At 64.9% G+C, this 54898-nt stretch carries 61 protein-coding genes (2 of these 61 only partly in view); 21 read left to right on the plus strand and 40 right to left on the minus strand.

The genetic code is table 11. The features are described from left to right. From AC5P6S_RS04525 to AC5P6S_RS04555, 7 genes are all read right to left on the minus strand, one after another. Positions 1–78: the 5' end (the start) of a hypothetical protein gene (locus tag AC5P6S_RS04525; RefSeq protein WP_005410085.1), read on the minus strand. The gene continues 138 nt to the left of window position 1, outside the view; 78 of the gene's 216 nt are visible here — the first part of the coding sequence; its start codon is at positions 76–78; its stop codon lies beyond the left edge, outside the window. A 719-nt stretch (positions 79–797) separates the two neighbouring features. After that, the gene (locus AC5P6S_RS04530; RefSeq protein WP_033833143.1) at positions 798–1250 is read right to left on the minus strand and encodes a hypothetical protein; all 453 of its coding nucleotides are present in this window, start codon (positions 1248–1250) and stop codon (positions 798–800) included. Beyond that, positions 1247–1450, minus strand: coding sequence for a PspC domain-containing protein (locus AC5P6S_RS04535; RefSeq protein ID WP_005410087.1), 204 nt, complete (start codon positions 1448–1450; stop codon positions 1247–1249). The genes AC5P6S_RS04530 and AC5P6S_RS04535 overlap by 4 nt, the downstream gene beginning before the upstream one ends. A 64-nt stretch (positions 1451–1514) precedes the next feature. After that, positions 1515–1883 carry a YfeK family protein gene (locus AC5P6S_RS04540; RefSeq protein WP_005413813.1) on the minus strand — a complete coding sequence of 123 codons (369 nt, stop codon included), beginning with the start codon at positions 1881–1883 and terminating at the stop codon, positions 1515–1517. Between the two features lie 31 nt (positions 1884–1914). Beyond that, positions 1915–2982 (minus strand): class III poly(R)-hydroxyalkanoic acid synthase subunit PhaC, encoded by a 1068-nt coding sequence (phaC, locus tag AC5P6S_RS04545; protein WP_005410089.1) that lies wholly within the window; start codon positions 2980–2982, stop codon positions 1915–1917. Beyond that, positions 2979–4043 carry a class III poly(R)-hydroxyalkanoic acid synthase subunit PhaE gene (phaE, locus tag AC5P6S_RS04550; protein ID WP_043034665.1) on the minus strand — a complete coding sequence of 355 codons (1065 nt, stop codon included), beginning with the start codon at positions 4041–4043 and terminating at the stop codon, positions 2979–2981. Before phaE ends, phaC begins: the two co-directional genes overlap by 4 nt. A gap of 22 nt (positions 4044–4065) precedes the next feature. Continuing rightward, entirely contained in the window at positions 4066–4680 is a 615-nt protein-coding gene (locus tag AC5P6S_RS04555; protein WP_005410091.1) for a CDP-alcohol phosphatidyltransferase family protein, read from the minus strand. Positions 4681–5023: 343 nt separating this feature from the next. On the opposite strand from AC5P6S_RS04555, the gene AC5P6S_RS04560 reads away from it, so the two are divergent. Then, a complete protein-coding gene (locus AC5P6S_RS04560) occupies positions 5024–5674 on the plus strand; it encodes a class I SAM-dependent methyltransferase (RefSeq protein WP_495204485.1) in 651 nt (216 codons plus the stop codon). A 742-nt stretch (positions 5675–6416) separates the two neighbouring features. Here the strand turns inward: AC5P6S_RS04560 and AC5P6S_RS04565 are convergent. From AC5P6S_RS04565 to ppsR, 5 genes are all read right to left on the minus strand, one after another. Further along, positions 6417–7781, minus strand: coding sequence for an MATE family efflux transporter (locus tag AC5P6S_RS04565; protein ID WP_495204486.1), 1365 nt, complete (start codon positions 7779–7781; stop codon positions 6417–6419). A gap of 117 nt (positions 7782–7898) precedes the next feature. Beyond that, positions 7899–8528 (minus strand): DUF2239 family protein, encoded by a 630-nt coding sequence (locus tag AC5P6S_RS04570; RefSeq protein WP_033833148.1) that lies wholly within the window; start codon positions 8526–8528, stop codon positions 7899–7901. Between the two features lie 162 nt (positions 8529–8690). Next, the gene (locus AC5P6S_RS04575; RefSeq protein ID WP_005413820.1) at positions 8691–9179 is read right to left on the minus strand and encodes an NUDIX hydrolase; all 489 of its coding nucleotides are present in this window, start codon (positions 9177–9179) and stop codon (positions 8691–8693) included. 41 nt (positions 9180–9220) lie between these two features. Beyond that, complete coding sequence (locus AC5P6S_RS04580) at positions 9221–9730, minus strand: DUF1249 domain-containing protein (protein WP_032966899.1); 510 nt, start codon at positions 9728–9730, stop codon at positions 9221–9223. A gap of 191 nt (positions 9731–9921) precedes the next feature. Further along, positions 9922–10743, minus strand: a complete 822-nt coding sequence (gene ppsR, locus AC5P6S_RS04585; protein WP_005410097.1) for a posphoenolpyruvate synthetase regulatory kinase/phosphorylase PpsR — start codon at positions 10741–10743, stop codon at positions 9922–9924. Between the two features lie 144 nt (positions 10744–10887). Here ppsR and ppsA point away from each other — a divergent pair, with 144 nt between their 5' ends. Both ppsA and AC5P6S_RS04595 read left to right on the plus strand, forming a co-directional pair. Continuing rightward, positions 10888–13266, plus strand: a complete 2379-nt coding sequence (gene ppsA / locus AC5P6S_RS04590) for a phosphoenolpyruvate synthase (RefSeq protein ID WP_005410098.1) — start codon at positions 10888–10890, stop codon at positions 13264–13266. 151 nt (positions 13267–13417) lie between these two features. Next, positions 13418–14314: a mechanosensitive ion channel family protein gene (locus tag AC5P6S_RS04595; protein ID WP_005410099.1), complete on the plus strand. Its 897-nt coding sequence runs from the start codon at positions 13418–13420 to the stop codon at positions 14312–14314. Between the two features lie 125 nt (positions 14315–14439). Here the strand turns inward: AC5P6S_RS04595 and AC5P6S_RS04600 are convergent, their stop codons facing one another. From AC5P6S_RS04600 to AC5P6S_RS04620, 5 genes are all read right to left on the minus strand, one after another. Further along, the gene (locus AC5P6S_RS04600; protein WP_012480623.1) at positions 14440–15555 is read right to left on the minus strand and encodes an alkene reductase; all 1116 of its coding nucleotides are present in this window, start codon (positions 15553–15555) and stop codon (positions 14440–14442) included. Between the two features lie 139 nt (positions 15556–15694). After that, positions 15695–16570, minus strand: coding sequence for an EcsC family protein (locus AC5P6S_RS04605; protein WP_024958433.1), 876 nt, complete (start codon positions 16568–16570; stop codon positions 15695–15697). A gap of 170 nt (positions 16571–16740) precedes the next feature. After that, the gene (gene orn, locus AC5P6S_RS04610) at positions 16741–17313 is read right to left on the minus strand and encodes an oligoribonuclease (protein ID WP_005413827.1); all 573 of its coding nucleotides are present in this window, start codon (positions 17311–17313) and stop codon (positions 16741–16743) included. A 75-nt stretch (positions 17314–17388) separates the two neighbouring features. Continuing rightward, positions 17389–17913, minus strand: a complete 525-nt coding sequence (tadA, locus tag AC5P6S_RS04615; RefSeq protein ID WP_005410103.1) for a tRNA adenosine(34) deaminase TadA — start codon at positions 17911–17913, stop codon at positions 17389–17391. Positions 17914–17988: 75 nt separating this feature from the next. Beyond that, positions 17989–18348: a winged helix-turn-helix transcriptional regulator gene (locus AC5P6S_RS04620; protein ID WP_005410104.1), complete on the minus strand. Its 360-nt coding sequence runs from the start codon at positions 18346–18348 to the stop codon at positions 17989–17991. A 78-nt stretch (positions 18349–18426) separates the two neighbouring features. Between AC5P6S_RS04620 and AC5P6S_RS04625 the strand changes: the two genes are divergently transcribed. The 3 genes from AC5P6S_RS04625 (at position 18427) to AC5P6S_RS04635 (ending at position 19963) form a co-directional block, all read left to right on the plus strand. Then, positions 18427–19194 (plus strand): NAD(P)H-dependent oxidoreductase, encoded by a 768-nt coding sequence (locus AC5P6S_RS04625; protein WP_049396624.1) that lies wholly within the window; start codon positions 18427–18429, stop codon positions 19192–19194. A 68-nt stretch (positions 19195–19262) separates the two neighbouring features. Further along, positions 19263–19700, plus strand: a complete 438-nt coding sequence (locus tag AC5P6S_RS04630) for an acetyltransferase (RefSeq protein ID WP_012480626.1) — start codon at positions 19263–19265, stop codon at positions 19698–19700. Between the two features lie 56 nt (positions 19701–19756). Next, the gene (locus AC5P6S_RS04635; protein ID WP_005410107.1) at positions 19757–19963 is read left to right on the plus strand and encodes a hypothetical protein; all 207 of its coding nucleotides are present in this window, start codon (positions 19757–19759) and stop codon (positions 19961–19963) included. Between the two features lie 22 nt (positions 19964–19985). Here AC5P6S_RS04635 and AC5P6S_RS04640 read toward each other — a convergent pair whose 3' ends face one another. Continuing rightward, positions 19986–20492, minus strand: coding sequence for a GNAT family N-acetyltransferase (locus tag AC5P6S_RS04640; protein ID WP_012480627.1), 507 nt, complete (start codon positions 20490–20492; stop codon positions 19986–19988). A 274-nt stretch (positions 20493–20766) separates the two neighbouring features. Between AC5P6S_RS04640 and AC5P6S_RS04645 the strand changes: the two genes are divergently transcribed. From AC5P6S_RS04645 to AC5P6S_RS04655, 3 genes are read left to right on the plus strand one after another with little or no spacing between them, the layout of a single operon-like run. Beyond that, complete coding sequence (locus AC5P6S_RS04645; protein ID WP_227415585.1) at positions 20767–21423, plus strand: hypothetical protein; 657 nt, start codon at positions 20767–20769, stop codon at positions 21421–21423. Between the two features lie 40 nt (positions 21424–21463). After that, positions 21464–22117 (plus strand): hypothetical protein, encoded by a 654-nt coding sequence (locus tag AC5P6S_RS04650; RefSeq protein WP_012480629.1) that lies wholly within the window; start codon positions 21464–21466, stop codon positions 22115–22117. Beyond that, entirely contained in the window at positions 22114–23442 is a 1329-nt protein-coding gene (locus tag AC5P6S_RS04655) for an XVIPCD domain-containing protein (protein WP_049396621.1), read from the plus strand. The genes AC5P6S_RS04650 and AC5P6S_RS04655 overlap by 4 nt, the downstream gene beginning before the upstream one ends. Before the next feature lie 49 nt (positions 23443–23491). Here the strand turns inward: AC5P6S_RS04655 and AC5P6S_RS04660 are convergent, their stop codons facing one another. From AC5P6S_RS04660 to AC5P6S_RS04750, 19 genes are all read right to left on the minus strand, one after another. Then, entirely contained in the window at positions 23492–24592 is a 1101-nt protein-coding gene (locus tag AC5P6S_RS04660; RefSeq protein ID WP_495204487.1) for a hypothetical protein, read from the minus strand. A 97-nt stretch (positions 24593–24689) separates the two neighbouring features. Further along, positions 24690–25694: an XVIPCD domain-containing protein gene (locus AC5P6S_RS04665; protein WP_088429386.1), complete on the minus strand. Its 1005-nt coding sequence runs from the start codon at positions 25692–25694 to the stop codon at positions 24690–24692. A 57-nt stretch (positions 25695–25751) separates the two neighbouring features. Then, positions 25752–26288, minus strand: coding sequence for a hypothetical protein (locus tag AC5P6S_RS04670; protein ID WP_005410114.1), 537 nt, complete (start codon positions 26286–26288; stop codon positions 25752–25754). Positions 26289–26605: 317 nt separating this feature from the next. After that, positions 26606–27157, minus strand: coding sequence for a DUF4189 domain-containing protein (locus AC5P6S_RS04675; RefSeq protein ID WP_012480633.1), 552 nt, complete (start codon positions 27155–27157; stop codon positions 26606–26608). Positions 27158–27469: 312 nt separating this feature from the next. After that, positions 27470–27850, minus strand: coding sequence for a DUF4189 domain-containing protein (locus AC5P6S_RS04680; protein WP_077684470.1), 381 nt, complete (start codon positions 27848–27850; stop codon positions 27470–27472). A gap of 32 nt (positions 27851–27882) precedes the next feature. After that, entirely contained in the window at positions 27883–28401 is a 519-nt protein-coding gene (locus AC5P6S_RS04685; RefSeq protein ID WP_043034651.1) for a DUF4189 domain-containing protein, read from the minus strand. 11 nt (positions 28402–28412) lie between these two features. Continuing rightward, positions 28413–29570 carry a TrbL/VirB6 family protein gene (locus AC5P6S_RS04690; protein ID WP_495204488.1) on the minus strand — a complete coding sequence of 386 codons (1158 nt, stop codon included), beginning with the start codon at positions 29568–29570 and terminating at the stop codon, positions 28413–28415. A 74-nt stretch (positions 29571–29644) separates the two neighbouring features. Next, positions 29645–30445, minus strand: coding sequence for a hypothetical protein (locus tag AC5P6S_RS04695; protein WP_123958716.1), 801 nt, complete (start codon positions 30443–30445; stop codon positions 29645–29647). Positions 30446–30496: 51 nt separating this feature from the next. Continuing rightward, positions 30497–32944: a VirB4 family type IV secretion/conjugal transfer ATPase gene (locus AC5P6S_RS04700; protein ID WP_024958424.1), complete on the minus strand. Its 2448-nt coding sequence runs from the start codon at positions 32942–32944 to the stop codon at positions 30497–30499. 84 nt (positions 32945–33028) lie between these two features. Next, entirely contained in the window at positions 33029–33337 is a 309-nt protein-coding gene (locus AC5P6S_RS04705) for a VirB3 family type IV secretion system protein (protein WP_012480639.1), read from the minus strand. Next, complete coding sequence (locus AC5P6S_RS04710) at positions 33330–33749, minus strand: TrbC/VirB2 family protein (protein WP_012480640.1); 420 nt, start codon at positions 33747–33749, stop codon at positions 33330–33332. The genes AC5P6S_RS04705 and AC5P6S_RS04710 overlap by 8 nt, the downstream gene beginning before the upstream one ends. 73 nt (positions 33750–33822) lie before the next feature. Next, on the minus strand, positions 33823–34788 hold the full coding sequence (locus AC5P6S_RS04715) for a lytic transglycosylase domain-containing protein (RefSeq protein ID WP_012480641.1): 966 nt from the start codon (positions 34786–34788) through the stop codon (positions 33823–33825). 3 nt (positions 34789–34791) lie between these two features. Continuing rightward, positions 34792–35835 (minus strand): P-type DNA transfer ATPase VirB11, encoded by a 1044-nt coding sequence (gene virB11, locus AC5P6S_RS04720; protein ID WP_033833165.1) that lies wholly within the window; start codon positions 35833–35835, stop codon positions 34792–34794. A 14-nt stretch (positions 35836–35849) separates the two neighbouring features. Further along, a complete protein-coding gene (locus tag AC5P6S_RS04725; RefSeq protein WP_012480643.1) occupies positions 35850–37103 on the minus strand; it encodes a TrbI/VirB10 family protein in 1254 nt (417 codons plus the stop codon). Next, the gene (locus AC5P6S_RS04730; RefSeq protein ID WP_012480644.1) at positions 37100–37879 is read right to left on the minus strand and encodes a TrbG/VirB9 family P-type conjugative transfer protein; all 780 of its coding nucleotides are present in this window, start codon (positions 37877–37879) and stop codon (positions 37100–37102) included. The genes AC5P6S_RS04725 and AC5P6S_RS04730 overlap by 4 nt, the downstream gene beginning before the upstream one ends. Further along, positions 37876–38922, minus strand: a complete 1047-nt coding sequence (locus AC5P6S_RS04735; protein WP_012480645.1) for a VirB8 family type IV secretion system protein — start codon at positions 38920–38922, stop codon at positions 37876–37878. Before AC5P6S_RS04735 ends, AC5P6S_RS04730 begins: the two co-directional genes overlap by 4 nt. A gap of 89 nt (positions 38923–39011) precedes the next feature. Beyond that, the gene (locus tag AC5P6S_RS04740) at positions 39012–39458 is read right to left on the minus strand and encodes a hypothetical protein (RefSeq protein ID WP_012480646.1); all 447 of its coding nucleotides are present in this window, start codon (positions 39456–39458) and stop codon (positions 39012–39014) included. 424 nt (positions 39459–39882) lie between these two features. After that, positions 39883–41562, minus strand: a complete 1680-nt coding sequence (locus AC5P6S_RS04745) for a type IV secretory system conjugative DNA transfer family protein (protein ID WP_005410127.1) — start codon at positions 41560–41562, stop codon at positions 39883–39885. 36 nt (positions 41563–41598) lie between these two features. Continuing rightward, complete coding sequence (locus AC5P6S_RS04750; RefSeq protein WP_005410128.1) at positions 41599–41856, minus strand: hypothetical protein; 258 nt, start codon at positions 41854–41856, stop codon at positions 41599–41601. 130 nt (positions 41857–41986) lie between these two features. Between AC5P6S_RS04750 and AC5P6S_RS04755 the strand changes: the two genes are divergently transcribed. Together AC5P6S_RS04755 and AC5P6S_RS04760 are read left to right on the plus strand one after the other, a co-directional pair. Further along, positions 41987–42406 carry an HD domain-containing protein gene (locus tag AC5P6S_RS04755; protein ID WP_099527319.1) on the plus strand — a complete coding sequence of 140 codons (420 nt, stop codon included), beginning with the start codon at positions 41987–41989 and terminating at the stop codon, positions 42404–42406. A 125-nt stretch (positions 42407–42531) separates the two neighbouring features. Further along, a complete protein-coding gene (locus tag AC5P6S_RS04760; protein WP_005410130.1) occupies positions 42532–43743 on the plus strand; it encodes an MFS transporter in 1212 nt (403 codons plus the stop codon). Positions 43744–43759: 16 nt separating this feature from the next. Here AC5P6S_RS04760 and AC5P6S_RS04765 read toward each other — a convergent pair whose 3' ends face one another. Beyond that, a complete protein-coding gene (locus AC5P6S_RS04765; RefSeq protein WP_005410131.1) occupies positions 43760–44239 on the minus strand; it encodes a MerR family transcriptional regulator in 480 nt (159 codons plus the stop codon). Between the two features lie 89 nt (positions 44240–44328). Here AC5P6S_RS04765 and AC5P6S_RS04770 point away from each other — a divergent pair, with 89 nt between their 5' ends. The 7 genes from AC5P6S_RS04770 to AC5P6S_RS04800 all read left to right on the plus strand — a co-directional run bounded on the left by AC5P6S_RS04770 (position 44329) and on the right by AC5P6S_RS04800 (position 49874). Beyond that, positions 44329–45567 (plus strand): NADH:flavin oxidoreductase/NADH oxidase family protein, encoded by a 1239-nt coding sequence (locus AC5P6S_RS04770; RefSeq protein WP_005413844.1) that lies wholly within the window; start codon positions 44329–44331, stop codon positions 45565–45567. A gap of 94 nt (positions 45568–45661) precedes the next feature. Then, positions 45662–46138: a hypothetical protein gene (locus AC5P6S_RS04775; protein WP_005413845.1), complete on the plus strand. Its 477-nt coding sequence runs from the start codon at positions 45662–45664 to the stop codon at positions 46136–46138. Positions 46139–46271: 133 nt separating this feature from the next. Then, positions 46272–46916, plus strand: a complete 645-nt coding sequence (locus tag AC5P6S_RS04780) for a hypothetical protein (protein ID WP_049396608.1) — start codon at positions 46272–46274, stop codon at positions 46914–46916. An 86-nt stretch (positions 46917–47002) separates the two neighbouring features. Then, positions 47003–47272, plus strand: coding sequence for a hypothetical protein (locus AC5P6S_RS04785; protein WP_495204489.1), 270 nt, complete (start codon positions 47003–47005; stop codon positions 47270–47272). A gap of 124 nt (positions 47273–47396) precedes the next feature. Beyond that, positions 47397–47642: a hypothetical protein gene (locus AC5P6S_RS04790; RefSeq protein ID WP_024958240.1), complete on the plus strand. Its 246-nt coding sequence runs from the start codon at positions 47397–47399 to the stop codon at positions 47640–47642. A 97-nt stretch (positions 47643–47739) separates the two neighbouring features. Then, the gene (locus AC5P6S_RS04795; protein ID WP_005410137.1) at positions 47740–47988 is read left to right on the plus strand and encodes a hypothetical protein; all 249 of its coding nucleotides are present in this window, start codon (positions 47740–47742) and stop codon (positions 47986–47988) included. 182 nt (positions 47989–48170) lie between these two features. Further along, the gene (locus AC5P6S_RS04800; RefSeq protein WP_049396605.1) at positions 48171–49874 is read left to right on the plus strand and encodes an ATP-binding protein; all 1704 of its coding nucleotides are present in this window, start codon (positions 48171–48173) and stop codon (positions 49872–49874) included. A gap of 8 nt (positions 49875–49882) precedes the next feature. Here the strand turns inward: AC5P6S_RS04800 and AC5P6S_RS04805 are convergent, their stop codons facing one another. Further along, complete coding sequence (locus tag AC5P6S_RS04805; RefSeq protein WP_049396604.1) at positions 49883–51406, minus strand: FAD-dependent monooxygenase; 1524 nt, start codon at positions 51404–51406, stop codon at positions 49883–49885. Between the two features lie 82 nt (positions 51407–51488). Between AC5P6S_RS04805 and AC5P6S_RS04810 the strand changes: the two genes are divergently transcribed. From AC5P6S_RS04810 to AC5P6S_RS04820, 3 genes are all read left to right on the plus strand, one after another. Next, positions 51489–52133: a TetR/AcrR family transcriptional regulator gene (locus AC5P6S_RS04810; protein WP_495204490.1), complete on the plus strand. Its 645-nt coding sequence runs from the start codon at positions 51489–51491 to the stop codon at positions 52131–52133. 74 nt (positions 52134–52207) lie between these two features. Beyond that, positions 52208–54349: a TonB-dependent siderophore receptor gene (locus AC5P6S_RS04815; RefSeq protein WP_495204491.1), complete on the plus strand. Its 2142-nt coding sequence runs from the start codon at positions 52208–52210 to the stop codon at positions 54347–54349. A gap of 161 nt (positions 54350–54510) precedes the next feature. After that, complete coding sequence (locus AC5P6S_RS04820; protein ID WP_005410142.1) at positions 54511–54708, plus strand: hypothetical protein; 198 nt, start codon at positions 54511–54513, stop codon at positions 54706–54708. 110 nt (positions 54709–54818) lie between these two features. On the opposite strand, the gene AC5P6S_RS04825 is transcribed toward AC5P6S_RS04820, so the two are convergent. Beyond that, positions 54819–54898 carry the end of a Smlt3024 family type IV secretion system effector gene (locus AC5P6S_RS04825; RefSeq protein WP_495204492.1) on the minus strand. 1243 nt of this gene lie beyond the right edge of the window, so only the last 80 of its 1323 coding nucleotides appear in the window; the start codon falls outside the window, past its right edge; its stop codon occupies positions 54819–54821.

A 54898-nucleotide genomic window follows, 5' to 3' on the forward strand; every position in this document is an offset into this window, starting at 1 on the left:
GCGGGATTTGCTGAAGCCGTAGGGCACCACGCCCTTCTCGCCATCCTTGCTACCACCGACATAAAGAACGATTGCCATGTGATGTATTCCTCCAAATTGCTACTGCGTACTGCACTCGATGAACGATGCTGCGAGCTCATCGAGGGAGAGCTTACCGCGTCGGACCTGACTGGAACGTCAAAAAGGCTAATGACGATCGGTTGCATGCAGATGACTGCGGGATCGCAGCAGAATGCTTACGGATCTTTAACTTCCGACTAACGAATCCGTGGGGGGATTCCCGCCAACGGCGCAGCCCCTCGTGGGTGGTCGTGTAACGCGTTTCATGTGATTGGGCCGGGCGGGGTGGGTGCGCAGGACACGCCGTGAACCCGTCCCTGGGGGCTCGATGGCGCCATCCATGGCGCCAACGGTCCCGCGCACCCACCCCGCCCGGCCCCTGACAGTTTTTCGGGCACGTTCACCCACGGAAAAGAAAAAAGAAGATCAAAAGCAAAAACAGCCTGGCCGGCTGATTTGTTGCTTCCTGTAGAGCCAAGCCAAGCCATGCCCCGCTCGCGAGCAAGCGCAGCGCGCGACCCGCTTCTGCTGTTCTATTTCTTCTCCGTGGCTGGACGCGCACGGAAACTGTCAGGGGCCGGGCGGGGTGGATTCGCGGGACCGTTGGCGCCATGGATGGCGCCATCGAGCCCCCAGGGACGGGTTCACGGCGTGTCCCGCGAACCCACCCCGCCCGGCCCAATCGCATGAAACGCATTCCGCGACCACCCACGAGGGGCTGCGCCGTTGGCTGGAAACTACGGCCACCAGCCACGCCCGAACCGGGCGAAATGATCGGCCGCCCGTTCGAACGGATTGCGCGCACTCACCCCGCCGCACAGCAGGTACACCGGCAGGTACAGCGGGCCCAGCACCATGTACTGGTACACGTGCGCCCGTTCGTGATCATCCAGCCGGATCAGCGGCTCCACGCCCCACCCTGCCTGATGCGCATAGGTGCGGCAGGAAATGCCCAGGTCATGGCCGGTGTGCAGGATCACGTTCCCCAGGGTGATCGCCCCGCCTGGCCCCCACGGCCAGTGGTCGAACACCAGCGCGCAGTCACGGCCGCTCCAGCGCAATGTCGCGCCGCCGAGCATGCCGGCCAGGCCGCCGATCACGCCGAGCAGGGAATTGGGTGACGTCCACACCGCGCCCAGCACCTGCAGCGCGCGCAGCCAGATCGGCCAGGGCGTTGCTCCAGTCTTCAATCGGCCTCGTTGGGGATCAGGAGCCACAGGATCAGGTAGACCAGGATGCCAGGGAAGGCGGCGGAGGCCAGCGAAACCAGCACGTAGATCACCCGCAGCAAAGTTGCATTCCAGCCGAAGCGATGGGCAATGCCGCCCATCACGCCGGCAATCATGCGGTCGTTCAATGAGCGCGACAGCGTTTTGGGCGTCGTGTTCATGGCGGCAGCTCCGGGAAACGGACAAGGCAGTCGAACATGGCTCGACTCTACACCGCCCCCATGTCTACGGCGTGCGGTGGCGCAGGGCCTGCAGGCGTGCGCCGAACCAGGCGGCTGCGGTCTGTTCAGGCTGCCCCGGACACTGGATGCGGTAGGGTTTGCCACTCATGCTGCTCTGGCTGGCAGCGCGCTCGATGAACTGCTCGGCGCTGTCCACCATGCCCTTTTTCAGCAGGTAATCGTACTTGCGCTGCAGGTGCGCGCGCGCGTCGCTGCCGTCGTACCAGCTGCCATTGCGCTGGAAACGGCATTGGGAGCCATCCAGGCTGGCGATCAGCTGGGCGATCTCCCGGCGTGCATCCGTACTGGGTGCGGCGTGGGCAAGTGGTGCTGTCAGCAGTGCCGCAAGAATCAACAAAATCCGGTACATCATCACCCCCAAGTCAGTCGAGCATGGCTTGACTCTACAGATCGCGCGCCTTCAACCAGCCATCGATCGTGGCCGGTACTTCGCGCTGCGCGCGGCCGGAAACGTAGATACCAATATGCCCACCACGGAAACTGGACTCGGTGTAGTCGTCCGTGCCCAAACGCCCGCGCATCGCGCGCGAGGCATCCGGTGGCACCAGATGGTCCTGCTCGGCATAGATGTTCAGCACCGGCAGCGTCACCTGCGACAGATCCACCGCTTCCTCGCCGATCCGCACCGTGCCGTTCACCAGCCCATTGCCCTGATAGAACTGCTTGATGAAATCGCGGAACGCCTCGCCCGCCAGGTCCGGTGAATCGAAGATCCACTTCTCCATGCGCAGGAAATCCTCCAGCGCGGCCTTGTCATCGAGGATGTCGAGCAGGCCGACGTACTTCTGCACGTTCAGGCGGAATGGCTTGAGCATCAGGTAACTGGCATTCATCAGGTCGGCCGGGATGTTGCCCAGCGTGTCGACCAGCAGGTCCACGTCCACCTGCCGCGCCCAATGCGAGAGCATGTTGTCAGCCGTCTGGAAGTCGACCGGGGTGACCATGGTGATCAGCTTGCCCAGCTTCTGCCGGCGCAGCGCGGCGTAGCAGAGTGCGAACACGCCGCCCTGGCAGATACCCAGCAGGTCCACCGGGCCACCACTGCGCGCACGCAGCGCATCGACCGCGCCGTCGATGTAGCGCAGCAGGTAGTCCTCCAAGGTCTGGAAGCGTTCGGACCTATCCGGGTAGCCCCAGTCCAGCACGTACACGTCCTGGCCCAGCGCCAGCAGCTTCTGCACCAGCGAACGGTCGGCCTGCAGGTCGACCATGTACGGCCGGTTGACCAGCGCGTAGACGATCAGCAGCGGTGTGCGCCGGGTCGGTGCCTGTTCGCCGACGAAGCGGTACAGCACCACCTTGCCGTCACGCCAGACTTCCTCGCGTGCGGTCACGCCATAGTCCACGTCTTCCACCTGCGGCAGCAGCTTCAGCCCTTCCATCAGCTTGCGCTGCATGGCCAGGGTTTCCTGCATCAGGTCATCGGCGTTGAAGCCCAGCGGTCCTTTCATCGGTCACGCGCCCGAGTGGAAGCGCGAGACGCAGCCTTCTTCGCAGACACCTTCTTTGCAGGCGCCTTCTTTGCCGGCGCCGCCTTCTTCACGGCTTTGCGCGCGGCCGGCTTCACCTTCGCCGGTGCCGGCTGCGACACCGGATCGACCGCGGCAGTCCCCGCCAGCACCGCCACCTGTGCCTGCAGGCGACGAAGGCTGCGCTCCAGTTCGGCAATACGGCGATGCGCGGCGTCCATCTCGCTGCGGGTCGGCAGGCCGATTCGCTCACTCATCTGTTCCACCTCGCGCTGCAGGCCGGCGCGCAGGCGCATCTGCGCGTTGCCCAGCGAGGCGTACACCTGCTGGAACGGTTCGGACATGGCGACCTTGGCGTAGGCCTCCTCGGCCACTTCGATCCACAGGTCGAACATCGCGCGGGCGCTGGTCAACTGGCTGCCGGGCTGTTCGTGCTCGACCAGACGCTGCTCGAACAACGCGAAGGCCTCGTCCAACGCCTGCCTGATCTGATCAACGTAGGCGCGCGAATGCTGCTGGTACTCCTCCTGCGCCCGCAGCAGCGCCTGCCAGCGCGCCTGGTGCTCGCGGCCGGGGCCGAACGCCGGGCTCTGCAGCCACGGGCCCGCCTGCAGCTGGAACTGCTGCAGCCATGCGGCGAATTCGGGCACGGTGGCGCCGGCGTGGGTGCTGCCACGGGCGCCCTGCAGCATCCACTGCAGCATGCCATCGCCCTGCCCCTGCACCGCCTCGCGCCAGGCCTGGGCCACCTCGGCACTGCTGGCGTCGCGGCCGGCAAATCGTGCGGCGACCTCCTGCATGGTGCCGTACCAGCTGCCGGCCTGTTCGCGGAAACGGCGCATGGCATCTTCCGGCGCGCCCTGCCCCTGTTCGGGCAACAGCTGGCTCCACCAGTCGAACAGCCGTTGCCAGCTGCCGGGGTCGCCGCCGCCCGGTGCACCGGGCGTGCTCGCGTGGCGCAGCGCATCGCCCCAGGCACCGAAGTACTGCCGCGCCAGCGTTTCGAAATCGCTGCTGCCGGCGTCGTGGGCCGAGCTGGTCATCGCAGGCCTCCGCAGGGCTGGCTCATGGCTTGGGGATACGCAGGGTCTTGCTGATCATCAGCGACCCGGACAGGGCGAACAACAGCACCATCGGGTGCAGCTGCCACGGGCCGATCTGCCACTGGCCGAACCAGAGGTCCTGGCCGATGGCATCGGTACCGGCGGCGATCGCCAGCACGATCACCAGCACCAGGCTGGTCGGGATCGGGGTGCCCTCGAAATACGTGACCTTGCCCTCGTCGCCGGCCAGCGCCTCGGCAGTGACGTTGTAGCGTGCCAGGCGGCTGACACCGCAGCAGACGAAGTAGCTCAGCACCAGCCAGTCCCAGCCGCCCTGCATGCCGCAGGCATAGGCCAGCGCCGCCGGCGCCACGCCGAAGGAGATCACGTCCGACAGCGAGTCCAGCTCGCGGCCCAGGGTGGAACTGGACTTGCGCCAGCGCGCGATGCGCCCGTCGAGCGCGTCGAAGATGAAGGCCAGCGGGATCAACGCCATGCCGAACAGCAGGTAGCCACGCTCGCCGTCCTGCAGGAAGCGCATCGCGGCAAAGACCGCACCGGTGCCGCAGAAAGCATTGGCCAGGGTGAACCAGTCGGCCAGCTGGAATTCGCGCAGCATCGAGAAGTGACGTTTCATGGGGTCTCACGGAGCATCAAGGCCCACAGGTTACCGCGAGCGCCGCCGCTGGCGACAGCACTGGCAGGACCCGCCTTCACCACACCCTCACCTGCCCTCACCGGCGGTGAATTTTTCGCCACCCATCTTGACAGCCTAGGGGGGTGGCGCCTGTCGCGGCTTATCCACAAAGTTGCCCACGCGTAATCCACACCCCCTGTGGACAACCAGATCTCACCGACTGCGACGCTGGACATTTCCTCATCACCCGGAAGCGGGGTTTCCCTACTTCCCAAGCCACAGGGTCGGCGCTATGGTCACCGGCGGACCCGCCGCCGCCACGTCCGAAACTCTGCAACGGACGATGATGATGCTGGATGCTCCCACCCTGGCCGCACAGCTGCGGCAGCCCCACGGCGAGGCCGCGCTGGCGGTGGCCGACTCGATGAACCACAGCAACGGCGCACTCAACCTGGCCGCAATCGGGCTGCTGGCCGTCGGTGCCGGCGAACGGGTCCTGGAGGTCGGCCCGGGCAATGCGGCCTTCGCGCCACTGATGCTGCAGGCCACCGGCAGCCACTATCTGGGCATCGAGCTGTCCACGGCCATGGTCGAGGCCGGCACCCAGCGGCTGGCCGACGCCGGGGTGGCCGAACGTGCGGCGATGCGACACGGCGACGCCCATGCACTGCCGGTCGCCGATGCCGCGATGGATGCCGCGCTGGCGGTCAACACCCTGTACTTCTGGCCGAACCTGGCCCCGGTGCTGGACGAACTGGCGCGGGTGCTGCGCCGGGGCGGCCGCCTGTGCCTGGCCTTCGGCGATGCCAGCTTCATGCGCAGCCTGCCATTCGCCGCCGACTTCCAGCTGCATGAGCTGGACGCGGTGGAGCTGGCGCTGCGGGTATCGGGCTTCCGCGTCTCGGCCTGGCGCAGCCACCGCGAATCCGCAGCCGGCAATGACGGCCAGACCCGAGAAAAGCACTTCCACCTGCTGCTGGCACAGCGGCACTGAAGTGGTAGAGCCGGCCGCTGGCCGGCTGCCCCGGCCATTGCGGATTGCCGGCCAGCGGCCGGCACTACCCAACCTGCACCTGCCGCCAGCGAACAAAGCAGAACACCTGCATCCGCGCCGGATGCGATCCGACCGAGTGGTAGAGCCGGCCGCTGGCCGGCTGCTCCGGCCATTGCGGATTGCCGGCCAGCGGCCGGCACTACCCAGCCTGCACCCGGCCGCCAGCGAGCAAAACAGAACACCTGCATCCGCGCCGGATGCGATCCGATCGAGTGGTAGAGCCGGCCGCTGGCCGGCTGCTCCGTCCATTGCGGATTGCCGGCCAGCGGCCGGCACTACCCGGCCTGCACTCGGCCGCCAACGAGCAAAACAGAACACCCGCATCCGCGGCGGATGCGATCCGACCGAGTGGCAGAGCCGGCCGCTGGCCGGCTGCTCCGTCCATTGCGGATTGCCGGCCAGCGGCCGGCACTACCCAGCCTGCACCCGCCGCCAACGAGCAAAACAGAACACCCGCATCCGCGGCGGATGCGATCCGACCGAGTGGTAGAGCCGGCCGCTGGCCGGCTGCTCCGTCCATTGCGGATTGCCGGCCAGCGGCCGGCACTACCCAGCCTGCACCCGGCCGCCAGCGAGCAAAACAGAACACCTGCATCCGCGCCGGATGCGATCCGATCGAGTGGTAGAGCCGGCCGCTGGCCGGCTGCCCCGGCCATTGCGGATTGCCGGCCAGCGGCCGGCACTACCCAGCCTGCACGCGGCGCCGCCAATGCGCGAAACAGAACACCTGCATCACCAGCATGGCCAGCAACCCCAGCGGCCATGCCCACCACAGCCCGGCCAGACCGTGCCGGGACTGCAGCCACATCGCCAACGGCAGCTCCAGCAGCAACACGGCAGCCATGCCCAGCAATGCCGGCAACAGCACCGTGCCGCTGCCGCGCATCACTCCGACCAGCACCGCACTGCCTCCCATCGCCAGCACGCCCCACACCACCGTGCGCAACTGCTGCGTGACCATTTCGCGCGGCTCTGCGGCCGCCAGGATCAAGCCAGTCAGCCATGGCGCCAGCGCCATCACCAGCAGCACTACGACTGTCAGCATCGCCAGACCCAGCATCACCCCGGTGCGGGCGATGGCAGGCAGCCTTGCCGTACGCCCCGCTCCCATCGCATGCGCGGCGAGGATGGTGGCAGTGATCCCTAGGGACATTGCCGGCAGCTGCACCCAGCTCATCAACTGGTTGACCGCACCGTAGGCGGCCGTGGCCGTGTAGCCATAGCGGTTGATCCAGCCCAGCAATACGATTTCGGCAATGGCCAGGCTGAGCATCTGCAGCGAAGACGGTACGCCGATGCGCAGCATCGCGCGGATGAGCGCGCCGTCGAACCGAATGGCATGCAGCAGCTCGCGCCCCGGTGCCAACGGGTGCCCCATGCGCTGCCACCGCCACATCAGCCAGGCCAGGGCCAGCAGCGAGGCGAGCGCCGCCGAGACTGCCGCACCGGCCGCGCCCAGCTGCGGCAGGCCGGCCCAGCCCAGGATCAGCAGCGGCGTGCACAGCAGGCCGACCACCGTGGCCAGCAGCAGCGCATGCAGCGGCGTTTTGGCATCGCCCACCGCACGGCTCACCGCAGTGGCCAGCCACAGCAGGAAGAACGCCGGTGCCGCCAGCAGCAGAACACGGGCATAGACGATGGATTCGCCGAGGATCGGCGCTGGCGTGCCCAGTGCCGCCAGCAGCTGTGGCGCGAAACCGCCGCCCACCGCCATCACAAGCACTGACAACAGCAGAATCAGTGCCACCGCACTGCCGGCGACCGCGCGAGCCTGTTGCGGCCGGCCCGCGCCCCAGGCCTGGCCGATCAGCACCATCGCACCGGTGGCCAGACCCATTACCAGGGCCAGCAGCAGGAAGAAGACAGGGAAGAACGCAGCGGCGGCGGCCACCGCCTGCGTACCCAGCAGATGGCCGAGGTAGACGTTGTCCAGCGTGCCTGCAGCCAGCTGCAATGCGTTGGTCAGCAGCATCGGCAGGAGCAGGGTCAGATAGGTGCGCCAGAGGGGCGGCGCGACCGGGGGGATGGGATGTGCGGGGGTGTCCATGGGGTTCTCTGGGCAAGGCGCTGCCCTGCCCGGCGTTTCCGCCAGCAAAGCAAGCACAGGGGAGCGGGCCGTGGCCCGCGATCAGGTGGCGCCGCCGCTCAGTAGCGGCGCGGTGGCTCAGCCGTCTGCGTGGTCCGAAGAATCATCGAAGGCCAGGCGCAGGGCGTGATTGCGCACATCCTCGGGCCAGCTGCGTAACGCCATTTCCAGGCCCGCCCGGTCGTGCGCGAACAGGACACGGATCGCTTCCTCGAAACCCGGCAGGTCTCCGGCGACGGTCTGCAGGAAGTGATAGGCACGCTCGCTGTGGCGGCGCTGCCGGTCCTTGTCGGCACCAGCACGGCTGGCCGCCTCCACCAGCTTGCGCAGCACTACCGAGGCCCCGCCGGGCTGCTCGGCCAGCCACGCCCAGTGGCGCGGCAGCAGGGTCACTTCGCGTGCGACCACGCCCAGCTTGGGGCGGCCGCGGCCACGCGGAGTTGCCGGCGCCTCTTCGGCAGTAACGTCGGCATCCGCCTCGACGGCGGCGGGAAAGGCTTCGACGACCCGCGCCAGCAGTTCTGCGTCACTGCCGCGCGTATCGAAATCACGGGTGCGGCCGGTAGCGTTGTCGAACACAAGCAGCGGACCGGCAGCGTTGCCGGCACGCAGCTGCTTCAGCGCCAGCGCAGCCACTTCCGGGGTACCGGAGGCGACCAGCCGGTGGCCGTCGAAGCAACTGAAGGGAGGGAGTCGGGACGCAGGCATGGCAATGGCATCGGAGGTGATGCGCGAATATTGCCCGGGTAATTTGCGTTCGTCAATATTGCCCGGACATTAATGAACCGGAAGAGCGTGCCAACCAAGGTTGGCACCCACCTGGAAGGTTGATCCCCACTCGAAAGATCGCCCCCCTCCCGATTCGCCGGCTTACAGCCGGCTGTAGGACCAGCTGACCATGCGGCCGTCCTGGTACGGCATCACGCCGTGGAAGGGGCGCGGGTCGGCGTCGAACACCAGTGGCAGGAAGTTGCGGTCGCCCTCCCACATCGGCAGCGTGTCCAGCTTGTCCAGGTCCACCCACTCCAGCGTGCCTTCATGGTTGCCGCCGTGCGGGGTGCCTTCGAAACTGTCGATGACGAACACGAAGCCCAGCCAGTCCTCGCCATGCTTGCCGAATCCCGGCCAGCTGATGGTGCCGCGCAGCCGCATGCCGGTGCAGTCGATGCCGGCTTCCTCGGCGATTTCGCGGCGCATGCCTGCCGCAACGTCTTCGGTCGGTTCGATCTTGCCGCCCAGCCCGTTGTACTTGCCCAGGTGGTGGTCACCGGGCCGGGTGTTGCGGTGGATCATCAGCACCTGGCGACGATCGGGCGACAGCACGTAGCCCAGGGTGGCGACGATCGGGGTGTACGGCATGGGCAGCATCCAGCGGCAGGTCAGCCGTGGATTATGGCCGATCAGCGCACCAGCGACAGGCGGCGTTCGGCAGCCGCAGTGGCGCCATCAGGATCGCGGCGCAGGGTGGCCACGCCGTGGCCGCGCTCGGCGAGGTATTCCAGCCACTTGCCGAGGAAGGTGTTCATCCGCATGCGGTGGCTGATCAGTTCCGCCGGCGGCGGGTACAGGCCCATGGTGTCCTGCCAGCGGCGGCCGACATAGCAATGGGTGGTCTCGGCCTGGCGCGCATCACGGTATAGGCGCACGTAGGCCGACGGATCAGGCTCGCCGGTGACCGGGTCGGCCAGGTCGTAGGTCAGGCGCAGCTCCACCGTGTAGCGGTGGCACTCGATCACGTCCAGGCGGACATCCAGGCCGTCGCCGATCGAGGAAATGTAGCTGCCCGCCACCAGTCCGGCCGGTTCGAACAGGCGCACCAGATGGCGATAGTTCTCCGCGTACAGGCCCATGAGCCAGCTCAACCGGCTCAGGCGGGGAATGCGTTCGGTACGGGGCAAGGCTCGGGCCATGGGTCGATCCTACACGTTGGTGCTTCAACGTGGGGGCGGGATCACCCCGACCAAAGGGCTCGGTATCGACCAACGGTCGATACCCACCGTGCAGGAGGGTCGATACCCACCGTGCAGGAGGGTCGATGCCCCCGCGCAGGAGGAGTATTGCCCCGGGAGGTAGGCCACGACCGTTGGCCGTGGCGCACGGATCAATACAGCTCGCGCTGCAGCCCCAACGTGGCCAGCACCTTGCTGGAAATCTCCTCGATCGAGGTGTGGGTGGTGCTCAGCGTCGGGATCCGCTCCATCTGGAACATCACCTCGGCCGCGGCCACCTCGCGCTTGCAGGTCTCCAGGTTGGCGTAGCGCGAGTTCGGGCGGCGCTCCTGGCGGATCTGCTGCAGCCGGTCCGGGTCGATGGTCAGGCCGAACAGCTTGCGCCGGTAGTTGCGCAGGCGCGGCGGCAGGCGGTCGCTTTCCAGGTCCTCGTCGGTCAGCGGGTAGTTGGCCGCACGCACGCCGTAATGCAGGGCCAGGTAGATGCAGGTCGGCGTCTTGCCGGCGCGCGACACCGCCACCAGGATCACGTCGGCATCGTCGTAGTTCACCGCGATACCGTCATCGTGGGTCAGGGCGAAGTTCATCGCGTTGATGCGGCGGTGGTAGGTGTCGAAGTCGACCATGCCGTGGGCCTGGCCGACCCGGGCCAGGCGCGGGCTGGCCAGTTCACGCTCCAGCGGCTCGATGAACGGCGCGAACACATCCAGCATCAGCGCCCCGCTGTCGGCCAGGATCAGGCTCAGGCTCTGGTCCACGCAGGAGTTCACCACGATCGGCCGGACCTGGTACCGCTCCCCTGCCGCCTGGATCCGGGCACAGGCTTCACGCGCTTTTTCGGGGTCGTCGACAAACGACATGCGGTCGGTAATGAAGCTGAACCCGGAGAACTGGGTGAGCAGGCTATGCCCAATGGTTTCAGCGGTGATACCGGTTCCATCGGAAACGTAGAACACCGGGCGGATGGTCGACATGCGCGCTTTTACCCCCTACGAAGCTTAAAAAGGCCGCCAGCACAAGCTTGTGCCGACAGTGGTCTGCCCGGCATCATATCGGCTTCTTCCTACGGACGCGGCCACTCAGCCCGCCTCGGGCGATGGCCAAACGGAGCATCGCGCTTGAACGAGAACATCCTGTGGTTGCACGAACTGCGTCTGGCCGATCTGGCCCGCGTAGGCGGCAAGAATTCGTCCTTGGGCGAGATGATCGGCAACCTGGCCGGTCTGGGCGTTTCGGTGCCGGGCGGTTATGCCACCACCGCTGAAGCCTTCAAGGACTTCATCGCGCACAACGACCTGTCCAAGCGCATCTTCGACAAGCTGGCCACGCTGGACGTCGAGGACGTCAACGCGCTGACCGCCGCCGGCAAGGAAATCCGCAGCTGGGTGATCGATGCGCCGCTGCAGCCGCAGCTGGACCAGGACATCCGCACCGCCTACGCCAAGCTGAGCGCCGAAAACGGCGGCGGCGACGTGGCCGTGGCCGTGCGTTCGTCGGCCACCGCCGAGGATCTGCCGGATGCCTCCTTCGCCGGCCAGCAGGAAACCTTCCTCAACGTCACCGGTGCCGACGATGTCGTGCACAAGGTCAAGGAAGTGTTCGCCTCGCTGTACAACGACCGTGCGATCGCCTACCGCGTCCACCACGGCTTCAAGCATGAGGACGTGTTCCTGTCCGCCGGCGTGCAGCTGATGGTGCGTTCGGGCGTCGGTTCCTCCGGCGTGCTGTTCACCCTGGACACCGAGTCCGGCTTCCGCGACGTGGTGTTCGTCACCTCTTCGTTCGGCCTGGGCGAAATGGTCGTGCAGGGTGCGGTCAATCCGGACGAGTACTACGTCTACAAGCCCACCCTGCAGGCCGGCAAGCCGGCGATCCTGCGCCGCTCGCTCGGCAGCAAGGCGATCCGCATGGTGTATTCGGATGTCCCGGGTGAGCGCGTCAGGATCGAGGACACTCCGGTCGAACTGCGCAACACCTTCTCGATCAGCGACGAGGACGTGCAGGAACTGTCCAAGCAGGCGCTGGTCATCGAAAAGCACTACGGCCGCCCGATGGACATCGAGTGGGCCAAGGACGGTGTCAGCGGCAAGCTGTTCATCGTGCAGGCGCGCCCGGAAACGGTGAAGTCGCGCAGCCACGCCACCCAGATCGAGCGCTTCGCGCTGACCGAAAAGGGCGGCAACGTGCTGGCCGAAGGTCGTGCCGTCGGCGCCAAGATCGGTTCGGGCGTGGCCCGCGTGGTCAAGACGCTGGACGACATGAACCGCGTGCAGCCGGGCGACGTGCTGATCGCCGACATGACCGACCCGGACTGGGAACCGGTGATGAAGCGCGCCTCGGCCATCGTCACCAATCGTGGTGGCCGCACCTGCCACGCCGCGATCATCGCGCGCGAGCTGGGCGTGCCCGCCGTGGTCGGTTCGGGCAACGCCACCAAGGTCATTGAAGATGGCCAGCTGGTCACCGTCAGCTGTGCTGAAGGCGATACCGGTTTCATCTACGAAGGCAAGCTCGGCTTCGAGCGCACCACCACCGATCTGGGCAACATGCCGCCGGCCCCGCTGAAGATCATGATGAACGTGGCCAACCCGGAACGTGCCTTCGACTTCGGCCAGCTGCCGAACGCCGGCATCGGCCTGGCCCGCCTGGAAATGATCATCGCCAGCCACATCGGCATCCACCCGAACGCGCTGCTGGAATACGACCGCCAGGACGCGGCGACCAAGAAGAAGATCGATGAGAAGATCGCCGGCTACGGTGATCCGGTCAGCTTCTACGTCGACCGCCTGGCCGAAGGCATCGCCACCCTCACCGCCTCGGTTGCACCGAACCCGGTGATCGTGCGCCTGTCGGACTTCAAGTCCAACGAGTACGCCAACCTGATCGGCGGCAGCAACTACGAGCCGCACGAAGAGAACCCGATGATCGGCTTCCGCGGCGCCAGCCGTTACGTCGACCCGAGCTTCTCGGCCGCCTTCGCGCTGGAGTGCAAGGCCGTGCTGCGCGTGCGCAACGAAATGGGCCTGGACAACCTGTGGGTCATGATTCCGTTCGTGCGCACCCTGGAAGAAGGCCGCAAGGTCGTCGAGGTGCTGGAACAGAACGGCCTGAAGCAGGGCGAGAACGGCCTGAAGATCATCATGATGTGCGAAGTGCCGTCCAACGCACTGCTCGCCGATGAGTTCCTGGAGATCTTCGACGGCTTCTCGATCGGCTCCAACGACCTGACCCAGCTGAGCCTGGGCCTGGACCGCGACTCTTCGATCGTTGCGCACCTGTTCGACGAGCGGAACCCGGCAGTGAAGAAGCTGCTGTCGATGGCGATCAAGGCAGCGCGTGCCAAGGGCAAGTACGTCGGCATCTGCGGCCAGGGCCCGTCCGATCACCCGGATCTGGCCGAATGGCTGATGCAGGAAGGCATCGAGTCGGTGTCGCTGAACCCGGACACCGTGGTCGATACCTGGCTGCGCCTGGCCAAGCTGAAGGCCAACGGCTGATGCCGTGATGGCCACGGGCTGACGTCGTGTTCATCGGCGTCGGCCGATACTGCTGCTGCATGCAAGCCCCGCCTCTGCGGGGCTTCGTGTTTCTGGCGTGCACGCACGCCCTGCCCCACGCAGACACCGTTTCTCAGCAAAGGACTTCCGCATGATCGCCGCAGCAGCACCCGCCGCCCCCGCCGCAACGCCCTGGTTCCACTCGCTCGACTGGGAACGCCTGCTGGAAACCTACGGCGTGCCGTTGCTGGCCGCGATCGTGGTGCTGCTGGTGGGCCTGTGGGTGGCACGTCGCTTGTCCAATGCAATGCCGCGCGCCACTGCGCGCATGGGTGTGGACCCGATGCTGGGAAGCTTCCTGCGCAACGTGGTGTATGCCGCCTCACTGGTGATCGTGGTGGTGCTGGCCATCGGCACGCTGGGCGTGCAGATCACCCCGCTGCTGGCCGTGCTCGGCACCGCTGGCCTGGCGGTCGGTCTGGCATTGAAGGATTCGCTGTCCAACATCGCCTCGGGCGTGATGCTGGTGACGCTGCGTCCGTTCCGCGTGGGCGATGTGGTCACCGTGGCCGGCCAGACCGGCACGGTGCGCGAAGTGCGCATCTTCCAGACCGTGCTTACCGGCGCCGACAACCAGCACACCACCATTCCGAACACGCTGATCACCGCCGCGCCGATCATCAACCTCACCGCCGAGCCGACGCGCCGCGTCGAACTGGTGATCGGCATCGGCTACGAAGACAACATCCAGCTGGCACGCGACACCGCGCTGGCGCTGATGAAGGCCGATCCGCGTGTGCTGCAGACCCCCGCACCGGACGTGGTGGTCTACGAACTGGGCGCACACGCCATCAACCTCGGCATCCGCTGCTACGTGAAGTCGGCCGACTGGTTCGGCACCAAGGTCACGCTGCTGGAGCAGCTGAAGCTGGGCTATGACAAGGCCGGCATCAACATTCCGTATCCGCAGCAGGACATGCACCTTTACCTGCATGGCAAGGATGGTGGCGTGGTTGAGGCCGACGCGCTGGTGCGCGACAAGCCGTGATCCGGCAGTGGAATGCCGGCCAGCGGCCGGCACTACCCCTCGCCGCCTGACTGAAATGCCGGCCAGCGGCCGGCACTACCCCTCGCCCACTGGTAGTGCCGGCCGCTGGCCGGCAGCCTCCAGAATCAGGCAGCGACGCTCTCTTCCAGCGCCGGGTAATCAGTGAAACCCTCCGCACCACCGCCAAAGAACGTGGCGCGATCCGGCGGATTCAGCGTCGCACCCGTACGCAGGCGCTCGGGCAGATCCGGGTTGGCGATGAACGGCCGGCCGAAGCCGATCAGGTCAGCCCAGCCTTCGGCCAGTGCCTGCTCGGCGCGCTCGGCGGTGTACTTGCCGGCGTAGATCAGCGTACCCGGGTAGACCATGCGCAGCGCCTGCTTGAACGCCACCGGCATCGGCGGTGCATCGTCCCAGTCGGCCTCGGCAATGTGCAGGTAGCCCACCCCCATCTCACCGAGCAGGTGTGCGGCAGCCAGATAGGTCGCCTGCGGCGTATCGTCCACCGCCCCCTGCAGCGTAGTCAGCGGCGCCAGGCGCACGCCCACACGCTCGCCACCGGCAACCTCGACCACCGCCTGCACCACCTCGCGCAGGAAACGCAGGCGATTCTGCAGTGAGCCGCCGTAGGCATCAGTGCGCTGGTTGGCCTGCGAATCGATGAACTGGTTGATCAGGTAGCCGTTGGCGCCGTGCAGTTCCACACCATCAAATCCCGCGGCCAGCGCATTGCGCGCAGCCTGCGCGTAATCGGCGACGATGCCCGGAATCTCGTCCTCGCGCAGCGCGCGCGGCATCGAGTGCTGGATCATCTCGCCCACACCGGCTTCGGGACCCGCCCCAGTCGGGTCGACGAACACTTTCACGCCTTCGGCGAGCAATGCCGAGGAAGACACCGGCGCCGCGCCATCGGGCTGCAGGGCCACATGCGAGACACGGCCGACGTGCCACAGCTGGGCGTAGATGCGGCCACCGGCGGCGTGCACCGCATCGGTCACCTGCCGCCAGCCCTGCACCTGCTCGGCGCTGTGGATGCCCGGGGTCCAGGCATAGCCCTGGCCCTGCTGGCTGATCTGGGTACCTTCGCTGACGATCAGGCCGGCGCTGGCGCGTTGCGCATAGTAGGCGGCCATTTCCGCGGTGGCGACGTTGCCATCGGCGGCGCGCGAGCGGGTCATCGGCGGCATCACGATGCGGTTGGGCAGCGTCAACGCACCCAGGCGGTGGGGGGTGAACATCATGGCGGCAATCTCTTGCGGGGGGAGTGCCGCAAAGGATGGGGATGCCGGCTGCCAGGCAACAGGCATGCACTGGCAAAACAATTGTTCCCTCGAGGCAAGGATCACCCGCCACGAGGGCTCATCCACGCATGGCGTGGCTCTACTCCAGCCTTGGCTCGATCTTCACCGCGCCATGCGCCACGCGGTCATAGCAGGCGCGCACCACATCTTCCCCGTACTTCAGCTCGAGCCGGCGCACGATGAAGTGCCCGCGCGCCATGTCCTGGTAGTAGTCGGTGAACATGGTATTCAGTGTTGCACCCGCGGCAGCACCGACGATCGGCACCGCCTGTGCGGCGAATTTCTCGGTGACCACCACGCCGAAGCGCGCCGCCACCTTTTCCACCATCTTCGCCAGCAGCTTTCCAGCTTCTTTCGGTGCCACACCCAGGGTCAGGTCGCGGCCGGTCACCACACGCCCAGCCAGTTCGGCCGAAAGATGCCGCATCACGTCGGTGGTGAAGCCTCGGGCCAGGTAGTAGCCGGTCTCGCTGGCGTCGTCGCGCGGCGAGTTGCCACCGAGCGCGAACACCTCCAGGCACGCCTGCCGGGTGCTGAACTCGGACAGGTCGAAGCCCTCGCTGCGGGCCACGTCGGCCACGGCGCGCATCATGATGGTGGTCGACACCGGCAGTTCGATAAACAAGGCGGCAAAGCCGAAGGCCCCGCCGACCGCCCCCGAGGTGGCTGCCGCCAGCTTGTGCCAGCGGGTGGACGCCCCCTTGCCGGGTGTGTTGTCCATGCTCCACAGCGCCGCCTGCGCCGACTTGGTCAACGCCGCCTGCACCGCACCGTGGATGCGGTTGGAGACCGAGCTGGGCAGCGCCTTCACCGCGAACTCCAGCGGCGTGCCGACCAGGTTGGCCATGCGCGCGGTGAGGGTTGGCGCTTCCAGCAGGGCCACCGCCCGCTGCAGGTCGGACCAGTCGCGGGCGTCGTGGGCAATATCGCGGGGGAGCAGGATGGGCTCGTTCATGGCGCCGATCTTAGCGCCGGGGAGTTGAACGGTTCGTCGCGAGGCACGACAGAGGGGTCAGAGCCCTTGCCGCGGGAAAGGGGTTCGGCCCCGACGCCTTGCCGGCCAGCGGCCGGCACTACCAGTTCGCGTGTCACCCGGTCGCGCCGGGCCTTGCCCGGCGTTGTTGTTCAGGCCGTGGGCAAGCCCGACAGCGCGCCCATGAACTGGCGGTAATGGCGCAGCTCGGCGATCGAGTCGTGCACGTCGCTCAGCGCGGTGTGGTTGCTGTTCTTGCCGACGCCGGCGGCCACGCTCGGCGCCCAGCGCTTGGCCAGCTCCTTCACCGTGGACACGTCCAGGTTGCGGTAATGGAAGTACTTCTCCAGGCGCGGCATCTGGCGGTGCAGGAAGCGGCGATCCTGGCAGATCGAGTTGCCGCACATCGGCGAAAGGCCGGCCGGGATCCACTGCGCCAGGAAGTTTACCGTCTGCGCCTCGGCCTGGCCGAGGGTGGTGGTGCTGTCCACCACGCGCTGCCACAGGCCCGAACGACGATGCTGGTTGCGGTTCCACTCGTCCATCGCCTCCAGCGTTTCCAGCGGATGATGGATGGCGAATTCCGGACCTTCGGCCAGTACGTTCAGCTGGGCGTCGGTGACCACGGTGGCGATCTCGATGATCGAATCGTTGTCGGTGTCCAACCCGGTCATTTCCAGGTCGATCCAGATCAGTCGTTCGTTGGCCGCGCCGGTGTCCGCCATTGTGTCGCCTCGTTGCTGGGCAGGCGCGCGGCCTACCGGTGAAGGAAAGAGGCGCCCATCATACCCGTTCGCCCCTCAGCCCTCGCCGACGTGGTCTTCCAGCAGCAGCGGCGGCTTGCCACGCTTGGCGCGGAAATAATTGGTCAGGCGCGTACTGGCTTCCTTGGCCAGCACCCCGCCGTGGATCTCGACCCGGTGGTTGTGGCGGGCATCGCCGAGCAGGTCGAACACGCTGCCGCACGCACCGGTCTTGGGGTCGCTGGCGCCGTAGACCAGGCGCGAAACGCGCGCATGCACGATCGCCATCGCGCACATCGCGCACGGCTCCAAGGTCACGTACAGCGTGCTGCCAAGCAGGCGATGGTTGGCGAGCAGCTTTCCACCGGCCCGCATGGCCACGATCTCGGCATGCGCACTGGGGTCATGCGAGGCAATGTTGAGGTTCCAGCCCTCGCCCAGCAGCTGGCCGTCGGCGCCCACCAGCACCGCCCCGACCGGAATCTCGTCGAACTCACGCTGCGCGCGCTCGGCCAGGGCCAGTGCATGGCGCATCCAGTGTTCATCGGCGTCGTGCACCGGTACACCCAGGACATCGGTCATGGCGGTTCTCGCTTTTCAACTGGGCCAGGATGGCCGCCGGGGGCGCATTGTACGCCCGGGACCGTGCAGGCGCCGCTAGCGCGCGTCGAAGCGCTCGCGGGCCGCATCGAGCGCCGGGAAGTTGTGCTCGGCCCAGCGATCCAGGGCGGACAGCGTCTCGACCAGGCCGCGCGCGACCTCGGTCAGGCGGTACTCCACATGCAGTGGTTTGCTGCCCCGGTCACACCGCTCGACCAGCCCATTGCGCTCCAGCTGGCGCAGGGTCTGGGTCAGCACCTTCTGCGAGATGCCTTCGATCTTCCGCAGCAACGCGCCGTTGCGAAGCGGGCCCTGCGCCAATGCCGGCAGCAGCAGCATCACCCACTTGCCTGAAATCAGCGCAAGCGCATCGCGTGCCGAACAGTCGGCGGCATAGACATCCCCGGGAAAGGCCATGGTTACCTCAAGGTGCGTAATTGCCGGCGCATGCCGGCACCGCGAGGATGGTCGCACACTCGTCGAACACCTCGCCCCATGCGCGCCCTGATCCTGCTTGCCCACCCCGAGCCCCGCTCCTTCAATGCACATCTGGCCGCTCAGGCCGCCGAGCAGCTGCGGCATGACGCGCTGCAGGTGGACGTGGTCGACCTGTATGCGGAGGGCTTCGATCCGCTGGAAGCGGCTGACCACCATCCGCATCGCCTGCATCCCGGCCACTTCGACGCCCAACGCGAACAGCGGCACAGCGCCGAGCAGGGCCAGCTGCCCGTCGATGTGCAACATCACCTGCAACTGCTGCGGGCCGCAGACCTGCTGATCCTGCAGTTCCCGCTGTGGTGGTTCGCGGCGCCGGCCATCCTGAAGGGCTGGCTGGACCGCGTACTGGTGTACGGGCCGATGTACAACAGCCGCCTGCGTCACGAGCACGGAGCGATGCGCGGCAAGCGTGCGTTGCTGAGCGTCACCACCGGCTCATCGGCACGGGCCTGCGCAGTCGACGGCCGCGAGGGAGATACCCGGTTGCTGCTGTGGCCCTTGATGTACAGCCTGCGCTACGTCGGCTTCGACGTGATGGAACCGCACGTGGTGCACGGCGTGCGTTCCGGGCTGGCACCGGAGCGCGTGCTGGCCCACGACGAGGCACTGGCTGCAGCAACCCACCACTACCGCGAACGCCTGGCGCAATGGCCGCAGTGGCCCACCGTGCCCTTCAACGACAGCAGCGATTTCGAGGACGGCATTGCGCTGCGCGCGGAGGCCACTACCTACAGCCCCTTCATCCGCCATCGCAACGCCGGATGAATCCACATCTGCGCGCTGGATCGGGACGCGCCATACTACGCACTCTTTGCAAGCACCTTGGCGAACCCATGACCACCCTCCGCCCCTCTCGCGCCGACGACGGCGCCGCTCTTGTCGACCTCTGGCGCCGCGCCGTCGACGCCACCCACGACTTCCTCAGTGCCGAAGACCGCCAGGCCATCGATGCCGAAGTCGCCGGTTTCCTGCCGCAGGCGCCGATGACCGTTGCTGTCGATGCGCAGGATCGGCCGCTGGGCTTCATGCTGATCGATGGCACGCACATGGAAGCGCTGTTCATCGATCCGGACGTACGTGGCACCGGCATCGGCCGGCAACTGCTGCAGCACGCTCTGACCCAGCATCCGCAGCTGAGTACTGACGTCAACGAACAGAACGCACAGGCCGTCGGCTTCTACCTGCGCATGGGCTTCGTCGAAACCGGACGTTCACCGCTGGATTCGCAAGGCCGTCCGTATCCGCTGATCCACCTTCGGCACAACGGCTGACATCCGTCGGCAGCAGCCACGTGCTAGCGTGGCTGCTTTCGACCAAGGAATGCCGCATGGATGGTGCAAAAGCCCTGTTGACCCTGTTTGCGCTGGGCATCAGCCTGGTCTGGATCCTGGTGCCGTTCGCCATCTTCGCCGTGCGCAACCTGCTGCGTGAAGTACTGGTCGAGCAGCGCCGTACCAATGAACTGCTTGAACACATCGGCGGTTACCGCATTCCGAAGCCGCAACCCGAACCGACCGTCTGGCGCGCGCCCTGAGCAGAAACGTGCCAGGCCCGGATCAGGCCGTCGCCTCGAAGGCCGGTGAGTACTGCACTTCGCCCTGTGCCAACGGAGGCTGCAGGCAAAGTGCCTGGAAGTACTCCGGCGGCACACCCGGCAGCACCAGGCCCGGCTCGGCACAGAAGCCGAAGCGACCGTAATAGGCCGGCTCGCCCAGCAATACACAGCCATGTGCGCCCTGCTGACGCAGTGCTTCAAGTGCGGCATGCATCAGGGCCGCACCGATGCCCTGCCCCTGCCAGGCGGGCAATACCGAAATCGGCCCCAGGCCAAACCAGCCCGTGCTGCCATCGCTGATCGTCACCGGCGACACCGCCACATGGCCGATCACCTTCCCGTCCATCTCGGCCACCAGCGAAACGCTCAGCTCCCCGCGCGCGCGCAGGGCGTCGACGATGAACTGCTCGGTACGGCTGCTGTGCGCAGCGTTCCGGAACGCGGCCTCGGTGAGTGCATGGAGGGTGGCGTGATCATCAATGGCTTCGGCACGGATGGTGTAGTTCATGGCGTAATGCTCGCTTGCGTGAGAGTCGCGTGAATTGGCGACCGTTGTCACAAATTGACGGCGAAATGTCGAACGCGAAGCGCAATCGCCTGGCCGACCCCGAATCGCCTGTGCCGCAATCGATTCGGCGACGCTCCCGAACGCTGAATGCGTCAAAATTCCGTCGCGGACACCTTGCCGTAGCTGGCGCCAGGTTTCCAGAACACTCCATAATCGATAAACCTGTCACCAGGGAAGGATATATGGACACGGACGCACGATGCAGGATGCCGCCATGGATGTAGCCACGCCGACACGCGATGGACGCCATCTGGTACCGATGGGCCTCTTGATGGCGCTGACGGCCTGCTCGCCTTACGCGGACGCAGAGCGTGACGTCGCCGCAGGTGGACGCGGCCTGGCCAAGCTCAACCCGTCACCGCAGCAGGGCTACGAGCTGGTGCTGACACTGAAGGATGCCCCCGGTCCCTTCGCGGTGGTCGAGGGCGTTGCCCAGTACGACGTCAGCAACCACAGGGACTGCGGCCGGGTCCTGTGGGCGACCGGTACCGCCAGCCGTATCACCAGCCAGGAGTTGGTGGAACTACACAAGGTCGACGAGAACGAATACCGCGGTACGTTCTACCTCGACCGCATGCAGGACGAGGATTACTACGGGCGTGGCGTCTGCCATTGGACGTTGACGGGTGTCGGTGCGATGTTGCGCGCTACGACCGGCGAGGCGAATACGCGATTCCTTACGTTCGTCGACAAGGAGCGCATGGAGAGCGACTCACCTCTTACGCTTTATTACCCAAACCTTATCTATCCGCGCGCCGACACTGTCGCCAACTTTGGCGCCAGTGGCGAGGAAGATCCGTCGGGGTACAGCGAAGATCTGCGCGACGCGCTGTTCTCAACCACCACCACTGTGCAGAAGCTCGTGCCATGAGCTGCCAGTTCAACAACCCCTACCCCCAAGGAGGCCGACATTGCGCCACAAGATGATTCCGTGCCTTGCTCTGCTTCTATTGACCGCCTGCAACCCGGAGACCGCCATGAACCAGGAACGTGCCGCTGCTGAAGCCGATGTCGCCCAGGGCGGGCGCGGCCTCGCCAAGCTCAACCCCACCCCGCGCAAGGCCTATGAGCTGGTGCTGCGCCTGAAGGATGCCCCCGGCGATTTCGCACTGGTCAAGGGCGTAGCGCAGTACGACGTCACCAACGAGGATCAGTGCGGCCACATCGAGCCGGCCACCGGCACAGCTGCACGTATCACCAGCCAGGAACCGGTGGAGCTGCGCAAGGTCGCTGAGGGCGAGTACCGCGGCACGCTATATGTGGACCGCATGCTGGATGAGGACTACTACGGTCGTGGCGTCTGCAAGTGGGAGTTCACCGGTGCCGGGGCAATGCTGAAGGCGACGGGTGCCGAAGAAGAGACCCGCTTCCTCACCTTCGTCGACGCCAAGCCGCTGACCGAAGGTGGCGCCCATACGCTCTACTATCCGGATCTGGTCTATCCGAAGGCAGATCGCGTTCCCAACTTCCCAGCCAGTGGCGAGCCCGATCGCAGCAACTACGCCGCTGATCTGCAGGACAAGCTGTTTACGATCACCCTCTCCGCAAGTGAGGTCGCGCCGTGACCATCACCTCTCAGGACTACGCCGCGTTATCCAATGACGCCTACAAGGATCGGGCCGTCGGCCGACGTGAACCCGGCCAAGAAGAAAAAGTCACGTTAAACGGCCATGAGTACAAGATACTTGAGCATGTCAACAATCGTCTCAACGGCTATCAGGGCACCGTCTATCAGCGCGTAGACACCAAAGAGATCGTCATTGCGCATCGTGGCACCGAGCAGATCGCTCGCGATGCGATTCTGACCGACGGCGGCATGGTGGTTGCGCGCACCAACGTGCAGGCGCCTGACGCGATTGCTTTGACACAGAGGACGCTCGAAGGCGCCGCGCTTCAATCCCGCTTGAACGGTGTGCCCGCGCCCCAGGTCACCGTCACCGGTCACTCCCTCGGCGGCGCTCTTGCCCAGATCACCTCGCACCACTTCAACGTCAAGGGCGAGACATTCAATGCCTACGGCGCGGTCAGCCTCAGCTACCGCATTCCGGAAGGCGGCAACACCATGATCAACCACGTCATGGCCTCCGATCCGGTCAGCGCCGCGTCACCGCATTTCGGCCAGGTACGCATCTATGCCAAGCCCGACGAGATCAAGACGCTCGCGGCAAACGGCTTCAGCAATCACGCCCTGCGTGATCTGATTCCGGACCGGCCGATCATTGCGGCGACCAGCTCGTTCGGCGCGCACAAACTGGGCAACTTCCTCGACGAAGGCTCGGTGCTGAAGCACCCGGAAACGCAGAAGCTGGCGAAAGACAACGCCAAGATGATCGAGGAGTATCGCGACGACGTCGAGTCACTGCGTCGCGGCGTCACCCGCGCGGCACGCGGCATCCCGGGCGGCGCCATCGATCTGTACGACCACATCCGCGGCCCGCTGCAGCCCGGTGAACCGGCACGCCGCGAAGCGGAGAAGAATGGCCATCACACCAGCATGCTGCGCATGGACGATGCCAACCATCTGGGCAACCCGCTGTTCAACGACGCGATCCGCGGCGTGCACGCACATGACGTGCGCGTTGGCCGCGTGCCGGACGTGATGAGTACGCAGCTGGCGGGCAGCCTGGCGGCGGAGATGCACGCTGCAGGCGGCAAGCGCATCGACGAAGTGGTGATGAACGCCGATGCCTCGCGCAGCTTCGCCGTGCAGGGCCAAGGCGGTGACCCCGCCCACCTTCGCGTGTCGGTGGATACGGCAGTGGCGATGAACACGCCGCTGGAACAGAGCAGCCAGCGCATCGACCAGCAGGCTGCAGGCCAGCGCCTTGCGCTGGAGCGCGACCAACAGCTGGAACAGCAGCAGCATCAGACCCGCAGCCTGCAGGCCTGATGGACAGCGCGGGAGCCGGTCATTCCGGCTCCCGCCTCAGCACCGTGACTCAGGGGCTGGTGGCCGCGACCGGCGCAGATGCACTGGCGGTCACGAACAGATCCGGCCCGGAATCCGGGAAGCCGCCGCAGGCGCGATCGCCCGGCGCGACCGGATCACACGGCCACTGGCTGCGCGGGACCTTGTCGCGCAACTCGAAGCGATCGCCGGTCCAGACCACGAAGGCGAGATGCTCGCGGTTCCAGTCACTGAACGCACGCGCCCCACCCTTCGGCACCGTCTCCGGATACTGCACGAACCAACGCATGGCCGGCCCGAACTGCAGCTTGCTGTGATCCAGCGTGAGCCTGCCCCCACGCGCCAGCTGGCGTGCGCGATCCGCCTCGGTCACCTGTGGCACGGCCGGCATCGCTTCGGCGGTAACATCCCTCGGCGGCGCATCGCCACGCACCTGGTACACACGCTGGCCCACATAGGCCTCGCGGCAGCTACCCGCTGGCACACGTACCGGCTCCGCGCTGAACTCATCGCGGTTGGCGACCTGGTCGCTGCAGGTGAACGGCGCGGAGACCAGGTAGAACGTGCTGTCGGCGTCGCGCCCTTCCAGCGAGCGCACCCAGACGTCGCCCATCCGCACGATGAAGTCCGGGCGCTGGCCGTACCCAGGCACCGCCTTGAACCAGGCCTTCTGCTGTACCTCTCGCTCGCGCCAGTTGCGCGGCAGGTGGATGTCCTGCTCGGGCAGCGCAACCAGCAGAGCGGCCAGATGCGCCGGCATGGTGCCCTGGCAGGCGCCGGTCAGCAGGTCGCCCAGGGTCGCCAGTCGCCCGGCCAGATCCACCGGGCAGCGCGCACCGAGCGCCCGCTCGGCCGCCCGTTCGGGCGGCAATGGCACGATGGCCAATGCGGGCGGTGCGGGTGCTACCGCCGGAACGGTTCGCTCGACGGTGGCAGGCGGTGCCGTTCCTGCGGGCGCATCAGCGATCGCCTGTGCCGCGGCGGGCGTTTCCGCGACGGGCGGCGCTGTCTCCTGAGCCTGTGCCGAGGCTGCGGCAAGTCCAAGTGACAGCAGCCAGAGCGGCGGCAGGCGGCGCGCGGATGCATTGCAGCGGGCAGCGGCCTGCAGGGCATTCAAGGGAACGATTCGCATGTGGTGTCCTTACGGGTGGGTTTCCATGTCGGCGCCACAGGGCGCCACGCGTCGTACGCAAAACAACGGCGGGCACCCTGCCCGCCGGCACCAAGTGCTACAGGGATCGAGAACGCTGCTCCTGCTCGCGGGCGAGCGCGGCCGTCGGATCCTGCTGCGCAACGCTGGCCGCCAACTGCTGGCTGCTCTGCGCCAGTGGCTGCTGGGAGGCCTGCTCCCGGTCAACAGACGCACGCAGCATGGCCGGATCACCCAGCGCGCCCTGCACTGCAAACAGCGTACGGCCGTCGTTGCCCGCCAGCAGATGATCGATGCGCGACAGGCCGGCCTTCTGCGCCCCCAGCGCCAATGCGCCAGCGGTATTGTCGAGCTCCTGTGCACTGCGCAGTCCACTTTGCGACCCCATCTGCCGCAGGTGCTGGCGCGCATCCTCGAACAATGCGTTGCCGGGCTCACCGGCATGCGACATGTCGCGTGCAACGATCTGCGCCGGCGCACCGACTTCGCCGCGATCCAGTCGCGCCATCACGTCCGGCGTCAACTTCTGCTGCCAGACCTCAAATCGTTGCCGGCGCGCCTCGATGCCATTGAGCGCGCCGTTGAGCGCATAAGTTGCTTCGCGCACATCATGGCGCGCCCCCTCCGGCACCCGTGTCTGCCACTGCCATACGGCAATACGGCCTGCGTGCTCGGGCTGCGCTGCCAGCTCCGGGTGATTCACCAGGTCCAGATCCAGCGCCTTGCCGGCACGCTCGTAATTCTCCTTGCCGACCAATGGCAGATAGCCGCGGCCGTGGTACTTCAGCGCGTCACCAGGCGCGTCGTTGCCCATGCGCCCGCCGTACATCAACTCAGCCAGGTTTTCCGGGCGACCACGCAGCGCTTCCTGGCGGGCGCTCTCCAACGCGGCGTTGCCATTGCGCCACGCAGCCTCCACCGGGATCTGCGAGATTCCCCGGGTGAAGTTGAAGCTCTCGTTGAGCCGGCTCAAGCCGCGCGACTCGTGCCCTGCCTGGGCCATGAAATTGGCCAGTTCAAGCGGGGAGTCGATGCCGGCTTTGGTCGCCTGTCGCAACAGCTGCGACTCTCTATCGGTCGACACAGTGCAACTCCTGAATCTTCATCAGCGCGGATTCCCTTCCGCCGGTTGGAGCTTGGCTCATGGAAGCGACACCTCGGCAACACTGGATGGGTCGAAGTCCTCGAACCTCACCCTGCCCAGCTCCGCCGCCGAGTAATCCCGGATGTTGGTCGCTTCGGTCTCGATATCCACGACCTTGCGTCTCACCCCGTCAACCCAGCAGGCCTTGTCCGCGGGCGCATAGCGGAACCGGTAGGTGCTGCTCCAGCGCTCGCGGCTACCGCCGTTGGTGATCACGCTGAAGGTGCCCTTCTCGACCATTGCATACGCAAAAGGGTCGCCGGCCAGGCCACCTCGGGTGGAACACGGCACCAGCTTGTCGTTGCGCGCGGCCAGCTGCCAGCGCCCGCGCCCATCACCGCGCAGCAACAGCAGCACCCGGTTTGGCCCGTGCTGGCCGGGCACCAGCCCTTCCGGCGTCGGCTGGTCGATGACCAGCAGCTGATACTCGATGCCATCGCCGTTGAGTTCGCCCCTTACGGCTTCCAGCAGGTTCGCACCGGACGGAACAAATGCCAGGGCATCGTCCATGTGTGCGCCAACCCTGTCTTCCATCCCCTCCCACTCCTTCAATGTGGTCATGCCGATACCCGCCTCCCTGCCCAGCCGGAACGCGTTCCGGCTTATCCGCGCCTGCGCGGACAGGAATCATAGCCTTGCGTACGGCAAGACCGCGATGATGGCGAGCGTCACCCGACGCAGGGGCTGACAGCGTCCTCATTGGACGGAAGAACCCCTGCATTCGGCGGCACTGGCGCGTCATTTTCATGACGCGTGGGGAGCTTACCGCGAGGCGTTCTGCCGCGTCGAAGTGCGAGGAAATCGAAAAGCGGAATTGATCACAGAAAACGGGGCTTAGCGTGAATGGCGCCTTACCTAATGAACAGATCCGCCGTGCAGGCCGTTCTGGCGATCCCGCATTGTCCCTGCGGCAGCTGCTTCCATGCCGCCTTCGCGTTGCATTGCTGCATCGCGACAATGACCGCTCCCTGTTCGGACATGGCGGTGGCGACGCTGGTGGTTTCAGTGCCCAGGCCCGCGTGGGCGACCGCCACGCATTGCGCCTGGAACAGGGTCGCCAACGTACATTCGCCTTTCCCGAACTCCTTGCACTCCTTCATGGATGCACGCTTGGCCTTGCCCCGCGAGCGCATCGAGTTGCTGATGAAGGTGTCGCCGCGGGCATCCATCGCCACGCCACGCACGGTCTGCGCCCAGTTGGGGCGATTGTTGTACGGGGAGCCTGAGCTGCTCACCGGAATGGGCGCACAGCCCTGTACACCCTGGCCACCGATGGGATACATGCCCTGCGGGCAATTGCCTTCGGCAAGCGCGGTGAACGGCAGCAGGCCTGCAATCAGCAGGCACGGGAGAAAAGCGAGGTGGATTCGTTTCATGGGGAGACCCATTCCTTTGCTGCCCATTGTGAGGGGTGGGATGACCTGAGCGGACGATCGTTGCCCACTGTCGATGCTGGAGCCAAGAGAACAAACGGAGCTGCGCCCAAACACATGAAGCTTTCCGCCGCCATCGCGAGTTGCGCTGACTACCAGTCCGACAATCCGATCAACGGGTCAGAATGACTCATAGACCGGCTTCGTACAGTCCTCGTATGCAACCTGACACGCCTTTCCATCGGTGTCGACGCACGACTGCTGGGCAAACTTCCGCGCTTCGGCGGAGTCCTTGGCGCTGGCAAAACCGGCGCGGGAAGCCCCGCCCTGGCTATTGGGAACCTACCATGCAACGCACTGGTTTCTATACGTGTAGATGACTCGGCAATCGGAAGCACCGCGCCTACCGTAGTCTGCCAGAGCAAACTGCTCCGCGTTCTCCTTGCTCGGCCGGCCCGTCGCAACACCGGCATCTGCGGTCGCGTCGGACGACGCAATTGCCCCCCACGTCTTATGCCACTGACCCGCGGGCCCGGGTTCGCGGGCAGTTACCCCTGCCCCAGGAATCGGGGCGCACCCACCAACCCCTTGATCGCCGATGGGGTACTGGCCGGACGGGCATCGGCCCTCGGCACTGGCGTTGCTGGCAACAAGTAATGCAGCGAACAGCAGAGCAGAAATCACGAAAGCTGAATCACCACGCAGAGATTTGAAGTCGGCCATTGCCTTGAATCTCCGTGTGATGTCACAACCGATCAGTCTTGCTGGAAGAACGGCTTGGTACAGTCAGAATGGAAAACGGAGCAAGCCTGACTTCCCAAATCCTTGCAGTCCTTGATTGCCCGCTCCTGCGCCTGTTCTTTCGTCGCCCCGGTGTTGAATCTCATGCCATTGTCCGGTCGTGCAGCCCGGACAACCGCATAGCACTGGTTGTAGTAGGTAAAAACGACTGTGCAGTCGGTAGCTCCGCCCTGCCGGCATCGCTCGACCGCTTGGCGCTCTGCCGAAGCCTTGGCCTGATGCCCAGTGGCCGAACCTGCATCTCCTCCAGGCGAGCTGGCGACAGCACCCCATGTCTTGACCCAATACCCGGGATTCTCCTGCGGGGCGCTCTGAGCCGCGCCGGGTATGGGTGCGCAGCCACCAACGCCTTGGTCGCCAATCGGGTACTGACCCGGAGGGCAGCGCCCTTCAGCGAACGCCGAACTGACGTGCACAGAGCCCAGTAGGATCAGGGACAAGCACAGATGCTTTAGAGAGGCGCTTACGTTCATCAACTGAATCTCTAGTTTCCATGACTCGGATTTGCCGCACCACGCTGACCGGGAACCGCTGAACCCGGGCCTCCGGTTCCATCAAACATCTTCCCCATCGCCGACTGCTGACCATGGGAGTTTGGGCCAGAAGACGACTCCGGAGCCGCCGGCGGCGGAGCCGACATGCCCGGCGGACGACCATCGGCACTCGGCGAGGCACTTGCACCACCGCCTATCTGCGAATATGCCATGAAGGTGCCCAGGGTACCCTGGAAGAACATCGCTGCCATTGGGGGTGTAGTCAGGATCAACGCGGTGAGGATCAGGCCCATGCCTCCCTGCTGCATTGCCTGGCTGGTCATGCCGTCGGACATGCTTTCCTTGAGGATGAATTCCTGCACCAGCGCTGTGGTCCAGAAAGTGGCCGCCACACGTACCACCATGTCCAGTGCGATGGAAACCATCGCTGCAAGTACGGCCATGGAGAACATCGTGCCAATGCCGTAGAACAGCCAACGTTGGAACAACTGCTTGGTCTGGTCGAACAACAGGCAGAGGATGAACAGGGGGCCAAAGCCGATGAACAGCGCCATGGCGATTTCATACAGCATCAGCATCGCACCAGCGGTGATGGCTGGACCTGCGGTGCCCATGCCGATGAAGAACAGTGCCCGCTTCTTGTCCTCCAGCAGCTCCCCGTCATTCATGATCTGGATGGCGTCGATACTGGAAAGCGCCACCTGCATCCATGCCAGGCTCTTGTCGATCTGAGCTTCGGGTGACTCGTTCGAGCCTGTCACGACCTTCGTGATTTCTGCCTTGACGTCGTGGGTGAGGAAGCTCTGAAGGTTGGTGCCGAAAGCGCCCATCGTGGTGGCCGCGCTGACGATCAACGCCGCACGCGCCATATTGGTCACCAGCACCATCATTGAGTCCCGGCTGCGGCCGGTCACGATGCGGAAGCCCTGCACCAGCACCCACAGGGTCATGAGCGTGAGGGCGATGCCGCCGACCCACTGCATCATTTCCCCCATCATGTCGATGCCGAACTTGTTTATCTTGCTTCGCAGGAAGTCGAAGATGAACTTGAAGAACACGAAATCCCCGATCGATTGGACACGTGCAACGTGCCCCATCAAATCCTGGAATCCGCCATTGAAATCAAAATTGGCAATCGACCTGATCATTTCCGCAATCCCTTGATGTATCCCTACCGGACAACCTCGTGGAGCGGGTGCCTATGCACCTGCCCCAAGCGGCGTCAGTCGACGTGCAAAGCGCGTTCCAATGCGGCCGTCTTGACCAGCTGCGAGATGACGCCCGGCTTGCCCTTCAATGCCACGCGCGCCAGCACGCGCTGATTGGCCATCATTGACTCCTGATAGGCGTCGTAGGACCGCATGCGCGCCTCCCACTCCTGCTGCAGCTTGGAAATATCGTTTGCCGTACGCAGGGAGTCACTGTTCACGGCCGAAAGAGTTCCCGCAAGATTGCCATCGGCGCCGCCTCGCCAGCCCATGATCTCAGACAACGACGCGTTGATGCTGGGAATGGTCTTCTCGATGAAATCCACCGTCTCGTTGCGCTTCCGGTTTTCCATCATCTGGATGTTGACGCACAGCTGCTGCTGCTGCGCGTAGAGATCACCGGAGGTATCCAGCACAAACTTCTTCAGCAGGCTGCCAGCGCTGAAGCCCGCCGACGTACGGCAGAGGTCGGCGACCATATAGTCGTCTGGAACCCGCTCCAATGTGGCGCCTGGCGGCAAGCCGAAGTTGTTGATCATGCCCTGGATCTGGACAAGCGCATTTTGGTACTCCTGGAACGTCCTTCTCCACCGAGTTACCTGAGCCGCGTACTCCAGCCCGTCAGCCTTCATTTGCGCCTTCCCTTGGGCAAAGTCCTTCAGTGCCTGCATGAGATTACTGAGGTCGAAGACAGGGTAACCACCGGCCGAAACCGACGTGGTGGAGAACATGACCATGCTCCCCAGCAGGATGGCTGCCAGGCGCTTCTGACGCAGACCGCGGTGGCGCTTGTGATTTCGGGATGTCATGCTCATGTTCTTCTCCAGGGGAATGGATTTCATTCGGCGCTGTCTGATCCAGGGCTTTCAAGCCGCATCGGTTTCGGCAGAGGCCTTGGCTTTACCAGAGCCCTTTCGGTTCTTGTAGAAGTCCTCCAGCCACTGTTCCGGCGTGAGTTCGTCCACGGTGATCCGATTGCGGACTGCAGCCGTCTGCAGCACCCGATGCATGATGTCGATGTTGTCGGTCGAGGCCGAGATCACCGACAGGATGTCGTCCATGCCACGCAGGTTGAGCTGGCAGACACTGGAAGCATGGCCCTGCTTGACCAGGAAGCAGCGCGAGCGCTCGTCCAGTGCCGTGACCACCTTGAACTCCGCCTCGGTCAACTTCAGGCCATCCATGTAGTCGCTCTTGCTGGCGTTCGGGTTCGGCAGCAGGATGAGCGTGGCGGTCTGCTCGATCAGGGCAGCGGAGATATCACTCTTCAGCGCGTCTTCCGGGCTCTGCGTGGCGAAGATGCCCAGGCCGTTCTGCTTACGGATGGTCTTCTGCTTGTTCTTCGCGAACTCCTTCAGGCCACCCTCGCCGTCCAGGATCTTCCAGAATTCGTCCATCACATAGATCAGCGGTCGACCGTCGATCAGCGATTCCAGGCGGTGCAGCAGGTAATTGATGACCGGCACGCGCACTTCGGGATTGTCGATGATGTCGGTGTAGTCGAAGCCGATGATGTTGGCCTTGCTCAGATCCACCGTATCGATCGGATTGTCGAAGACCCAACCCAGCGAATTGCCCGAAGTCCAACGGCGCATGCGCGCATAGAGGCCGTCGTCGCCCATGTTGGGCAGGCTCTTCTGGAAGTTGGTCATGCTGCGCAGATGCATCGGCGTATCGAGCATGCTCTCCACCGCACGGTAGATGTCCTCTTCCTCGCGGGCGCTGTACTCGCGCTTGCCGGCCAGCACCTTGATCAGGTCGGCCAGGAACTGCACGTTCGCTTCGTTGTTCTCGCACTGGAACGGGTTGAAGCCAGTCGGCGCACCGTTCTCCAGGGCCAGATAATTGCCACCGCAGGCACGCACGAAGATCTCCGCACCACGGTCCTTGTCGAAGAAGAAGATGGTCGGTGACGGCTCATACTTCTGAACCTGGCTGAGCAGGAAGTTGATCAGCGCGGTCTTGCCGGTACCGGACTTGCCGATCACCATGGTGTTGGCGATCGCCTTCTCACCCAGCGAATTCTCGGATGGATGGGTGGCATGGAAATTGAAGTAGTACGGCTGGCCGTTGGTGGTCTGCAGCGTGGTCACGCAGTCGCCCCACGGGTTGTTGTGCTGCTTGCCCGTGGCGAAGTTGTGCAGCGGCGACAGGCCGAGGAAATTCAGTGAGCTGACGTTGGCCAGCCGCGTGCGGAAGCGCCAGTTGGCCGGCAGCTGCGAATAGAACGACGAGGTGACTGCCAGATCCTCCTTGGTCGACACGAAACCGGCGTTGGACAGCTCGGCACGGGTCGAGGCCACGTTCTGCGACAGCTTCGCCTGGCTGTCGCCATACACCGCGATGATGAAGTGGTATTCGCCCAGCACGAAGTTGCCTGACGACAGATGATCCATCGCCTGGTCGAGTTCGACGATCTGACTGACCGCCTTGTCGCCCGACGAGATCATCATGCCCTTGGTCCGGTCCAGCACCTTCAATGCGTCCTGGCGCCCCATCGGGCTGAACGAATGGGTGATGACGTACTCGTAGTCCAGATACTTCAGACCATTGAGGATGCCCGGATAGGTCCCCTCGGCATATTCCTTGATATTCAGGATCGCGCCGAAATGGTTAACGCCATTGGGCGTATTGATCACGAAATCGCCGGTCTTGGCCGAGAACATATGACGGCTGACCGGAAGATAGTCTTTCACAGGCGCCGACAGCACCGGTACCGGCTCATCGATGCGGTTGATCAGGTAGCCGAACAGCTCAAGCGTTTCGGAAAACACCACGCCGTTCTTGGCTTCGTACATACCGAGCCGGTAAGGCGCGTAGTCGCGGATCACAGCCTCGACGTTGCCGGCGAGCTCCATCAGCTTCTCGACGGCCTGCTCCTGCTCGGCGCGCAGCTTGTCCACGTTCGCGGACTTCTCCACGAAGCGCTTTCCCGCCACCACCGGGCGATAGATCATCGTCAGGTACAGCTCGTTCTGCATGATGCGCTGGGAGGACAGCATGCCCATGTACTGGTCGGACACATCCTGGTTGAAGCGCTGCTTGTAGTAGCTCTTTCCCTTCAGGGTGCGACGGCGCCGGATGTCATGCACCCAGAAGGCAACGTTGACGAAATCCGGTGCGCGCAGCGTCTGCAGCAACCGGTTGAAGGTGTTGTGCCGATGCTCAAGCTCCCATTCTTCGCGCCCCACGAACGGCAGCCCTTCCAGGTGCCACGTCAACAGGTAGTCGCCGCCCGTGGTCTTCACCACATTCGGAGCCACGTGCGACGACAAGGGGATGAATTCGCTGATGGAGGTATCTGGGTTGAACATACGACTGCTTCCAAAAGGTACTGCCGACAAAGATGCGGAGTTGGCCAGGCGGGCGCTCAACGCCCGCCTGGCCGGATCCAGCCCTCAATCCCTGGGGGCTGGCTTGTTGCGGTAGTGATTCGGGTTGAACACCCACATGCCATCATGCTCCTGCACGTTGCGCACCTTGAGCTTGAACATCAGGCGCAGGCCCAGCAGGCGGAAGATCATCTCGTCACGCTTGGCCATCTGCCGCATGATGAAAATGGCCACCGGGATGGTCAGCAGAAACCAGAAGTTCGTGTACATGCTCAGCAGCAACAACCCACCCGCCACCATGAAAAATGGCAGGTAGGGAACGCCCAGGAACATCGCTGGGCGCGTGCAGCCCCGGAACAGGACGTTCTTATGCACTGTAGTACTGGACGGCGTGCTTGATCATTTCAAACGCCATGCCAGCGCCGTCGCCACCACCGACCTTTTCGCAGCTGCCAGCCTCCTTGCCGAGCAGCATGCGCGCGATCTGGCCTGCCGCGCCGATCAGCACACCGCCGATGAGGATCGGGGCCACGTCACCGATGCGCTTGTGGGCAAACGCAATCTGGTAACCGGCGAAGATCACGGCGATCGTGACCACGGCGATCGAGGCCATGTTCAGCAGACCGTTGATGTTGGAGAAGAAGCCGCAGACCTTGCCATCGGTACCACCGAAGTCAGTGCCGGCCAGGGCCTGCGGAGCGAACACAGCACCGGCGAATGCGACGGCCATCAGCATGGTCTTCAGCGTGCGCTGGGCCTGGACGAGGTCGAGATTGAATCGCTTCATGGATTGATTTCCTTGTTGATGGACTAACACAACTGAATCGACCAGCCGGGGGACCGGTCGCACCACGACTTCGTCAGAACACGAAGGCCGCATCCCCTGCGGGAATCTGCTGCACCGGCGCACGGGGCGCCGGTGCGTTGTAGAAATTCTGGGTGTCCGCTGCCGGCGCGTTACGCTCATTCCACGGGCGCAGCATCACCGGCGCGTTCGCGCCGGCAGCCATCCCGGGAAGCTGTTGCGGCATGGCTGCCCCGCCCTGCGCCGCACCAGGCTGCTGATACGGCTGCGGAGCCTGCTGCGGCATGTCGTTTCCACGCTGTGCCTGTGGCTGCATCATTCGATCGACCGAGCCCAGCACCACGCGCGATACCGCCTGGTCGGCGATATTCAGCAGGCTGCCGCGGGCCATCGCACCGGTGGATGGGTAAACGGTGTAGGCCCGGGCCGGGTCATTGGACGGCACGTACACCGGCGCACTGGCCTGGGCGACGATGCGTGCCTGGGCCGGCGAGGCCGTCTGCGGATGATGTTCGACCCTGACCACCCGACGCTCGCCGCGGCTGACCACGTCAATCGGCGCGACGCCGTTGCTTGCGACCTGCTGACCGCGGCGGATCGAGTCGTAGATCTTCTGCACGTACCCGTGACGGAAGCCGGTCTCGAAGTTGCCCGAGTAGTAGCAGCTGAACGACTTGCCCCAGTCACCACCGGAGCGCTTGTAGCAGTCGGCGAGGATGCGCGAACCAGCCTGCAGGTTCGGGCACTGCTGGAAGGCCTTCTCGTAGGAATCCAGCCCGTACTTGCCCAGGTTGTAGCGGTTGACCTGAGCCAGGCCAATGGAGAAGTTGTAGCCCTTCTCCTCCAGCATGCGAACGGTGGCCAGCGCCTCGTCGAGGGCCTTGGGCTGGCGCACCAGGGCGCCGCCGACCACGCCGATGGCATAGGGGTTGCGCGACGATTCCACGTTGATGACGTGCTGCATCACGTCCATCGAGACGGCCATTTCCGGGCACGCCATCATTTCCAGTCCTGGCAGCATTGGTCAGCCCTCCTGCCCCTGGGCACGCCCAGGATTGAAGTCGATGCCGGTGATGTAGCGCGAGCCGGCATGCGCCTTGATATGCACGACGATGTCGATGGTCATCATCAACAGTCGCTTGATCACGTTGAACTCCAGGCCCGAACCCTCGGCCGAGGCCTTCACCATCAGCGCCAGCTGATCCCAGGTCTGCTCCGGGCTGCCGGCATGGCAACTGGTGATCGAGCCCGGGTGGCCCGATGCGCAGTTGCGGATGAAGTAGAACGCCTCGTCACCGCGCAGCTCGGCCAGGATGATGCGTTCTGGCTTCATGCGCAGGCAGGCTTCCATGCAACTCTTTGCGCTGACATTGCTGGTGCTCTGCCCGCCCTTGGAGTACAGCAGGTGCACCACATTGGGTTGGGTCAGAAACAGCTCGCGTGCGTCCTCGATCGTGACCAGGCGCTCGTTGTCCGGGATATGATTGACCAGCGCTTTCATGAAGGTGGTCTTGCCGCTACCGGTCGCACCGGAGACCACGATGTTCTTGCGGTACATCACCGCACGACGGAAGAACTCTGCGTACTCGCGCTGCTGGCGCAGTTCCAGCAGCTCGCGGTCCTGCTCGCTCAGACTGCCATCCTGTTCCAGGATCTGGTTGAAGAAACCATCCTCGTGGTACTGGGTGAGCGACTTGGTGTGCTTGGACGGCAGGCGGATCGTGATCGAAACCTTGCCGGCATCACAGGCAGGTGGAATCACGAACTGCGCACGTTGCCCGGTCGGGAAGGTAAGCGAGACGACCGGATCGGCATCGGTGATGCGCTGGCCGGTGTTGCTCTCGTTCACCACTGCCGTGCAGAACTGCCGGGCCCGCTCGAAGGTCAGGCCCGGCACCTCCACCCGCTGCCACCCGGCCCGGGTTTCCAGGTACAGCTCACCGGGACGGTTGATGCAGATTTCCGTCACTTCCGGGGATGTCATGTACTCGGCGATGCCCAGCACTTCGTACTGATAGCGCAGGAAATCGCTGGAAACGAGGGCGAGGGGTGACACTTCGGCGTCCATGGTTGTTCTTCGGGTTACCGGCGCGGGTTGAGCACGTTGGTGAAGTCAACGTCCTTTGCGACGTAGACGTTCACGATGGTGCCCTGGTTGATGGTGACAGTCGGCGGGCGATTCGAACTGGTGAGGGCTTCGTTGGCGAGACGCTCCATCGTGCGCGCAGTGGCGCTTTCATAGGGCGAACGAACGGCGAAACCATTGCTTGAAACCGTCGTCGACTCTGGGCCATGTTCGGCTGCGGCGTACTTGAAGGCGTCGGCGATCAGGCTGATCATCAACGCCGATGCAATGCGACTACCCCAGTGCGCGCTGTACTGGCCAGGATGACCGGCACCACCCAGCTGATCCACGCCCGGGCTGGACATGGCCACGTCGATGCCATTGGGCGTGGTGATGCGATCCCAGATCACTTCCACGCGCTTGCCCTTGGGACCGCCACCGTACGCACCATAGATCTTGGACCCCTTGGGCAGCAGCAGGCTGCGGCCGTTGATCGAGTAGACCGGCTCGGTCAACAGGCACGACGTATAACCTGCAAGATCGGTGATGATGCGGGTCTCGAGTACGCAACGCAGATAGGTGCCACGCACCAGCAGTGCGTCGGGGCTCCGGATGTAGGAAGCGTTGGACACATCCTCCACATCAGGCCCGCGGCGCACCTTTGCCGGCGGAGCATTGCCGTTCTGCGCCTGCAGCGCAGCCAACGTGGCCTGCATGTAGGGATCGTCGTTGTCCCCTGCTGCGGCCTGGCCGCCAGCGTCGCCCGTGCCCACGCCTGCGCCACCACTACCGGCAATGCGGCGATCCAGCAGACTCGGGCCACGCTCTACCTCGCGCTCGGGTTCGGCACGAGGAATGAACGTCGGGCCCATCGTTTCCTGCGGCGGCGGCGGCAGCATCGGAATGGGCTCGGCGGCTTCCCGGGCAGCCTCGCGAATCGCGGAGGGTGCAATGATCGGCAGGTCGGGGGTGCTCGAACGTGCAACCTGCGGCGGCGCCTTGGCTTCTTCAGCGTCTTCCTTGCCCTTGCGCAGCAGCAGGAAGCCCATGGCCAGCAACAACACCAGGATGCCGCCGAGGAACAACAGCGCCTTGCGGTTCAAGCGCTGCTCTTCCGCAGAGCGAAGCTGTGGGGCACTGGCATCCAGATCCGGCGCCGCCTCTGCCTGCGCGTGCCCGTAGTAAGGGTTCGCCGATGGCTCCTGAGCCGCAGGCCCCTGTCCGTACGGAGACGGATTCGGATCGTTTTCGGGAGTGTTCTGCTGGCTCATTTCTTCACGTTCCTTCGCAGGCCGACGACGAAGTCGCCGTGGCGGATGACCAGGTACGGGTACGTCCCGTGCACGATCAGCGTATTGCCCTCAACCGTGGTGTTGACCACGAAATCCTCGCCATACTCCTTCTCGCGACCGAATACGGCCGGGAAGATACCGGTCTTGTACTCGGGCGAGTTGGGCAGTTTCAGATAGGTGAAACGGCCATCATCGTAGGCGTTGACCGGGACCAGCCATCCCATCTTCTTGGCCTTGCTGGTCGAATAGGAGTAGTTGAAGTTGTATTGGCGATCCTTGGCCAGCTCGGTACTGAGCAGCGGCTGCGCTTCCTCCTCGACCGCCGACTGGGCAGGGCCGAACACAGTGTCATTCGGATAGACGAATGCGATCTTGTACTGCACGCCGGCGCGACGGGCCTGCTCAAGCTGGCGCCAGTCGGTGGCAACGACCTTCAGCTCGAAAATGTACGAATGGGTCTCGGTACGCACCATCATGTTGGTGTCGACGTCGACGTTCTTCGGCTTGAGATAGAACACGTTCTCGCGACGGGTGAGTTCCCAGCCGCTGCTGAAGCCGGTGCTGTAGTCGAGGATCTTCTCGTTCGGGCTCAGCTCGATCTGGGTGGTGAGGCCCAGGCCGGTGCGAACCGGGTAGATGCGGTCCTTCTCATACTCGTAGTGGTCAACTGCCTGTGCCATCGCCGCGCTGGAAAACACCAGCGACAGCAACGACAGCAGCGCCCACGCGCTTCCCCTGATTTTTCGACTACTCATCGGTTGCTTGCTCCATCAGCATTTCCGGTGGAATGGTTCGGTGCCGGCATCATTGCCGGCTGTCCCGGCGCGCCCTGCCCCGGCATCGGCTGCCCCTGGACCGGCTGCCCCTGCATGGGCGCACCCTGCATCGGCTGCATCTGCCCATTGGCCGGCACTGCGACAGGCTGACCGGTGGCGGGATCGATCATGGTGGCAGCGGCCGGATTGTTCGGAACGTACATGCCCTGCGCCTGCTGCGCGGCGAGCTGTGCCTGTTGCGCGGCATCCTGGGCCTGCTGCTGCATGGCACCGTCATCCGGCACGGGTACCCCGCGCGCATAGTCGTTGTCGACACGGTACTCCGTGACCTGGAACGCCAATGGGTTGAGCACGCGGTCCTGTTCGGAGAGCGCCAGATTCTGGTTGTACTGGAAGCGCATGGTGACCAGCTGGTTGTCCAGATAGGTCGATACACCGCTGCGCTTGTCAAGCAGGCTGCGCTGGATGCGCACGGACGCGCCACGGAAGCTGCCGTTCGCCTGCACGCCCAGCGGGGTGATGCTGAGGATCTTGACCCTGATCGCCTTGCCCCGGCCGTACATCACGAACGGATTCTGCGGATTGTTGCTGGCATAGCGCTGCTTCATGCTTGCGGCCACGGCATCACTGGACATGACGAACACCAGCTCCCAGTCGCGCAACCCCATCACCGCGGAGTCGTACGACTCGCGCGCCAGCACGTACTGGGCGACATTGCTGCGGTTGACCGCTTCATTGGTGGTGATCGTCTCGCCCTGGAACGTGCCCCTCAGGCGCGCCACCGTGGCGGTACCCGTGTAGGCATCGGCCATCACCAGGAACGGCACCTTCTCCTTCAGCGGCAGCATGTAGTAGTAGCCGCCAGCCAGTGCCAGCGACATCAGCAATGAGCCGGTGGCGACCCACCAGGCACGGCGCTCACTGCGACGCGCCATGTCGGCCACGGTGATCTCGTAGCTGACCGCCTTGGCGACCGACTGCTCGACCTTGGGACTATTGCCGGGATCCTTCTTGCGGAACATGGATTCTTCCGTACTGCTGAAACATCAATGGGCGTGGCACCCCTGCGACAGGCGCGGGGAGCGGCACGTTCGATGATTTCGAGGTGGACTCAGGTGCCGCTGTTGGAATCAGCGCCCTGTGCCGACGCGGTCGGCGTCGAGCCAGCGCTCTGCACAACGATCTGGTTGCCAACGATGGAGACGGAGATGCCCTGCGCTGCATAGGCCGCCGTCAGATCGATCACGGCCTGCTGAGCGTTGGTGGTGTCGATGTTGGAAACCGCGCCGTACAGGGTGAAGTCCGAGCTCAGGCGGTAATCCAGCGTGCGTCCGGAATCCTTGGCCCAGCGCTCGAGCATGGCTTTGAGCGTGCCATCCATCGGCGAGGCCTGGTAGACGTAGCTGGAGTACAGCGGGATCTCGGTGGTTGCCGCAGCAAAGCGGTTCACCGGCTTCCAGCGGCCTCCGAAATCGGGAGCGGACTTGGTGGCGCAACCGGCCACCATCAACGCCGCCACTGCGGCGATGGACATTTTCGCGATAAACGCCTGATTCATACGGGCTTCACTTTGACGTACGAAAAAGCAGTCCCGAGCATTGGTCCCCTGGTCGTCCGGCGCTGCGTCGCGCACGCCGGAATCGGAGCGACGCACTGACTGGCAGCACACCCACTCCGGCTCCCCTGCAGCCAACGGCTGCCAACCAAGTCGCGGGGCCGCCAGACACTCCCGGCGACACACCCGCATACCTCACCAACGTCGAAACCATCCATGTTTCATGGCACAAACTCCTGGCCACCCTGCTCTACAACATCTGCCATCCATCACACATTTCTGAACGGCATGCACAGGGTCGCACAACCACGCGTCAATTCCATGTCAGACAAGTCTGAAAATCTATGAACAAATGCCGAATTCTTGACTCAACTCACGTTTTCACGTCAATGAATATGAATCTACGTCACAAATTTAACGACGTGAATTAGACGTTAAGCATTGGAACGTCGACTTTCGGCAGCAGCCGCGAGGTGAAGTAGCGATCCTTGTAGTAGCGGATCTTGTCGCACTTCACCGGATGCGGTATGCCCTCGTACAGGAACACTTCCTTGTCCGGCCCCATCGCCTTCAGCTCCTGCGGCAGCATCAGTGCCCGCCGCTCCTCGGTGAAGCTGTGGGTCTTCTCGCGGGCGTGCGTGACGTTCTTCTTGCGGATGGTGGTGTAGCCCAGCATGTCCGAATAGTCGTTGGCGTCCTGCTGCTCGCGCGGCGCGTACAGGATCTGCAGCGCGTGGTTGGTGATGATCGTGCGCGAGACTTCCCGGCCGTAGGTGGCATCGAGCTGGGACATGCTCTGGATGATCGGCAGCAGGCGGATGTTGTAACCGGCCATGTAGGACACCGCCGAGGCGATGATCTCGACCTTGCCGATCGAGGTGAATTCGTCCATCAGCAGCAGGCACTGGTACTTCAGGTCCGGGTTGGACTTGGGCAGTTCCTTGGTGTTGAGGTTGATCAGCTGGCTGAAGAACAGGTTGATGATCAGCCGGCTCTCGGCCAGCTTGTTCGGCTGGATGCCGATGTAGATGGTCATCTTCTTCTTGCGCACGTCGGTCAGCAGGAAGTCGTTGCTGCTGGTGGCCTTGTCCAGCACCGGGTTGATCCAGGGATTGAGCGGTTCCTTGAAGGTGCCCAGGATCGAGGCGAAGGTCTCGTCGGCCTGGGACAGCATGTTGGCGAACGCCGATCGCGCGTTGCCACTGAGGAATGAACGCTCCGACAAGGCCTTGAGGTACTTCTTCAGATCGGTGCCATCGCCGGATGACAACCGGTAGACAGAACCCAGCGTCGGCGTGCCCGAGCCGCCCGGGAAGCCGCTGCTGCGCTCGTCGTCCCAGTTTTCGAACAGATACAGGGTGAAGGCCATGAACGCGTTGCGCGCCTGGCTGACCCAGAACTTCTGGTCCTCGGCGCCGTCCGGATACAGCATCGCGGCGATGCTCATCAGGTCCGACACCCGGAATGCCGGATCATCGGAGACATAGCTGAGCGGGTTCCAGCGGTGCGTGCGCCGATCCTCGGCGAAGGGATTGAACAGGTAGATCTCCTGGCCCTGGCTGGCGCGCCAGCCGCTGGTCAGGTCGAAGTTCTCCTGCTTGATGTCCAGCACCACCAGCGATTCGCCGTATTCCAGCAGGTTCGGGATGACCACGCCCACGCCCTTGCCTGAACGGGTGGGTGCCGCAAGAATCACGAACTGCTGGCCATCCAGCCGCACCAGTTTGCCGCCATGGCTGCCGACCACGATGCTCTGGCCGGTCTTCTTGAACATGCCATGCCTGGACAGGTCGGCGCCGGTGGCGAAACGCGCGTCGCCATGCAGCGAGCGCTTGTCCTTCTTCAGCAGCAGCACCAGACCGGTCACCAGCAGGACCAGCAGCGGCAAGCCGAAGCCCACGTAGCCGGCCCACTTGATCTTGCCCACGAACGGCGCAACCTGCGGTTGGCCGATGGCGTGGTAGTACTGGTAGTACGTGTTCCAGGTGAACAGCTTGGTGTCCAACCCCAGGAACAACAGGGTCAGGTAGCCGGAAAACACGAAACCAAGCAGCAGGGTCGCCAGCGTGACGATGGCGATGAGCAGATACTTCTTACTGGGCAACACCCGAATCCTCCATGATGCGCACGAGGGCGCGACGGCCTAGCGGCGGCGCCAGCGCGACGCCTTCTTCCGCAGGTTGTTTTCGTTCTCCAGCCCGGGCTCTTCGCCCTCTTCACGCACCCGCTGCAACAGCAGTTGGCGCGCTTCGGCCAGTGATACCAGGTCGGTCAGACGATCCCCATCGTCGGCGACGACCGCATGGCCGACCACATCGCCCGGAGCGTACACCGGCTCGTAGGACACTGCTACCAGCTGATAGCGGCCACGGGTTTCCAGCACATGCCTGAATTCCTGCATCGCATTCCTCCTTGTCGGGGCAACACTGCGTCCCCTGCCCCGCCATGATGCCCATCGCAGTGTCATCGGCGTATGCACAAGCGCTACGGTTTCTGCGCGAAACTGTCTGCGGATATCCAAGGAGACTGCAATGGACTGGGTAGCACTTGCACGCACGCTGGCCACCGAGGCCCACGCGGGCCAGACGGACAAGGCCGGCCAGCCTTACATCTGCCATGTGGCGCGGGTGGCGGCCGCGGTGCGCGGCGACGATGACGCCGAAGTGGTGGCCTGGCTGCATGACGTAGCCGAAGACTGCCCGGCGTTTGCCGCACGGATCGAGGTCTTTCCCGCCCCGCTGCGCGAGGCGGTGCACCTGCTCAACCGCGACGCGGCCCCCGACGCGGACAGCTACTACGCGCGCATTGCCGCCCACCCGCTGGCACTGAAGGTGAAGCAGGCCGATCTGGATGACAACGCCGATCCGCAGCGCCTGGCGATGCTCGACGCGGCGACGGCCGGGCGCCTGCGCGGCAAGTATGCGCACGCCCGGGCAGCGCTGGGCCTCTGATCGCGCCGCGCGATGGCGGGTGGGCGAACGTGTCACCGATCAAACGCTGATTTACCCTGAGTGCTGCTGCCCTTGCTGCGGTGCAGCAGTACAATGACCGGCTCCCCGCCCCCATCGCGCCCCGCATGAGCCCCAACTCTTCCCTGGCTGCGCGGCTGACGCCCCGTCAGCGCACCCTGATCATCCTTGCCTTGTCGCTGGGCGGCTTCGCCATCGGCACCAGTGAATTCGCCAGCATGGGCCTGATGCTGGAGATCAGCCGCGGCCTGTCGATTTCCGAAACCCAGGTCGGCCACCTGATCAGCGCCTACGCCATCGGCGTGGTCGTCGGCGCCCCGATCCTCGCCTTCGTCGGCGCCAGCTTCCCTCGCCGCAAGCTGCTGCTGGCACTGATGGGCTTCTATGCCGTCGGCAACCTGGCCAGCGCACTGGCACCGAACTACGGCACGATGCTCATTGCGCGTTTCGTCGCCGGCCTGCCGCATGGCGCCTACTTCGGCGTGGCGATGCTGGTGGCCGCCGCGATCAGCCCGGCCGGCCAGCGCGGCCAGGCGATGTCGCGCGTGTTGCTGGGCCTGTCGATCGCGATCCTGGTCGGCAATCCGCTGACCACCTGGCTGGGCCAGCAGCTGAGCTGGCGCACCGCCTTTGCCCTGGTCAGCGTGCTGGCCATCGCCACCGTGGCGATGATCGCGCGCTTCCTGCTGCCGGACCCGGACGAGGTCCGTACCTCGCCGATGCGCGAACTGCGCGCCTTCAACACCACCCAGGTGTGGCTGGCGCTGGCGATCGGCGCCGTTGGCTTCGCCGGCATGTTCTGCGTGTTCACCTACCTGGCACCGACCCTGGTGCAGGTCACCGGCGTGGCCGAATCGTGGATGCCGCTGGCGGTGGGCGTGTTCGGCATCGGCGCGATCATCGGCAACATCGCCGGTGGCTGGCTGGTGGACAAGTTCCACTTCAAGGCCGCCGCCGTGGTGCTGCTGTGGTCGATCGTGATGCTGCTGCTGTATCCGCTGGCCGCGCAGTCGGTGTGGACCATCGGCCCGATGATCATTACCGTCGGCACCATGGGCGCGCTGGCCGCAGTATTGCAGACGCGCCTGATGGACGTGGCCGGCGAAGCACAGACCCTGGCCGCCGCCTCCAACCATGCCGCCTTCAATACCGCCAATGCACTCGGCCCGTGGCTGGGTGGCATGGCGATCAGTGCCGGCTTCAGCCCGGCCAGCACTGGCTATGTCGGTGCCGCCACCGCCATCGGCGGCCTGCTGCTGTGGTGCGTGGCGGTGATGCTGGACAGGAAGCGCAAGACAGCCGGCGTGGGCAGTCACTGACCTTCGCGCCGGATCGTCAGCTGCTGCCCGCGCGGCGGCGGCGATCCGGCCGCAGCAACGCCGTATCGCCGGCCGCAAGTGTCGGGCGCGCCAGCTCACCGCGCTTGACGCGCTCCAGCACCCGCCGCGAGTTGGCCGCGCAGTCGATGCCCTCCGGCCGCGCCTGGATGTCCTCGATCAGGGCCAGCAGGTGCGCCCGGCTCTCTGCCAGCCGCAACTGCAGCGCCTCGATGTCGGCCACCTTCTGCTGCAGCATCGAGATCAATGCGTCGTGCTGCCACTGGCCCATGTCCGGTGGCAGCAAGGCGCGTATCTCCTCCAGGCTGAAGCCGGCGCGCTGCGCACCGGTAATCAGCTCCAGCAGCAGCACCGCCTGCTCCGGGTAGTCGCGGTAGCCGTTGGCCTGCCGCTGGACGACCAGCAACCCTGCCTCCTCATAGAAGCGGATACGTGACGCCGCCAGGCCCGTGCGGCGGGCCAGCTCACCGATCTTCATCTGCCTGAATCCTCGACATCGGAACCCATTGACCTTCAATAAAGCTTGAAGGTTAGCGTAGCGCCATTCCCCTGTCCTGGAGCTGTCCCATGTCGCTGTTCTCGCCCCTGGCGCTGCCTTCCGGCGCCCTCATCCGCAACCGCATCGCCAAGGCGGCGATGGAGGAGAACATGGCCGACGCCGACCACGCCCCCTCCGAAGCGCTGCTGCAGTTGTACCAGCGCTGGGCCGACGGCGGCGCCGGACTGATCATCACCGGCAACGTGATGGTTGATGGCCGCGCCATGACCGGCCCCGGCGGCGTGGTGCTGGAGGACGATCGCCACCTGGAGCGTTTCATCGCCTGGGCCGACGCCGCGCGCTCGCGCGGGGTGCAGATGTGGATGCAGATCAACCACCCCGGGCGGCAGATGCCGGCCGCGCTCGGCCAGCCGGCATTGGCGCCTTCGGCGGTCCCCTTGGACATGGGCGCACTGTCCAAACAGTTCGCGCCGCCGCGGGCGATGACCGAGGCGGATATTGAAGACGTGATCGCCCGCTTCATCCGCAGTGCCGAGCTGGCCGAGCGCGCCGGTTTCAGCGGCGTGGAGATCCATGCCGCGCACGGCTACCTGCTCAGCCAGTTCCTGTCGCCGCTGTCGAACCGCCGCGATGACCGCTGGGGTGGCAGCCTGCAGAACCGTGCACGCCTGCTGCTGGAGATCGTGCAGGGTGTGCGCGCGGCGGTGGCGCCCACGTTCGTGGTGGCGGTGAAGCTCAACTCCGCCGACTTCCAGCGGGGTGGCTTCTCGCCCGAGGACGCGCGCGACGTGGTCGAGATGCTGGCGCCCCTCGGCGTGGATCTGGTCGAACTGTCCGGCGGCAGCTATGAAGCACCGGCCATGACCGGCGCCGCACGCGACCAGCGCAGCGTGGCCCGCGAAGCGTACTTCCTCGAATTCGCGCGCGAGATCGCCACGGTGGCAACGATGCCGCTGATGGTCACCGGCGGCATCCGCCGCCGCGAAGTGGCAGAGCAGGTGCTGGCCAGCGGCGTGGCCATGATCGGCATCGCCACGGCGCTGGCGATCGAGCCGGATCTGCCGCAGCACTGGCAGCAGGGCCGCGATCCGGTGCCGACACTGCGCAACATCAACTGGCGCAGCAAGCCGCTGGCGGCCAGTGCGCACATGGCCGCAGTGAAGTATCAGCTGGGCCGGTTGAGCCGGCACCGCCCCACCGCACCCACGATTTCACCGGTATGGGCCCTGCTGCTGGCACAGGCGGCCGCAAAGTGTCGGACCCGCCGCTACCGGCGCTGGATCGGCGCCCGCGCCCTCGCACACTGAGCCGCGCGGTCTTCTCATTGCCGCAGCGATGCTCCACCATCTGCAGGATCGGCGGCAGTTCCGCCGCCGGTCGCAGCATGGAGACGGAACCCACGTGGCAGCAGGATCGACCAGGAACCGGGAGAAGCTGCTCGATGACCTGCTCTCGCTGGGCCGTAACTGGGCGCTGGCGATCGCCATCGCAGGTGCCGGGGCAGCAGTTCACTACAGCGAGTCGGTGTACGAAGCAGGACTCTGGCGAGGCCTGCTGCCTACCATCTGCTTCCTGGTCGCGATCATCTGGATCGTGCTCAGCATCATCCGCTTCGACCTGACCCTCCAGCAGCACTTCGAGCGCAAGCGCACGCGCTGGCTCAGCCGCCTGCTCTATGTCGTGCTGCTGGGTACCGGCATCACCGCCGTGTTCTTCGTGACCGAACTGGCGTCCAACAACCACATCGCAAGGATGTGCGACGCCGTGGCCAACGAACCGGCCAGCCGGATCCACCGGTCCGCCGAGTGCCAGCGCCTGTACCAGCATCGGGCGGCGTACCGGCAGCGGTTGGAATCGGCCGAGGGCGAGTTCGACTGAGCAGATGCATGGGCGAAGGCGCACGAGGACTCACACAGGGGTCCAGCAAGGGTGGATTCGAAATAGTTGTATGGACTTCATTGCAACGCGACGCCACGCTTTCTTGCCGGAAAGCCGTGATCGAACGCAGTCCATGAAGTCACCCACCGCCCGCTCCCGTCTCCCCGCCCGGCCGCGGAAAATCGGCAGCGAAGTACGAATCTTCAGGCGCTATCACCAGTACGCCATCGTTGCCGCCGGAGCCGGACCACTGGCAATACTCCTGTTTGCCGTCGCACCCGAACTTGGGCCGCTTCCGGCACTGGGCGCGGCAGCGATTTTCACGCTGTCGCCGCTGATTCTCGGCTTCGTTGTCTATTCCCCACAACGGGACCGGGTGGTACTGGAACAGGATCGTCTGGTATTCCAGCACCGTCCTCCTCTCCCGTTCAAGCAGATCCGGTCCTACAACCTGGACGATCATGTCGATCTGATCCTGATCGATGGACCGAGCGTGCTGCTGCAGCGCACGCGGGCATCGATGCATGATTTCCCAACCTTCCGGGACGCACTGGCAGAGGCGCTCGCAGATCGGCCCGCCAACGCTGCCGCGGCTCCGCAACGTCGCCACTTCTTCGGTGCCTGGCCCGCACGCGTTTGGGGTGCGGGCCTGTTGCTGGCGACGGCGGCACTGGTGATCACGGGCGTACTGCATGGCTGGCCGTTGTACAAAGCACCGATCCTTGGGATCGCGCCCGTGGTGGGCATTGGGCTATTGCTGTCGCGCCGCCGTCACTGATCGCGCCGTCGGCGAAGTACACATGGCGTGGATGTATGTTCGGGCACAGTACGCGCGCCGCTCACGCTTGGAACCATCCAGCCACCATGCTCCACGCGCCTGCCCCCGCACATCACGATGCCATCGCCCTGCAGGCGGGCGTGCTCGGCAGCGTGTTGGGCGTGGCTCTGTACAAGGCCATCGCGTTGTCGGCGCTGGCGACCGGATCCTTGATCGTGATCGGGCTGTGGCTGCTGGCCTGCGCGCTGCTGGCTGCCTGGGCACTGGCCGCCTGCCTGGCCTGGCTTGCGCTGAGCCGGCGCGTATTCGTGCTGATGCTGGCGCTGAGCATGATCCTGATGATCTGCGTCGCCTGACAGCAGCAGGCGCCGGACTATCGCGCATCTGTTACAGAATAACAAGTGCGGTTGGACGGATTGCTCGTGCCCGGGGTCACGGATTTGAATTCCATGGCCAGCCCGGCACCACCCGAGACTCCCCATGATCCTGCAGCCCCTGCTTCGCGCCTCCCTCACCGCCTTTGCCCTGGCCACGCTCAGCGCCTGTGCCACGTATGACGACAGCAACATGCACCAGGCCTGCCAGGAGTCGCCGCATCTGAAGGACCTGCCGCCCGAAGTGGCTGCCCGCGAGAGCCGCTGCAACAAGAGCATGGAAGTGTGGTCGAGCGAGCGCAAGGGCAGTGACAGGCCGATCGACCTGAGCGGCAAGAAGAAGGATCTCTGATCCGCCGGGCATCTTGATCGTTCCAATGCATGCGGATGACCAGCCCGTCACGATCGGGGGGGCAGGATAAGGCCTCCCCATCACGACGACTTTCCCGATGCCGGCCACTGGTCACCCTGTCATCCATGCCTTTGAAGCTGTGTTCGACCTGTCTGGCGGGGTGGAGCGCATTACGGCGCTCACTGTCATCTGCCGGCATTGCTCTGAAACCCGCTCGGCCAGCGAAGACAATCTGGTCCAGCTGCCGGGCGGCGCCTTGTTCCGCTGCGACGGATGCGGCAGTCATCAGGCGGTGAGCCATGCGCGGGTTGCCGATTGGCAGGTGAATTCGCTTCTGGGTGTCTGAGGCTGCAATACGACGGTGCCACGACGCAGGCTGTTGGCGCAGGGATGATGGTGCAGTCAGAGGGCGCCCCGTGAGCCACCTCGTCCGCCGCGCAGGGCCGATGACAGCCAGGGCAAAGGAGCTGTGCAGGGCGCAATGACATCACCTCGGCTAAGCTGCGGCACCTTTCTTCGCGCACGGCCATGCATCCCTTCCCCCTTCCTGTCTCGGCACCCGATCAACTCGCCTACCGACTGCTGCAGGACAGCGACTGGGCCCGTTCCACCGACGCGATCAACGCTCCTCCCGAACTTCGCGCTCTGCTGGCGATGATCCTGGATTCTCCGGAGCCTCTGTGGATCGCATGGGGCCACGACAACAAGGCGTTCTTCTTCAACGATGCCTACCTGCCGATGCTGGGCGGCAAGCTGCACGGCGCCATGGGCAGCCGATTGGAAGACGTCTGGGCGGACGTCTGGGCCGACGTCGTCGATGCTGTCAACGACGCCTTCGGCGGTACAAGCCGCAGTTTCAAGAACATGCCGTTGATGATGGACCGTGATGGCACGTTGCGCGAGACATTCTGGACGTTCTCCTACTCGCCGCTGCGTGCCGGTTGCGGAGGCGTGGCCGGCATCATCTGCATGGTCAGCGAGCAGACCGAGCGGGTGATCGAACGCGACCGGCACACCCGCCAGGTAGCGGCCATCACCGAGCAGGCACGCGAGGCCCATCTTGAACTGGTACGCGCCCGCGAACAGCTGCGGCAGTCGCAGAAGCTGGAGGCCATCGGCCAGCTGACCGGCGGCGTTGCCCACGACTTCAACAATCTGCTGCAGGTCATCACCGGTTCCGTGGACATGCTGCTGCATACCTGGCCGGCCGAAGATGCGCGCCTGCGCTATGTACAGGCGATCGAAACCGCCGCTGACCGCGCCACTCGCCTGACCGCCCAGCTTCTGGCGTTCTCGCGCAGGCAGAGCCTGTCGCCGCAGGTATTCGACCTTTGCGAGAGCGTACGCGCGCTTTCAGACATCATCACCACAGTGCTGGGTGCACGCATCTCCGTGTCGGTGAACCTGCCCGACGCCCCGTTGCCGGTGCTGCTGGACCGGACCCAGCTCGACACCGCACTGATCAACATCGCGGTGAACGCGCGCGACGCCATTGACGGCCACGGCAAGGTGACGATCGATGTGGAACAGCTGACATCGGTGCCTTCCGTACGGTTCGCGGCGCCGATGAAAGGCAACTTCGCTGCGATCAGCGTCAGCGACACCGGTGCCGGTATCGATCCGTCCGTGGTGGACCGGATCTTCGAGCCATTCTTCACCACCAAGGGAGTGGGCGCGGGCACCGGGCTTGGCCTCAGCCAGGTTTTCGGCTTCGTCAAGCAGTCCGAGGGCGAAGTGGACGTACAGAGCCAGGCCGGTGTCGGTACGCGCTTCACGCTGTATCTGCCCCTGGCGCAGGCAAACGCCTCCATCGAGCTGCCGACCGCGCAACCGGGATTGCTGCATGGTCACGGATTGTGCGTGCTGGTGGTGGAAGACAATGTGGATGTGGCCGAATTTGCAGTCGGTGCGCTGCGCGAGCTTGAGTACAACGTCGTACTCGCGCGCAATGCCGACGAAGCACTGGCGGAGCTCGAGCGCGACGCTGCGCGTTTCCACGTGGTGTTCAGCGACGTGGTCATGCCCGGGACCAATGGGCTGGATCTGGCCCGCACCATCCGCAGCCGCCTGCCCGATCTTCCGATCATCCTCACCAGTGGCTACAGCGAACTGCTGGCCCGCGATCCAGGCCACGGTTTCACGCTGCTGCGCAAGCCCTACTCACTGAAGCAGCTGGCCTTGGTGATGACCGAGGCCAGCTGTCGCTCGCAGACGATGGTGACTGCGCATTAGCGGGCAGATCACCGGGTCGGACCGGTCCAGGAAGCAAGCGCTGAATCGAGGCCGGACATATCCCCCCGTGTGCCACAGGCCCAGGCAACGATGCCATCCGGGCGCACCAGCACCGCCCCCAGGCCCGACGCCACATCCCCGGTATCTGCGGCGCAGGCGATGGAAGGCTGCCAGCGTTGGCCATGCTGCGGCGGCGAAGACGCCGGGTCGAAAACAAGCAGCGCCCCCTGCCCCGCTCTCAGCAGTTCGCCCAGGCGGCGGCCATCGACCAACCGGAAGTCCGGCGCGCTCCTGCCGACCAGCGGGTGGTCCCCGTCAAGATCCAGCTGCTGCGAAACACCCCAGATCCGCTCGGCCAGATACGTGGCCCCATCGCGGGTGCCGGCCAGGTCGGCCATGATCGCTGCCAGTGCGCGCGAACCGGCCCCGGGTCGCATCAGCGCAACCTGCGCGCGCGACCAGTCCAGCACCTTGGCGCCCACCGGATGGCGCTCAGCCTGATAGCTGTCCAGCAGCGCCTCATCGGCCTTGCCCCGCGCCACGGCGGCCAGCTTCCAACCGAGGTTCATCGCATCGCCGATGCCGAGGTTCAGTCCCTGGCCGCCCAACGGCGAATGCATGTGCGCGGCATCACCTGCCAACATCACACGTCCGCTGCGATAGGCCGTCGCCTGGCGCGCAGCATCGGTCCATGTCGTGGCCAGGTGCAATGCAGTGATCGTTGCCTCGCAGCCAGACACCCGCCGCAGCAACGCTTGCGCGGTGTGCCGGTCCAGTGGCGTGCGATGGCCGGCGCCACCATCGAAATCGGCCAGCGCCAGCATGCCTGGCGGGTTGAAATTGCACATCCCGTGATCGGTGAACTGTCGGCCTGGTGTGAGTACACACCCATCTGCCAGTTCGACCAGCAGCGTGTACCCGGTGAACTCTGGCCCGGTTCCAGCAAAGAGGAAGCCCGATTGCTTGCGTACCGTGCTGCGGGCCCCATCACAACCGACCAGCCAGCGGCCGTGGACCCTGCCGGAGCCGGTGTGCACGGCAACCTGCGCCTCGTGCGCATCCACCGCCTGTACCGCACGCCCGCGTTCGATGCGCACGCCCAGCGCAGCCGCACGTTCGGCAAACACCGCTTCCAGGGCCTGCAACTCCACCGCCATCTGGGTGCCCGCCGGTGTCGGCAGGCGCCAGCTCCAGCGCGCCTGGTCCACATCGTCCAGTGCAAATGGAATACCCGCGAAGTGCCCACCCAGCGCACGCGGCTGCGCCAGCCAATGAGCGGTGCCGGGCGGCGGTGCGCCCTTGTCGGGCTTGAGGACCTGTGTCGCGGCGACCGCGTCCAACAGGCCGCGCCGATCCAGTGCCTCCAGCGTGGGGGCGTTCAGGCCGCGCAGCCCGAATGGCAGGCGCTTCAACGGCGAATCAGCGGACCCGGCCTGTTCCAGAACCAGCACCGAACACCCGGCCTGGGCCAGTTCGCAGGACAGGAACAAGCCAACCGGGCCAGCACCGGCAATGACAACGTCGTACAGCATGGAGATTCCTTGTGAGCGCCGGGTCGGCGCTCTGGCGGCCCAAATGTTACACTCGGTGTACGTTTTAACAAGTGAACCGCCCATGACCCCGCCCCCTGGTCGTCGCGAACAACGCAAGGCCGAGACCCGACAAGCGATTTCGGACGTCGCCACCGAGCTGATCATCCGGCGCGGCTTCGAGGCCGTCTCCATGTCCGAGATCGCCGAAGCCGCGGGCGTCTCACGCAAGACGGTCTTCAACTACTTCGCCAGCAAGGAAGACCTGGTGTTCGATCGCGATGAGGAGGCGCGCATGCTGCTGCGCGAGGGCATGATGGCGCGCAGCGCCATGACCCCGCTCGCGGCCTTCCAGTCACTCGCGCGTGAGTTGCTGGAGGCCGGCCATCCGCTGCTGCGCATCAATACCGGCGCTGCCGCCTTCTGGGGCACCGTGGCCGAGAGCCCGGTACTGGTCGCGCACGCGCGACGCCTGCAGGCGCAGTTAACTGACGATCTGGCGCGATTGATGGCCGACGCTGTCGGCCGGCCAGCACATGACGCCGAAGCGCGATTGGGCGCGGCCATGCTGCTGGCGTCGATGGTGGCGGCCTATGAGAAAGGACTGGCAAGCCAGCTTCAGCACGAGGACCCGCGCGAGGCCATGCTGCAGCTGATCGTGCGCGGTGCCACCGGGGTGCTGGTGGCCCTGGCGGGTACCCCGTATACGGATCCCGGCGCGCGTCCATAGCGCATTCGGGGGATGGGCTTCGAAGTGTTGCAAATGCTAATCTTTCTCATTTGCAGACACATGACCCTCCCCCAATGCCCCTTTCCACGCCCCTGCAGCGCAGCCTCTGCCTGGCACTGACCCTGCCCCTGGCCGCCCTTGCCCATGCTGCCGAGCCCTCGACGACCACGCCCAAGGACCTGGACAAGGTCGAGGTTCGCGGACGTGCACAGACGCTGTATCGGGTAGACGATGCCGCGGTCGGTACCCGCACGGATACCCCCCTGGAGCTGGTCCCACAGTCGATCCAGGTCATCCCGCGTGAACTGATCGACGACCAGGCCGCGCGCCAGGTGACCGACCTCTATCGCAGCATCAGCGGCATCAGCTATTTCAGCTATGCCGGGGTGACCCTGCGCGGCTTCCGCCAGGAGAACGTGCTGTATGACGGCCTGCGCGGCGACCCGTACGCAGGATTTTCGGTGCCGCAGCTGTTCAACATCGAGCGCGTGGAAGTGCTGAAGGGGCCGGCAGGCGCACTGTATGGCGGGGGTGATGCGGGCGGTGTCATCAACTACGTGACCCGCAAGCCGAAAGCCAGCGACGAACGCCGCATCGAGGTCCAGCTCGGCGACAAGGACTTCCGTGCCGGATCGATCGAGGGTACCGGGCCGTTGAATGCCGCCGGCAGCGTACGCTATCGCGCCGGGCTCTATGCCGACAGTGAACAGGGCGTGCGCTGGAACACCGACAGCGAGAGCGTGATCGGCGACGCCTCGCTGGCCTTCGACGTTGGCCAGACCGGCGAGCTGGTGCTGCAGTTCACCGACATCACCCAGAACCTTGGCGGCAACCGCCTGCGTGGCGTGCCGGTCAACGATGCAGGCACGTTCCTGACCGACCGCCGCTGGAACCACAACGAGGCCAGCGACTTCCTCGACATGCGCGCCAAAGTGGCGCTGGCGCAGTACCGTTTCGCGCCGAGCGACACTCTGGACCTGGACTTCGCCGCCCGCTGGTTCAGCAACAACGAACACCAGATGTACCACGAGCCGATGGGCCTGATCGATCGTGACCGCGATGGCGTGGCCGAGTGGATGACCCGCCAGCTGCGCAACCAGATACGCGACAACGAAGCATTCACTGCCAACGGCAATGCCGTCTGGCGGGTGGCCACCGGCACGGTTGAGCACAAGGTGCTGTTCGGCGCCGATGTGTACCAGCTGGATGCGGATTTCACCGCACAGACCGCGAACAGCGCTGACCTTGCGCGTGGCGCCGGGCCGGTGCGCGGCATCGACCTGTTCAATCCCGTGTACGGCGCCAGTACCTGGCACGACTACAACCTGGCGGCCCTGCCCTGGCGCAGCACATCCACCCGCAGCAAGCGCCATGGCGGCTACCTGCAGGACGAACTGGTACTGGGCCCGCGCTGGCATTTGCTGGCCGGGGTGCGCTGGGATGGCTTCAAGGATGAGGATCGCATCACTGGCAACAGTGTGGATGGCAACGATCTCAGCTGGCGGCTGGGCAGCACGTTCACCGTGCGCGAGGGCCTGAACGTCTACGCCAACGTCGCCAGTGGTTTCGTGCCGCAGAGTGCCGCCAACCAGAACCCGGCCGCTGGCGGACCGTTCGATGCCGAGCGCAGCAAGCAGTGGGAAGTAGGCATGAAGTCGCTGCTGGCCGACCGTGTGGCCTTGAACATGGCGGTCTACCGGATCGACCGCAGCAACATCGTGCAGGCCACCGGCGAGGTGATCGGTGGCGTGAACCAGTTGGCCGCGCTGGGCCTGGTACGCAGCACCGGCATGGAGCTTGACCTGCTGGCCGACCTCAGCGAGCGCTGGGTGCTGAATCTGACGTACGCCTACAACGATGCGCGGGTGAAGGACGCCGAACCGAATGGCATCACCAACGCCTCAGGCGACCGATTCGCCAATGCGCCGCGCAACAAGCTGGGGTTGTGGACGCGTTATGACCTGCCGGCGATCAACTCCGCCATCGGTTTTGGCGCCGATCACGTCGGCGAACGCGTCAGCCTGGATGGGCAGACGGTCAAGGCCTACACCGTGTTCGACGTGAGCTGGAAGACCACGTGGAGGCAGTGGCAGTTCCAGGCCAACGTCAAGAACCTGTTCGACAAGGTGTACGCGGCCAGTGGCTTCATTGAACGCAACGGGCATTTCCCCGGCGATCCACGGCGGGTGTATGTGCAGGCGGCCTACAGCTTCTGACCGGAAGCACGTGTAGCGCTGATCCACTGCCGGCAAGCAGATCGTTGCCTGGCACTGGTCCACGCGTGTCCGAAACCGTCGGCACTTCCAGTCACTTGTGCACGATCTCCTCCGCCTGTAGCGTTGCCGTTGCCCAAGGAGGGCTATCAACGGAGTGAAGCATGAAGATTGGATTCAAGCTGTCTGTTGCTATTGCGGCTGCTGCACTGACCCTGGGAATCGGCAGTGCCTCCGCGCAGTCCCGCTGTACCCCTTGCTATACCGCGTATGACGCGTGCCTGGCGGCGGGTAATGGCGAGAAAGTCTGTTACCCGGCGTTTGCTCGTTGCCTGCGGAACAGCGGCTGCACCATCCCGTAAGCCACGCACTGCCGTGATGCGTGCCGGCCCCCATTTCGGGGGCTGGCATTGGCTGGCAGGCGCTGCGCCTTACTACTGAAAAGGTTCCATACGCGACTGGCGGTGTGATTTCATCCCATCCGCATCGCATGGTTCTCGCGCGCCTGCACATCAATTTCCTGCTGGCGTTGCGCGGCAGTCTGCTGGCGAT

It is taken from the genome of Stenotrophomonas sp. YJH_SMC_119, assembly GCF_059368315.1.

Excerpts from the sequence above, each read along its gene's own strand:
- AC5P6S_RS04710 (WP_012480640.1), bottom strand. The coding sequence starts at position 33,749 with ATGAAGCGATTCAATCTCGACCTCGTCCAGGCCCAGCGCACGCTGAAG.
- AC5P6S_RS04580 (WP_032966899.1), bottom strand. The coding sequence starts at position 9,730 with ATGGCCCGAGCCTTGCCCCGTACCGAACGCATTCCCCGCCTGAGCCGG.
- AC5P6S_RS04685 (WP_043034651.1), bottom strand. The coding sequence starts at position 28,401 with ATGAACGTAAGCGCCTCTCTAAAGCATCTGTGCTTGTCCCTGATCCTA.
- AC5P6S_RS04820 (WP_005410142.1), top strand. The coding sequence starts at position 54,511 with ATGAAGATTGGATTCAAGCTGTCTGTTGCTATTGCGGCTGCTGCACTG.
- AC5P6S_RS04625 (WP_049396624.1), top strand. The coding sequence starts at position 18,427 with ATGCGCGCCCTGATCCTGCTTGCCCACCCCGAGCCCCGCTCCTTCAAT.
- AC5P6S_RS04565 (WP_495204486.1), bottom strand. The coding sequence starts at position 7,781 with ATGGACACCCCCGCACATCCCATCCCCCCGGTCGCGCCGCCCCTCTGG.
- AC5P6S_RS04595 (WP_005410099.1), top strand. The coding sequence starts at position 13,418 with ATGATCGCCGCAGCAGCACCCGCCGCCCCCGCCGCAACGCCCTGGTTC.
- AC5P6S_RS04700 (WP_024958424.1), bottom strand. The coding sequence starts at position 32,944 with ATGTTCAACCCAGATACCTCCATCAGCGAATTCATCCCCTTGTCGTCG.
- AC5P6S_RS04640 (WP_012480627.1), bottom strand. The coding sequence starts at position 20,492 with ATGAACTACACCATCCGTGCCGAAGCCATTGATGATCACGCCACCCTC.
- AC5P6S_RS04750 (WP_005410128.1), bottom strand. The coding sequence starts at position 41,856 with ATGCAGGAATTCAGGCATGTGCTGGAAACCCGTGGCCGCTATCAGCTG.
- tadA (WP_005410103.1), bottom strand. The coding sequence starts at position 17,913 with ATGACCGATGTCCTGGGTGTACCGGTGCACGACGCCGATGAACACTGG.
- AC5P6S_RS04575 (WP_005413820.1), bottom strand. The coding sequence starts at position 9,179 with ATGCCGTACACCCCGATCGTCGCCACCCTGGGCTACGTGCTGTCGCCC.
- AC5P6S_RS04645 (WP_227415585.1), top strand. The coding sequence starts at position 20,767 with ATGGATGTAGCCACGCCGACACGCGATGGACGCCATCTGGTACCGATG.
- AC5P6S_RS04735 (WP_012480645.1), bottom strand. The coding sequence starts at position 38,922 with ATGTTCCGCAAGAAGGATCCCGGCAATAGTCCCAAGGTCGAGCAGTCG.
- AC5P6S_RS04695 (WP_123958716.1), bottom strand. The coding sequence starts at position 30,445 with ATGAGCATGACATCCCGAAATCACAAGCGCCACCGCGGTCTGCGTCAG.
- AC5P6S_RS04730 (WP_012480644.1), bottom strand. The coding sequence starts at position 37,879 with ATGAGTAGTCGAAAAATCAGGGGAAGCGCGTGGGCGCTGCTGTCGTTG.
- AC5P6S_RS04715 (WP_012480641.1), bottom strand. The coding sequence starts at position 34,788 with ATGCTGCCAGGACTGGAAATGATGGCGTGCCCGGAAATGGCCGTCTCG.
- AC5P6S_RS04725 (WP_012480643.1), bottom strand. The coding sequence starts at position 37,103 with ATGAGCCAGCAGAACACTCCCGAAAACGATCCGAATCCGTCTCCGTAC.
- AC5P6S_RS04795 (WP_005410137.1), top strand. The coding sequence starts at position 47,740 with ATGCCGGCCACTGGTCACCCTGTCATCCATGCCTTTGAAGCTGTGTTC.
- AC5P6S_RS04535 (WP_005410087.1), bottom strand. The coding sequence starts at position 1,450 with ATGAACACGACGCCCAAAACGCTGTCGCGCTCATTGAACGACCGCATG.
- phaC (WP_005410089.1), bottom strand. The coding sequence starts at position 2,982 with ATGAAAGGACCGCTGGGCTTCAACGCCGATGACCTGATGCAGGAAACC.
- AC5P6S_RS04740 (WP_012480646.1), bottom strand. The coding sequence starts at position 39,458 with ATGAATCAGGCGTTTATCGCGAAAATGTCCATCGCCGCAGTGGCGGCG.
- AC5P6S_RS04635 (WP_005410107.1), top strand. The coding sequence starts at position 19,757 with ATGGATGGTGCAAAAGCCCTGTTGACCCTGTTTGCGCTGGGCATCAGC.
- AC5P6S_RS04790 (WP_024958240.1), top strand. The coding sequence starts at position 47,397 with ATGATCCTGCAGCCCCTGCTTCGCGCCTCCCTCACCGCCTTTGCCCTG.
- AC5P6S_RS04675 (WP_012480633.1), bottom strand. The coding sequence starts at position 27,157 with ATGGGCAGCAAAGGAATGGGTCTCCCCATGAAACGAATCCACCTCGCT.
- AC5P6S_RS04600 (WP_012480623.1), bottom strand. The coding sequence starts at position 15,555 with ATGATGTTCACCCCCCACCGCCTGGGTGCGTTGACGCTGCCCAACCGC.
- AC5P6S_RS04755 (WP_099527319.1), top strand. The coding sequence starts at position 41,987 with ATGGACTGGGTAGCACTTGCACGCACGCTGGCCACCGAGGCCCACGCG.
- AC5P6S_RS04770 (WP_005413844.1), top strand. The coding sequence starts at position 44,329 with ATGTCGCTGTTCTCGCCCCTGGCGCTGCCTTCCGGCGCCCTCATCCGC.
- AC5P6S_RS04560 (WP_495204485.1), top strand. The coding sequence starts at position 5,024 with ATGATGATGCTGGATGCTCCCACCCTGGCCGCACAGCTGCGGCAGCCC.
- AC5P6S_RS04570 (WP_033833148.1), bottom strand. The coding sequence starts at position 8,528 with ATGCCTGCGTCCCGACTCCCTCCCTTCAGTTGCTTCGACGGCCACCGG.
- AC5P6S_RS04690 (WP_495204488.1), bottom strand. The coding sequence starts at position 29,570 with ATGATCAGGTCGATTGCCAATTTTGATTTCAATGGCGGATTCCAGGAT.
- AC5P6S_RS04605 (WP_024958433.1), bottom strand. The coding sequence starts at position 16,570 with ATGAACGAGCCCATCCTGCTCCCCCGCGATATTGCCCACGACGCCCGC.
- orn (WP_005413827.1), bottom strand. The coding sequence starts at position 17,313 with ATGGCGGACACCGGCGCGGCCAACGAACGACTGATCTGGATCGACCTG.
- AC5P6S_RS04680 (WP_077684470.1), bottom strand. The coding sequence starts at position 27,850 with ATGGCCGACTTCAAATCTCTGCGTGGTGATTCAGCTTTCGTGATTTCT.
- AC5P6S_RS04800 (WP_049396605.1), top strand. The coding sequence starts at position 48,171 with ATGCATCCCTTCCCCCTTCCTGTCTCGGCACCCGATCAACTCGCCTAC.
- AC5P6S_RS04630 (WP_012480626.1), top strand. The coding sequence starts at position 19,263 with ATGACCACCCTCCGCCCCTCTCGCGCCGACGACGGCGCCGCTCTTGTC.
- AC5P6S_RS04810 (WP_495204490.1), top strand. The coding sequence starts at position 51,489 with ATGACCCCGCCCCCTGGTCGTCGCGAACAACGCAAGGCCGAGACCCGA.
- AC5P6S_RS04780 (WP_049396608.1), top strand. The coding sequence starts at position 46,272 with ATGAAGTCACCCACCGCCCGCTCCCGTCTCCCCGCCCGGCCGCGGAAA.
- AC5P6S_RS04805 (WP_049396604.1), bottom strand. The coding sequence starts at position 51,406 with ATGCTGTACGACGTTGTCATTGCCGGTGCTGGCCCGGTTGGCTTGTTC.
- virB11 (WP_033833165.1), bottom strand. The coding sequence starts at position 35,835 with ATGGACGCCGAAGTGTCACCCCTCGCCCTCGTTTCCAGCGATTTCCTG.
- AC5P6S_RS04555 (WP_005410091.1), bottom strand. The coding sequence starts at position 4,680 with ATGAAACGTCACTTCTCGATGCTGCGCGAATTCCAGCTGGCCGACTGG.
- AC5P6S_RS04785 (WP_495204489.1), top strand. The coding sequence starts at position 47,003 with ATGCTCCACGCGCCTGCCCCCGCACATCACGATGCCATCGCCCTGCAG.
- AC5P6S_RS04620 (WP_005410104.1), bottom strand. The coding sequence starts at position 18,348 with ATGGCCTTTCCCGGGGATGTCTATGCCGCCGACTGTTCGGCACGCGAT.
- AC5P6S_RS04540 (WP_005413813.1), bottom strand. The coding sequence starts at position 1,883 with ATGATGTACCGGATTTTGTTGATTCTTGCGGCACTGCTGACAGCACCA.
- AC5P6S_RS04760 (WP_005410130.1), top strand. The coding sequence starts at position 42,532 with ATGAGCCCCAACTCTTCCCTGGCTGCGCGGCTGACGCCCCGTCAGCGC.
- ppsR (WP_005410097.1), bottom strand. The coding sequence starts at position 10,743 with ATGTCGACCATCCGCCCGGTGTTCTACGTTTCCGATGGAACCGGTATC.
- AC5P6S_RS04765 (WP_005410131.1), bottom strand. The coding sequence starts at position 44,239 with ATGAAGATCGGTGAGCTGGCCCGCCGCACGGGCCTGGCGGCGTCACGT.
- AC5P6S_RS04815 (WP_495204491.1), top strand. The coding sequence starts at position 52,208 with ATGCCCCTTTCCACGCCCCTGCAGCGCAGCCTCTGCCTGGCACTGACC.
- phaE (WP_043034665.1), bottom strand. The coding sequence starts at position 4,043 with ATGACCAGCTCGGCCCACGACGCCGGCAGCAGCGATTTCGAAACGCTG.
- AC5P6S_RS04670 (WP_005410114.1), bottom strand. The coding sequence starts at position 26,288 with ATGGAAGACAGGGTTGGCGCACACATGGACGATGCCCTGGCATTTGTT.
- AC5P6S_RS04660 (WP_495204487.1), bottom strand. The coding sequence starts at position 24,592 with ATGCGAATCGTTCCCTTGAATGCCCTGCAGGCCGCTGCCCGCTGCAAT.